The following is a 55,301-nucleotide window of genomic DNA, read 5'->3' on the forward strand; positions in this document are numbered from 1 at the left end:
GGGTGCGCTCGTTCATCCCGACATCGTCCATCATCTCCAGATAGCCCTGCAGCACCGTCAGCGGGGTACGCAGTTCATGGCTGACGTTGGCGAAGAAGTTACGCCGCGCCCCTTCCAGCTGGTGCATCTGGGTGACGTCACGCGCCACCATCAGCCACTGCCCTTCGCTGTAAGGCATGACGCGGAACTCCATGTGATGCTGATTATTCAGCACCAGCGTCAGCGGCTTGTTGAAGTCGCGCTGGCGGATATAGCGGGAGAATTCAGGGTAGCGCAGCAGGTTGAGGATATTCTGTCCATTATCTTCTGGCCAGCGCAGCCCGAGATGCTGCTGAGCGAGACCGTTACACCAGAAAATGGTGCCCTCTTCGGTGGTGAGTACCACCGCGTCCGGCAGCGACTCGGCCCCGCTGCGAAAGCGTTTGATCAGATTGCCCAGCTCGCGCCGGCGGCGGCGATTGCGCAACTGCATTTGATACAGGCCGTAAAACAGCGGTTCCCAGCTGCCGCGCCCGGTGGGCGGCGTCATTGAACGATCAATCCACAGCCAGTGCGACAGCCGCATCAGATTTTTGAAGTGCCAGAACAGCACGCCGCACACGGCCAGTAACAGCCACCACGGCAGATAGCCAACCAGCAGACCCAGCACCAGCGCAGGCAGACACACCAGCGCCAGCTCGGTCAGTAATCTCTTCCAGGAGAGTCGTTCCAGCACGGTAAAAGACTCCGTTTAGTAGCGGGCAGAGAAACGATACCCTGTTCCGCGAACGGTTTGTACCATGCGATCGTGGCCGGAAACTTCCAGTGCTTTACGTAAACGACGGATATGCACATCCACGGTGCGGTCTTCCACATACACGTTAGTGCCCCACACGTGATTCAGCAGCTGTTCGCGGCTGTATACGCGCTCCGGATGCGTCATAAAGAAGTGCAGCAGTTTGTATTCGGTCGGTCCCATTTCCAGCGGCGTGGTTTCGGACATCACGCGATGCGAGGAGGGATCGAGGCTCAGCCCCTGCATCTCAATCACCTCTTCCACCGCCATCGGTGAGATGCGGCGCATCACGGCTTTAATGCGCGCCATCAGCTCTTTGGGCGAGAACGGCTTGGTGATGTAATCATCGGCGCCCACTTCCAGCCCGCGCACGCGATCTTCCTCTTCACCGCGCGCCGTCAGCATCATCACCGGAATATCACGCGTCATGGCTTCACGCTTTAAATGTTTGATGAACTGAATGCCGCTGCCGCCGGGTAACATCCAGTCCAGCAGAATCAGATCGGGCCAGGGTTCGATCAGCTTGCCAATCGCGCTGTCATAGTCCTCAGCCTCAATCGGCTGGTAATCGTTTTGTTCCAGCACGAAACATAACATTTCACGGATGGGAGCTTCGTCTTCCACAACCAAAATGCGCTTAGCCATTATTACTCCTGCGATTGTGACGGCATGTCACGGGGGTTTGCGGCGCCATTATGCGTCAGTTTTGTGACACTTTTATGAAAAACCCACCTCATGATAATCAGATAAAAAGCGCAATTGTGACAACCGGTTTCGCTTTTTTTTCATTGCGTTGTTAAGCGGTTATACTGCCGCTTTGCGATAGCAGGCACGGAGCATTCATGCGCATTATTCACACCGCTGACTGGCATCTCGGTCAGTTCTTTTACAGCAAAAGCCGCGCCGCCGAGCACCAGCAATTCCTCGACTGGCTGCTGGCCGCGATTGTGCAGCATCAGGTGGATGCACTGATCGTCGCTGGCGACCTGTTTGACACCGGTTCGCCGCCCAGCTACGCGCGCGAACTGTTTAACCGTTTCGTGGTGGCGCTGCAGCCCAGCGGCTGCCAGCTGATTGTGCTGGCCGGCAACCATGATTCGGTCGCCACGCTGAATGAATCGCGCGAGCTGCTGGCCTGCCTCAATACCCGCGTCATTACCAGCGCCACGCCCGGCGGCGAGCAGCAGGTGCTGACGCTGCAACAGCGCGACGGCACGCCGGGCGCGCTGCTGTGCGCCATTCCCTATCTGCGTCCGCGCGACATCCTGCGCAGCCAGGCGGGTCAGTCCGGTCGCGATAAGCAGCTGTCGCTGCTGCAGGCGATTGAGCAGCACTATCAGCACTGTTATGCCGCCGCTGTGGCGCAGCGCGAAGCCATGGGCAGTACGCTGCCGATCATCGCCACCGGGCATCTCACCACCGTGGGCGTCAGCAAGAGCGATTCGGTGCGTGATATCTACATCGGCACGCTGGACGCCTTTCCGGCGCAGGCCTTCCCGCCAGCCGACTACATTGCGCTGGGCCACATCCATCGTGCGCAGCGCATCGCCGACAGCGATCACATCCGCTACAGCGGTTCGCCGATTGCGCTCAGTTTTGATGAGCTGGGGCGTGAGAAAAGCGTATTCCTGCTGGAATTTAGCACCCGGCTGGAGTCCGTCACACCGCTGGTTATTCCGTCATTCCAGCCGATGCAGATGTTAAAAGGCGCCATGGCGGAGATCGAACAGCAACTGACCGCGTTTCACACCTATGAAGGCGATCTGCCGGTGTGGCTGGATATCGAAATCACTACTCAGGAGTACCTGAGCGACCTGCAGCGCCGCATCGAACAGCTTACCGACGCGCTGCCGGTTGAGGTGCTGCTGGTGCGCCGCAGCCGCGATCAGCGTCAGCGCAGCCTGGCGCGGCTGGAGAACGAAACCCTGAACGAACTGAAAGTTGAAGAGGTGTTTGCCCGCCGGCTGGCGCTGGAGGAGCAGCTGGAGGATGAACAGCGCGCGCAGTTAACGCAGCTGTTTCGCAGCACGCTGGCGACGCTGGAGGATCCGGGCGCATGAAAATTCTGACGTTACGTTTTAAAAACCTCAACGCGCTGCGCGGCGAGTGGTTTATCGATTTCCGCCGCGAGCCGTTTGCCAGCAACGGGCTGTTCGCCATCACCGGCGCTACCGGCGCGGGTAAAACCACGCTGTTGGATGCCATCTGTCTGGCGCTCTATCACCAGACGCCGCGCCTTGGTGGCCTGTCGCAGAGCGAAAATCAGCTGATGACGCGTGACACCGCTGAATGCCTCGCCGAAGTGGAGTTTGAGATCAAAGGTGAAGCCTGGCGCGCCTTCTGGAGCCAGAACCGCGCGCGCGGCCTGGCGGAAGGTAAACTGCAGGCGCCGCGCGTCGAACTGGCGCGCGTGGCGGACAACCAGATCGTCGCCGATAAAGTCGGTGACAAGCTCAAAGCCATCGAAACCTTGTCCGGTCTCGATTTTGCCCGCTTCACCCGTTCGATGATGCTGTCGCAGGGGCAGTTTGCCGCCTTCCTCAATGCCAAACCCGGCGAGCGCGCCGAGCTGCTGGAGGAGCTGACCGGCACCGAAATCTACGGCCACATCTCGATGCAGATCTACGAGCGCTGGCGCACGGCGCGCGCGGCACTCGACACGCTGCGCGCCCGCGCCGGTGCGGTGCAGTTGCTCGACGACGCCCGCCGCGCCGAACTGGCGCAGCAGCTGGAGCAGCTGACCCGCACCGAACAGGATCTGAGCGAGCAGCTGGCGCAGGCCCAGCAGCAGCAGCAGTGGCTGACGCAGCAGCAGCAGCTCAACGCGGAGCAACAGCAGGCGCAGCAGGCGTTGCAGGCTGCCGCCACGGCCTGGCAGCAGGCGGAAGGCGATCGCCAGCGGCTGGCGCGTGCTGAACCGGCAGAGAAGCTGCGCGACAAACTGCAGCAGCGCGAACAGCTGCAGCGCGACCAGCAGACACTGAACCAGCAGGCGCAGCAGTTACAGCAGCAACAGCAACAGGCGCAAGCGGCGCTGCAGCAGGGGGAAAGCCACTATCAGGCCGCACAGCAGGCACGTGAACGCGCGCTGGCCGAACAGCAACAGCTGGAGACGCTGCTGAGCGAACAGGTGATCCCGCTCGATCAGCAGATCGCCAGCCGTGCACAGCAGCTTGAGCAGCAGCAGGCGCTGCTGAGCGAACAGCAAAAAACGCTGTTACTCAGCCAGCAGGCGCTGGATCAGCATCAGCAGGCAAGTGAACGCTTACAACAGCAGCTGGCGCAGCAGCAGGCGTTTCGCCTGAGTGAAGCCGCTGTCGCCCGCTGGGGCGGCGAACTGGCGCGCTGGCAGGCCGAACTCGCCCGGCTTGAAGAGCGTGAGCAAACGCTGACGCAGCTCAGCGCGCAGCAGCAACAACTGCAAAGCCAGCTGGAACAGCAGCAGCAGGCGCTGCAGGCGCGCGAACAGGCGGCACAGCCGCTGCAACAGGCAGAAGCCGCGGCACAGCAGCAGCGCCAGCAGGCGGAGCAGGTGCTTACTTCGCTGGAAGCGGAGATCGCCAGCCCGGCGCTGCGGACGGCGCTGGCGCAGCATCAGCAGCAGCGCGGCGCACGTCAGCAGCTCAGCCTGCTGGCGGCACAGTGGCAAACGCTCCAGCCGCAGCGCCAGCAGCGTCAGCTTAAACTGCAGCAGTTACAGCAGCATGCTGAGCAGGAAGCGCTGGCGTTGCAGCAGCTGCGCGAGGAGTACAAGCGCGAGCATCAGACGCTGCTGGATGTGCGTCGCCTGTGCGAGCTGGAGCGCACCATTATTCAGCTGGCCGACGAGCGGGCCCGGCTGCAGCCGGAACAGCCCTGCCCGCTGTGCGGCTCCTGCCAGCATCCGGCCATCGACCGCTACCAGCAGTTGCAGCCAGATGAAAATCAGCAGCGGCAGTCGGCGCTGGAAACGCACGTGGCGCAGCTCAGGGAAGCCGGCACCGCGCGGGGCGAGCAGCTTAAACTGTCGCAGCAGCAACAGCAGGCGCTGCAACAGGAAATCGCCGATCTCGACCAGCAGATCGCCGCCACCCGCGAGCGCTGGCAGGCGCTGTGCGGTGAGCTGGCGCTTACCTTCAGCGCTGAACAGCACGCAGAATTCAGCGCCTGGCAGCAGCAGCAGGACGCGCTCGAAGCCCGCCAGCAGCAGCAGTTGCAGGCGCGTGAACAGGCGGCCGTCACGTTGCAGCAGGCCAAAGACGCGCATCTGCAACAGCAGCAGCGCTGGCAGCAACATCAGCAGCAGCAACAGCTGGCACAGCAGCAGCTGGCCAGCGCCCGGCAGCAGCGGGATGGGATCGATCAGCGCGTCAGCGGTGAACGGCAGGCATGGCAGCAGCAACAGCAGCAGCTGGAACAGCAGCTGGCTGCCCATCAACTTAGCCTGCCGGCAGCGCCCGAGCGCGCCGGCTGGCTGCAAACGCTGCAGCAGCGCTGGCAGCAGTGGCAGGAAAGTGAGCGGTTACTTGCTGAGCTACAGCCGCAGCTGGCGAAAAGCGAAACGGAAGGAAGCAGCCTGCAGCACGCTCTGGCGCGTGAACAGCAGCAGGTCGCCAGCCTGCAGCAAGCCCTTAACCACCTGCAACAGCAGCAGCAGGCCCAGCAGCAGCAGCGCCAGCAGCTGTTTGGCGACCGGCGCGTGGCGGACGCGCGTCAGCAGCAGCACGCCACGCTGCAACAGCATGACCAGGCGCTGGCGCAACAGCTGCAGCGCTGGCAGCAGGCGCAAAGCGAACTGCACGGCCTGAAAGGTCAGTATGAACAGATTGTCAGCCAGCAGCAGACGCTGGCGCAGCGCGCAGCGGACGCCGAAAGCGCCTTCCGGCAGGCATTGCTGCTCAGTGATTTCGCTGACGAAAGCGCCCTGCGCGCCGCGCTGCTGGCGGAAGATGAGGTGCAGACGCTGCGCCAGCGGCTGCAAACGCTGGAGCAGCAGCATCAGCAGCACACCGCGCTGCATGCCAGACTGGCGCAGCGGCTGAGCGATCACCAGCAGCAGCGCCCGGCTGCGCTCAGCGATGCCGATGCTGGCTCCATCGCCATCCGGCTGGAGCAGCTGCGCGTGGCGCTGCGTGACAACGCACGCCAGCAGGGGGAAGCGCAGCAGCAGCTGCACAGCGATACCCGGCAGCGTCAGCAGCAGCAAACGCTGCTGGCGCAGATCGCCGCTGACGAAGCGGAACTGGCACAGCTAAGCCGCCTCAACGATCTGATCGGGTCGGCCAAAGGCGACAAGTTCCGCCGCTTTGCTCAGGGCTTAACCCTCGATCATCTGGTGTGGCTGGCAAACCGCCAGCTCGATCGCCTGCACGGCCGCTATTTATTGCAGCGCCGCGTCAGCGATGAGCTGGAGCTGGAAGTGGTGGATACCTGGCAGGCCGATGCCACGCGCGACACGCGTACGCTGTCCGGCGGCGAGAGCTTCCTCGTCAGCCTCGCGCTGGCGCTGGCGCTGTCCGATTTGGTCAGCCATAAAACGCGCATTGAATCACTGTTTCTCGACGAAGGCTTCGGCACGCTGGATGCCGAAACGCTGGACACCGCGCTGGATGCGCTCGATGCGCTCAACGCCAGCGGGAAAACCATCGGCGTGATCAGCCACGTGGAAGCGATGAAAGAGCGCATCCCGGTGCAGATCCGGGTGCGTAAAATGAACGGGCTCGGTTACAGTAAACTGGAGCTGCCGGGCGAGTGATGCGTGAAGTGGCGCGGCGATCAGCTGATCGCCGCGCCAGCGAGATTAACGCGTAACCGGCGCTTTGTAGCGCGGACCGGCCAGCAGACCACCCTGCTCGTTCTGCGCTAACAGACGTGCGCTGGTGACACCAGCAATAGTGTGCGCTTTGTCACCCGCGTTGCTGGCGATCTGTTTGATCGCCGCCGACACCAGCATGCCAATGATGCCGCCGTTGCTATTGTTACTGTTCTCAGAATCATTGGCGGTGGCCATGCCCTGCCACAGCTCTTTACCGCTGCGCAGATCGACCAGACGGGCAGTGGCCGAGACCGTGGTCACCGAATCAACCACCAGATAGCTGCTGCCATAATCGGTAATCGAAATGTACAGTGCGCTGTCTGCGTTGAAGATGTCATGCAAGCGCTTCGTGCTCACCGCCTGAATTTCATGCCCGTTGCTCAGGCCGTTTTGCTGGAAGGTCTCTTCCACCACCGCCACCGGGAACACGTAGTAACCCGCTTCCGCCAGTGGCTGGGTCACCAGCGAGGTGAAGCTATGCGACGCGTTGATATCCGGCGCACGGTTATCGGCAGGCAGCACCAAAATAGACGCCGGCTTACTGGCACGGAAGGCGCTGTAGTCATACGGTTTCTTATTCTGGGCACAGCCGGTCAGCAGCAGCGCCGCGAATACGCCGCACACGGCAATCAGTTTTTTCATTGGTTCACTCCTTTTTTCTTCATCAGAAAGTCCATGTACGGGGCCGATTCCGGAAACAGCTGCTTCTCAAGGGCGAACTGGCTGAAAGCTTTATCCGTATTGCCGTTTTTGGCGTACAGCAGGCCCAGCTGGGCGTGCAGACCCGGTGCTACCGGCTTGTTCACCGCTTTGGCCTTTTCGATATCCAGATTCAGCGCATCAATCTGCTTCTGCGGATCGCTGTCTTTCTGGTAATAGCTGTACACCTGCTGCTGGTAATCACCCCAGTAGTAGATCGGCTCCGGTCCTTTTGGCGCACAGCCGGCCAGCACGCCTGCCGCGATCAGCGCGGCGCTCAGTTGCAGTAATTTCATCGTCAATATCCTTATTTCACCGGGCGCCATGCGCCGTTATTGATGCCATCCACCAGGTGGTCGACCGCTTCACGGATCGCCAGATCCATCACTTTGCCGTTCAGGGTAGAGTCATAGCTGGCGGTGCCGCCAAAGCCGATCACCTCACGCGCTGACAGCTGGTATTCACCCGCGCCCTGCACGCTGTACACCACTTCTGAAGTGGTCACATCCACCACATTCAGGTTCACTTTGGCGTAAGCGATCTGGCTTTTACCGCGTCCGAGGATGCCCCACAGCTGCTGGTCGCCCACTTCTTTGCGCCCGAACTCGGTGATGTCACCGGTGATGATGTAGTTAGCGCCCTTGATGTTCTGCTGGCTGTGTTTGAAGTCGGCTTCCTGCTGCAGCTCTTTCAGGTTGCTGCGATCCAGCACGTTGAAGCGATTGGTCTGCTGCAGATGCGTAATCAGAATGGTTTTGGATTGGTTGCCCAGACGATCAACGCCGTCGGAGAAAATCCCATTCATGTATGACGAACGGTTATCAAACTGTCCCACTGCGATTGGGCTGCGCACGCCCTGATAAGCCGGCTGGCTTGCGGCGCGAACCTGAGGCGCATCGATGGCGCGCGACGACTCGGTGGCACAGCCACTGAGCAGCGCGGCGCTTAACAAGGAGAGTGCCGCAAAGGCATATTTCTTCTGCATTTCTGGTCCATGAATAAAGGAAGGGATAACACCGCCACCAGGCGGCAAATTCTGGTTATGCCGACAGTCAGAGTAATGCCATAGCATTCCCTGCTGCGGTCTGTAGACTGTCGGCAGCAGCGCCAGGAATCTTTAGCGAAAATGCAGGCTTATTAATGAATTTAATTAATCGATTAGCGAGACTATCAGGTGGGTTAGTAATGATGGTGGCGCTCAGCGCCTGCCAGCAGGTGGCCGCGCCGGCCCCCAGCCTGGCCAATCAGTGCCAGCCGCAGGACAATGCTGACAGCGCCGCCTGCCACTGGAGTGAAGCACTGCAGCAGCAGCTCAATAAGCAGTTTCACGATGCGGCGCGCTATGCCGGACAGCAGTGCTGGGTGCGCCTGGAGTGGCAGAACAGTGGGCGCTACGCGGTGACGCAAACCCAGGGCGACGAAGCGCTGTGTTTGCGCGCGTGGCAGCTTATTGGTCAGTCGCGCGGCTTACCGCCTCCGCCGCAGCGCGACCAGCCAGCGTGGTTTGGCTTTGCGCCACACCGGCCTGACTTACCAGCCCATCCTGGCGCCACTGGCGCGGGCTGATGCCGAACCAGCGGCGGAAGGCGCGGGAAAATGCGCTGACCTCGGAATAGCCGAGCAACAGCGCCATCTCCGAGATGGGCAGCTGTCTTTGCTGCAGATAGTGCGTGGCCATTTCGCAGCGCACCTTATCCACCAGCGCGCTAAAGCTGATGCCCTCTTCGCGCAGGCGTCGCTGCAGCGACCAGCTCGACAACCCCATTTTGCCAGCGATCTCCTCAAGTACCGGTTCGCCCTGAATGAGCGTCAGGCTGACCTGTGAACGCGCCTGTTCGAGCACGCTCTGCACGCTGGCGCTGCTGTTTAGGCGGCGAATGGCATCCTGCATCACCATCAGCAGCATCGCATCCTGCTCCGGCATGGCGCGCTGCAGGTCGCGTTTCGCGATCAGCAGTGAGTTAAACGGCTGATCGAACCAGACCGGCGCATCAAACACTTTGCAGTGCTCGTGCCACTGCTCCGGACGCGGATGTTCAAAGTGCACCTCGCGCGGCGCCCAGTTTTTGCCCGCTACGTGGCGAATCAGGTTGAGGAACATGCCGAGCGTCAGCTCCGCATCCTGACGGCGTGCCAGGATCGCCCCGTGGCGCACCTGATAATCGAGCCGCCAGCAGTCGCCCTTGTCCACCAGCCGCGTCAGCGTATCGTGCTGGTGCCAGGGAAACGCGTTCACCACATTGTGCAGCGCCTGCTCCAGCGTCGGCGAGCACAGTCCGATGTAGCCAATTAACCCTAATGACTGCGGTTTGAACTGCCTGCCGTAATGCAAACCGAAGTTATCAAAGCCGGAGTGGCGCGCCGCTTCTTCCATCACGCGGCAATAGTTCACCAGCCCGAGGCTCAGTGTCGGGCTGGCCAGCAGTTCAGAATCGATACCGCTGATGCCAAAGATGCGATCGACATCGCCGCCTTTATCCGTAATGAAGGCGCTCAGACCGGTCGCCGCCGCGGCCAGAACGCCACGGTTGCTGGCGGGTGTGGCAAACGCGCTGAAGGCATCAGCAGCAGAGATGAGTGATTGCATGGGAACCTCTCAGGGATCGCACGGATAACAGAATGAAGGGATCCAGCAATTTTCATACCAGCGTCACCCGGCGGCGCGCGGTGCAAGGCAGTGCACCGCCTGGCCGCCGCTGGCGCGCTCCCGGCGGCGATCAGCGTCCCTGTCAGCGCGCCTGTGACGGCTGGCGCGCTTGATGCGCAGGCACCAGATTACGCCATCAGCGCGCGCCGCTGCCCTCTGCTGGTGCAGGTCACGCGCCTACCGGCAGCTGGCTGCTCTCAAGATAGCGACGGCACAGCCGCACCGAATGGCTGGCCCAGTGCGGCCCGAGGCTGAGCGCCATCTCGGTATCGGCGTGCGTGCCCATCCACGCCGTCATCTGGATACGACGCTGGATCAGCAGCGTCGGCACCAGCGCCATCTCAGCATCACTGATGTGCGCCACGCGTTCATAGCCGAGGATCCAGTTATCCACCCACTCCGCCGCACGCGGATGGTGCTCGACGAAGCTGATCGCGGCCGCCAGATCGTGCAGATACCAGCCCATGCCGCAGTCGTCGAAGTCGATCACCCGGGTTTCGCCTTTGTGCAGCAGCAGATTGGTCAGACGCAGATCGGCGTGGATCAGGCCGTAGCGATCGCGCTCTTTACCAAATTCCGCCAGCGCCTGCCCGGCGCGATCCACCGCCGCTGCGATAATGCCGTGATCGGCCGGATCGAGATGCGGCGCATCCTGCCAGCGCCCCCAGTGGCTGTGCTCGCTGACCATGGTGTGATGATCCCAGATAATACGCTGAAAACCTTCGGGTTTCTGCCAGCTGCGGCTGTGCTGATGCAGGCGCGCGGTGATAGTACCGAGCTGCTGAAAGGCTTTGGGATCGACGTCGGTGGTCGGCATCTCGCCGTCAATCCAGTGGAACAGCACCGCATGACGCGTGCTGCCGTCCGCCAGCGTCAGCGTCAGTACGCTTTCACCGTCGCGCGCCGGAATAGCCTGCGGCACCATGATGCCGGTCTCGCGCAGCGCATCGAGCCACATCAGTTCACTGAGAATATCCGCTTTGCTGTGGTAATCCGGGCGGTGCAGGCGCAGCGCGTAGCGTTTGCCGCCAGCACGCAGCAAAAAGGTGGCGTTCTCCGAACGGCACAACAATTGCAGCTCACCGTGCAGCGCGGCGGGATAGCAGGCCAGCGCACGTTGCGCCAGCAGGGTGATCTCGGCATCGGTCAGGGATTCGGCTTGTTTGGCGCTCATTCATCACTCTCCAGCATCAGTCTCTATAAACCAGTGTTATCAGCATGGGATGAGGTCGTCCTGACTGCCTGACCGCAGAACAGCAAAAGTTGACCGCAGCGTACAGCCAGCGCTTTTTCTGGCAGCGAGTTGACCGCAGAGGACAAAACTCACTGCGCCGGCGTCAAGTTTTCCCGTCCCGGGCAGCGGCATTATCCCTTCACTGTAGCGCAAACCCACAATAGCGCGGTGCCAACGCCGCACAACAAGCATGACGGGGAGATGAAGATGACAGGCAAACTAAAACCCACGCTGGGCACCCTGCATTTATGGGGTATTGCGGTTGGACTGGTGATTTCCGGTGAGTATTTCGGCTGGAGCTATGGCTGGGGCGTGGCCGGGACGCTGGGATTTCTGATCACCACCGCGCTGATCGCCACGCTTTATACCTGCTTTATTTTTAGCTTTACCGAACTGACCACGGCGATTCCGCACGCTGGCGGGCCGTTCGCTTACAGCCGTCGGGCATTTGGCGAAACCGGTGGTCTGATTGCCGGTCTGGCGACGCTGATTGAGTTCGTGTTCGCCCCGCCGGCCATCGCCATGGCGATTGGCGCCTACCTCAACGTACAGTATCCCGATCTCAACCCCAAAACGGCGGCGGTCGGCGCTTATCTGTTGTTTATGGCACTGAATATTCTCGGCGTGAAGCTGGCCGCGATGTTCGAACTGGTGGTGACGGTGCTGGCAGTGCTGGAGCTGCTGGTGTTCATGGGCGTGGTATCGCCGGGTTTCAGCGTCGCTAACTTCGCCGCCAACGGCTGGGCTGGCAGCGATCATTTTGGCATGCCAGCGCTGTCCGGCATCTTTGCCGCCATTCCGTTCGCTATCTGGTTTTTCCTCGCCATTGAAGGCGCGGCGATGGCGGCCGAAGAAGCCAAAGATCCGAAGCGCACCATCCCGAAAGCCTACATCAGCGGCATTCTTACCCTGGTGGTGCTGGCGATTGGCGTGATGCTGCTGGCCGGCGGCGCGGGCGACTGGCGCAAGCTGTCGGACATCAACGATCCGCTGCCGCAGGCGATGAAGATGATCGTTGGGGAGCACTCTAACTGGATGCATATGCTGGTGTGGATCGGCCTGTTTGGCCTGGTCGCCAGCTTCCACGGCATCATCCTTGGCTACTCGCGTCAGTTCTTTGCCCTGGCGCGCGCGGGCTATCTGCCGCCCAGCCTGGCGAAGCTGTCGCGCTTCCAGACGCCGCACCGCGCCATCATCGCCGGCGGTGTCATCGGTATCGCCGCCATTTACAGCGACGGACTGATCAATTTGCAGGGCATGACGCTGACGGCGGCGATGATCACCATGGCGGTGTTCGGCGCAATCGTGATGTATCTGATGAGTATGCTGAGCCTGTTTAAGCTGCGCCGCAGCGCACCGGATCTGGAGCGCAGCTTCCGTGCGCCGGGCTATCCGCTGGTACCGGGCATCGCACTGGTGCTGTCGCTGGTGTGTCTGGTGGCGATGCTGTGGTTTAACCCGGTAATCGGCGGATTGTTTGTGGCGATTATGGTGCTCGGCTACCTTTACTTCCTCGCCACCAAAGCTCAGCGCGAGCGCGCACCGCAGGACTCCATGCTGGTCGGCGAGTAACAAACGCATTGCCCCTGCCCTTCAGGCAACGGAGACGGGTACACAGAGCCCTTTGTGTACCCGTCTCTTTCTGCCCCACGCGATAAATCCATCCCACCACAGCACCGCTCCGATCATGCTGCTGTGATACCTTTTTTGCATGACGAAAATGACAATTCATTACGCGTAATCGGGGTGCAACAATCAAAAAACACGCAAAAGGAGCCACTATGCACACCCGACATTTATCGCAAACCCTGACTGTCAGTTCGATCGGCTATGGTGCCATGGGACTGAGCGAATTTTATGGCCAGACAGACGACACCGCTTCACTGCAGCTGTTACACACGCTTATCGACCTGAATATCACGTTTATCGATACAGCGGATATGTACGGGCGGGGCCATAATGAGCGGCTGATTGGCCACTTTCTTGCCGGTCTGGATAACACCACGCGTGAGCAGTTTAAAATTGCCACCAAGTGCGGTATCGATCGCCCTGCGGACCAGGCTTATGCCCGGACGATTAACAACCAACCTGACTACATCACCCGCTGCTGTAATGAATCGCTTAAAAGGCTTGGCGTTGAGCGCATCGATCTGTTCTATCTTCACCGCGTGAGCCAGGCTACGCCGATTGAAGAGAGCATGGAATGCCTGAGCCGCCTCGTTAAAGCGGGTAAGATCAACCACATTGGCCTGTGTGAAGTTTCTGCTTCAACACTGCGCCGGGCCCATGCCGCCCACCCGATCGCCGCCCTGCAAACCGAATATTCACTGTGGACGCGCGATATCGAAGCTGAGATTCTGCCGGTGGTGAAAGAGCTGGGTATAGGTTTAGTTCCCTACTCTCCGCTGGGCAGAGGGTTTCTGACCGGAAAGTATCGTCATAACAGCGTCTTCGCTGAGGGTGATTTCCGCAAAAATAATGCGCGCTTTAGTCAATCCAGCCTCGACCATAACGCCCAGCTTCTTGACGCGGTGCACCCGCTTGCTGAAAAGTACAGCTGCACGCCGGGGCAGATTGCACTGGCCTGGCTACTGGCGCAGTACGACAAGCTGATCCCCATTCCGGGAACGAAACAGCCCCGCTATCTGGCAGAAAATGCGCAGGCCGCCGATATCGTGCTGGAGCAGGCAGATATCGCCTTACTGAACGCTATCCACCAGCATATTGAGATCAGGGGCGAGCGCTATTCTCAGGAAGGGATGAAAAGCATTAATGCCTGAAGCCATAACCGGGTAACGCCCGGTTATTTTTTCTGACGTCGCGCCGCCAGCCTGCTGCGCGTCCAGACCGATTAACCCCATATCCTGCTGATCTTTAGCGGGGTAGAATAACGTCTTTGATTACCCGGATGGACTCTATGGCGACGGCAGAGCACCTTATCAGCAACCATCTCCCCAGCGTGAAACAGCTTCAATGCTTTCTTGCGGTTGCGCACGAGCTGAACTTTCGCCGGGCCGCCGAACGGCTCAGAATGACTCAGCCTCCGCTAACCCGACAGATTAAGCGCCTTGAAGCCGTGCTGGAGCAGCCGTTGTTTAGCCGCAGCACCCATGACGTCAGTCTGACGGACGCTGGCCGGGCGCTGGTAATCAAAGCGGAGAAGATCCTTCAGGCGCTGAATGAACTCAAGCCAGGCTCGCTTTCTTCAGAAAAGCGCCTGCGTATCGGCCTCACCCGCACGCTGAATTTTGCACTGATTGCGCCCATTCACCAGCAACTGCTGAAACTGGACGCCGCCGACGATGTGGAAACGCCCGATCTGACGTCTGCGCAGTTGCTGCAGTGTCTGGCAAAAAACCGCCTGGACCTGGTACTGACGGGCGAAAGGGCAACCGGCCACGAAGATACCGTTCAGTACCAGTGGATCGGTCGTGAGCCGTTGCTGGTAGCAATGCCGGCCAGACATCCGGCCAGCCTGAAAGAAAAAGTCTCGCTGGAAGCGATCGGTGATTTACCGCTGTTCTGGTTTGCCAGAAGCGCAAATCCGTCGTTCTACGATAAATGTGAACGCTTGTTTTCACAGCTCCACACCCCGCTTAAAAGAGTTAAAGAGCCCGATGATTCACTGGTTATGCTGACACACATTGCCAGAGGAAAAGGCTTTGCCCTGATGCCGCAGTCGAAATGTACCTTTCATCAGGAAGGATTGTGTTATCGCGCACTGGCTGACGATGAAGCGCAAAAACTGCATATCGATATTTATGCCGCCATCCGACTGAATGAAAACCGGCCAGCCGTGCTGCATGCGCACGATATCGTGTGTCACGCCGGTCAGTTAAGCCAACACTGACCCGCTTCGGCCCCCTCTTCCGCTGGAAGAGGGGTTAAGCACGCATAAAGCGTCGTTACGCTACCCTTTCACCGGCCACAGCCAGGCGGCACCGCGTACGCCGCTGGAGTCACCGTGCACCGCTTTCAGCACCGGCGTTTCGCACTCGCGGCCGAACACCCACTGTTTCATCAGCGTCGGCACCGTCTGGTACAGCCGATTATTGTTGCTCATGCCGCCGCCGAGCACGATCACATCCGGATCGAGCAGGTTTACCACCTGCGCCAGCGATTTGGCCAGCCGCGTTTCATAACGGCTCATCGCCAGCTCGGCCACCGGATCCTGCTGTTCGATCAGCCGGATGATCTCCGCGCCCTTCAGCGCCTGTCCGCTGAGACGCTGATAATCAATGGCGAAGCCGGTGCCGGAGACAAACGTCTCAATACAGCCCTGCAGCCCGCAATAGCACGGCACTTCCGCGCGATAGCGCAGTTCGTCTTCATCCATCCACGGCAGCGGATTGTGCCCCCACTCACCTGCGTTACCGTTACCGCCAATGCGTGATTCTCCGTTGATGGCCACGCCTGCGCCGGAACCGGTGCCAATGATCACCGCAAACACCAGCGGCTGGCCTGCGCCTGCGCCATCAACCGCTTCGGAAACCGCCAGGCAATTCGCGTCGTTGGCGATGCGCACGTCACGATTCAGCGCACGCGCCAAATCTTTGTCCAGCGGCTGGCCGTTGAGCCACGTCGAGTTAGCATTTTTTACCCGCTGGGTATAAGGAGAAATCGTGCCGGGAATGCCGATGCCGACGGTTCCCTGCTGCCCGGTCTGCGCTTCCGCCAGCAGGACTAAATCGACAATCGCCTGCACCGTGGCCGCATAGTCGTCACGCGGGGTATTCACGCGGTGGCGGAACAGCTCCTCGCCCTGGTCAGACAGCGCAATCACTTCAATTTTGGTGCCGCCTAAATCAATACCGATACGCACGATTTATTCCTCATTATTCGTTCAGGTGACAGATACAGTAGAAGGCTGAATCGGGAAAGGCAATGAAACCACTCCGATGTTTCGCTATCATGCGCGCTGACTGTTTTAGACTTGTGCGCCCGATCGCACCCACGGTAAGGAATCCTGATGTTGTGGTTTAAAAATATGATGGTTTATCGTCTGAATCGGGACATCCCGCTGTCCGCAGACGATCTGGAAAAACAGCTCGACGCCTTCACCTTCACGCCGTGCGGCAGCCAGGACATGGCCAAAACCGGCTGGGTCTCGCCGATGGGCAACCGCAGCGAAGCGCTGACGCATGTGATTAACGGTCAGATAGTGATCTGTGCCCGCACCGAGCAGAAAATTCTGCCGTCGCCGGTGGTGAAGCAGGCGCTGGAAGCCAAAATTGAGAAGCTGGAAGCGGAACAGAGCCGCAAGCTGAAAAAGACCGAAAAGGATTCGCTGAAAGATGAAGTGCTGCACAGCCTGCTGCCGCGCGCCTTCAGCCGTTTCAGTCAGACCTTTATGTGGATCGACACCGTCAACAATCTGATCATCGTCGACTGCGCCAGCGCGAAGAAAGCGGAAGATACGCTGGCGTTACTGCGTAAGAGCCTCGGCTCGCTGCCGGTGGTGCCGCTGACGCTGGAAAATCCGATCGAGCTGACGCTGACCGAATGGGTGCGCTCCGGTGAATTGCCGGCGGGTTTCACCCTGATGGATGAGGCTGAGCTGAAGGCGATACTGGAAGATGGCGGCGTGATCCGCTGTAAAAAGCAGGATCTGGTTTCCGACGAGATCGCCACCCACATCGAAGCCGGTAAAGTGGTCACCAAACTGGCGCTCGACTGGCAGGAGCGTATTCAGCTGGTGATCGCCGATGATGCCTCGGTGAAGCGTCTGAAGTTCAGCGACACGCTGCGCGAGCAGAATGACGATATCGATCGCGATGATTTCGCCCAGCGTTTTGATGCCGATTTCATTCTGATGACCAGCGAGCTGGCGGCATTGATCAGCAACCTGGTGGAAGCGTTAGGCGGCGAAGCGCAGCGTTAAGCGGGTATCGCAGGCTGGAAGAATAGTACGGGTGTGTTTAACGGTCACCATGAATGGCGCCCCTGCAAATATGCTGATTCATAGCTGTAGGGTCAGCATTTATGCTGACCGCAGGCCACACCTCATGCTGGCGCATAAAAAAACCGGTAACGCCGCACAGGCATTACCGGTTGATAATGGATGCTGCTTTAACGCTTAAAGATAGCGGCACAGGTAAGACGTTGGCTCCGCCACCTGCAGGTGGAATTCGCTGTGGCCCGGCACGTTAAATACCGATCCGGCTTCGTACCATTTCCACTCGGCTTCGCCCGGCAGCAGCACTTTCAGCGCGCCGCTCACTACCGTCATCTCTTCCGGCTGACCGGTACCAAAAGTGTATTCGCCTTCCGCCATCACGCCAACGCTGGCCCGGCCAATGGTCACGCTGTCGAAACCAATGGATTTCACTTTTCCGTCGAAATACTCACTTACGTTGAGCATGTTACTTCCTCACAGCACATTAGGGTTACCGGCAGATTACAAGGGAACTCGCTGATCTGTCACGCGAATTAGCGCCGCCCGTCGCAAGTTGTGATCGGCCTCGATCAGACGATCAGTTCAGCCGCCAGTTTCGCCACCAGCACATTCGACAGCAGCACCGGAATGCCCAGCATGTTCTGCAGGAAATCGCGGTGTTTCTGGTGATAACCGATACAGTCGAGCACCACCACATCAGCGCCCTGCTCCTGCAGGGTCAGTCCGGCTTCCATCAGTTCGCTCTGCTGCGCCAGGTATGGACTGGCGACGGCAAAACAGGGCGAGCTTTGCAGGTTACGCCATTTGCTGGCCTGCTCAGCGATCTGCTCCTCAACCGGCACCACGATGCCGATTTTGTGCGTCTGTACGATGGCGCTGACCAGCGGCGGAATGATGCGATCCGGCTCCAGCAGCAGCGCCGACGTGGTTTTCAGCGTGCCGAACTCACCGGTACACAGCAGCAGAATGGTGTCGTAACCCTGCTGCTCCAGCGCGGTAATTTTACGCTGCAGTCCCTGTTCGACGGTGGCCGCCGCCAGCCGTACCTGTTCGCCGCTGCTCATGCGCGAAACCAGCACTTTATCGCCCGGCGCGGGAGCGTATAACTGCTCCACTTCGGCCAGCGTCAGGCCATCCAGCAGACCGGCATGCGCGACGGCGTCGGCGGGCAAATGCTCCTGCAGCAGCGGCAAAATATCGCTACGCGGTGACTGGCCAATGGTTAAGGTTACAAGCGACGGTTTCATCATCAGGCTTTCCGGCTGCGCAGGTGACTTAGGCTACCATACAAAGATAGCAGCAGCGCGTACTCCTGCGGGTCATAAAACTGGCAGGTCTCACGGCCAAACTCTTTGGCCACTTCCACCGCAAAGCGCACGGTCGCCGCGATGTCCACTTCATGGCTGGCGCCGGTGCCGCAGCCAGGCACCACGGATTGCGCACAAATCGCGACGCCCACCACTGGCACATCAGTGGCGGTGGACGGTTGCAGGATGCTGTTGAGGTGATACACGCCGTTGCCGTAAGGGGTGATGTCCTGTGTAGTGATCGGGAACGTCACCGCAGGCTGACCGCTGGTCATCTCCATGATGCGCAGCAGATCTTCCGACACGCGCAGGATGTAGCCCTCTTTCACCGTGGGTGACAGCGCATAGCCCTTATGGTTGAGGATGCGGTTTCCTTTCGTGGTATCGATAGAGAGAATCGCGTCAACGCCCGCAACCACTTCGTTGTCATTCATGGTGATGTCGTCGCACGGCGAATCCATGAAGTCCACCGGCTCGTGCGGCCGGGTCGGCGCATCCGGACAAATATGGGTGGTCACGATCACGTCGCCGGCCAGCACGTCGCCTTTGGTCTGCATCTGTGCCAGCTTCAGCGCGCTGCTCACTGCAGCGACCGCACCGTCGGCGTCGGACACCATGCCGATGCGCGTCGGGCGCGCACCGATGCCGCCGAGACGGCCAATGATCCCCAGCGTCGGCGCGCTGCCGCCCCGGCTTTTGCCCTGGGCGCCAGGAATGTCGATGCGCACAAAATCGGTGCGCCCTTTTGGCCCACTGACGCGCTTAAAGCTGGCTTGCACGCCAGGATAGGCGGCGAACAGATCGACCACCTGCTGGCCATCCACGTAGGCGCTGTCGAGTAACTCAAAAACCTGTAGTGTCTGCTGTAAACTCATCGCTAAATCCCTGGATTATTTCTTACTGCTACTGGCAAAAAGTGAGTGGAAGAAGCTGTACAGCGCGTCGCCCGCAATGAATCCAGCGGCCATCACCTCCATCGGTGAACGTCCACGCTCGCCCCACACGCGCAGGATCAGGACACGTAACGCAATCCCGACCAGCACCGCCCAGCCTGCGGCGGCGTTGTTGATTAACAGACCGGTGGCTAACAGCACGCCGAGCTGGCGCTTAGGCCCGCCGATCAGCTGAATAATCGCTCCCGGAATCGCCCACATCAGCAGGCTACCGGCAATGCCCGGCTCCGCGCCGGCCTGAATGGTTTTGGCGTAAACGCGCGCCACCGGCGGCAGCAGGTTGTCGACAAAGAACAGGTTATGCGCATACCACACTACCGGAATTGCGATGACGAAAGCGATCATCGCGGCGATCAGCTGGATGCGGCGGCCCCACAGCTCCTGCTGCACATCGGCCCCGTTACCGCGCAGAATAAAGCCGGCCTTCAGGTCATAGCCCATATCAGCGAAGGCCGGACCGGTGGCCGCGGTGAAGCCGCACAGCAGGCACAGCGCCAGCGGCGGGAAGCCGAGCAGGATGCCGAGGATCAGGGTGATCAGCGCCACCGCGAAGGCCGGGAACCAGCCCGAGTGCATGGCGGCGATGCCGACAATCAGCTCATGCACAAAGGCGGCAAAGGCCGCGTAGATAATAAACAGCAGCAGCATCGGCAGGCCCATTTCGCTCCACAGCCCGCCACCCAGCGCCAGCAGCGCCGAGATCACGATATAGCCGACAGTTCCCAGGCCGAGCGCGCGTTTAACTTCGCTGTCGCTGCGGCTGACGTTGAGGTTGTCGTGACGGCGACTGCGAATCACCTGTACCACCTGAATCAGCGCCACCAGACCGGCTCCGACCATTACGCCGTGCGGAATGTACAGCGCGTTAATATCGATACCGGCAACCGGTTGCGCATAGGCACGCAGCAGGAAGCCGATGCCGAGCATGGTCAGCGCCCAGATATTGCCAATGAATGCCGTACCAAAAGCGGACATCGGGATTTTCAGCATTGAGCCCGCGACGCCACCCACGATTCCAGCCACCAGCAGCCACGCCTGGCGACCGCCCTTATCACCGGCTTTGATCGCTTCTGCCGCTGCCACGCCCGGTGGCCATGCATTGCTGGCCGGAAACACGCGCGTGTCGAACAGACGATACAGCAGCCACGCATCCAGCAGCATTGCCGCGCTGACGCCGACAAACAGCGGCAGCACCAGCTGCGGCTCACCCAGCGCCCACGGCACGGCAATCGGCATCAGCAGGCTATTGGCAGCGCCGAAGGTGGCGGAAGAGATAGCGGTCTGTGCAAGGTTTTGCACTTCAACCGAACGGTAGCGGCGAAACCACTGCAGTGGAATGCGCGCCAGCAGCATGGCAAATAGCGCGCCGATAATAGAAGTATTGGGCGTTACCCCAATAGTTGTGATCAGCTGTACCCCAATGATGGCCCCTGCAACTGACAGCAGAACCAGCATCAGGCCCACGCCAATATTTTTTATTGGATTATCCAGACGCATATTATCCCCGTATTTTCACCCTGTAGAAAACGCGCAATGACATTGTGCCCGACACGCGGAACCTCAACGTTTTATTCATCGTTCCCTGATTATTGAAATAAGCAGGTCCGAAGACCTGCTATTTCCCCGGTGTGGCGCGAAGTATTACGCCTTGAAATCAAATTAGGGTTGTCCTGTTTTATTCAGGACGCTGCACCGTATTTTTCGGCCATCAGTGCAGCCGTTGCGCGCAATTCGCTGAGCAGCGCTTCCGGATAACCCGGGGCCGCTTCCTGCGAAAGAAATGAGAGACACAATGCGGCACTTTCACCGCGGTGTTTATTGGTTACCGCTACGGCAAGCGAGCTAATGCCAGGCAGCGTTTCATTGCGTGCCAGTGCCCAGCCCTGCTGACGAATCAGCGCCAGCTCTTTGCACAGCGCATCGATATTCAGCGGTGAATTGATCGACGCGGTTTGCCAGTTATCGCTGAAGCGCGCGCGCACCTCGTCATCACTCAGCTGCGCTAACAGCACGCGGCCGGTCGACGTGCCGGTAACCGACACCCGTGTACCAGGCGGCGTCACCAGCTGGGTAAAGAAGCGACCGTGGTACATGCGCATCACCAGCACATCGTCACCGTCCAGCACCGAGATATAGCCCATGCAGCCGCTGCTGGCCGCCAGGCGCGCCATCGGCGCCGATGCGCTGTCAATCAGCGGTGTCGAAAGATAGTGCCCGGCAACGGACAACAGCACGCGGCCAATCTGAAAACAGCGGCTGTCGGGATCGCGCTCCAGTAAGCCTTCGCTTTCCATGGTCGCCAGCAGGCGCGACACGGTACTTTTCGGCAGCCCCAGCGCCTCCACCACCTCGGTAAAGGTCAGGCCGGGATGGCCCTGCGCCACGCCAAAGCGCTGAAACAGCTTAAGCACGGCGGCGGCATTTTCGAGTGTGGTCATGGCGCTGGTTTCACTATATGGAACTGAGTTCCTGTATCGATAACCCGAAAGTAAAACGCGACGGTTTATCGGTCAAGCGCAAATTTTGCACCGGACAAAACGCAGGCTATTTAAGGCAGCAGAAAATAAGGGCTAAAGGCAAAATAAAAAGACGTTATCAGGCAGGAGAGCGATTAAACAGAAAAGACGGCAGCTTTTATCGCCGTAATTAGCGCATCAGGGAAAATAAAAAATCTATTTAGCGACCGGACGTAATTACGCTAAAGCGGGCATCCCTGCCCGCCGGGATTATTCTTTTTCCACATCTTCATAGCGGTCTTTGGCATCCTGCGCTTCCGCTTCCGATTTATGTTCGCTAATTAAGGTATCCGGACGTGGATGGTCAGCCCGTAATTCATACCAGGTGACGGTATTGCCCGCCTGCCCTTTTTCAACGGCAACAATGCGCGCTTCTCGCGGATAGGGTGGTCTGGTTGGCATCGTTTTCCCTCTTATGTCAGGTTTCCACACAGACAGCGGTGATCCTCTGCCTGCTATTGAGTATAGACAATCGAGGATCGCTGTAAAAAAGAGGGAGAATTCTTAGGCAGTTAGCTGGCGCGGGCCAGAGACAGCGATTGCAGAATATGTTCCACCACCTGCTCCGGTGCCTGCATCGCGTTGACTTCATGGTGCGCGGCCTGACGATAGAGCTGCGCGCGTTCACGCAGGATATCTTCCATCTCTTCCGCGATGGGCCGGCCGGTCAGGGTGGGACGCTGTGCCGCTTCTGGCTGACGCTCCAGCCGATCGGCCAGTACGTCAGAGGGCGCGTTGAGCCAGATGACCTGGCCATGCTCGCGCATGAAGTGGCGATTGACGTCAGCCAGCACCATGCCGCCGCCGGTGGCGATTACGCTGGCAGGCGCGGTAACCGCCCGCAGCGATTCACTTTCACGCGCGCGAAAGCTGTCCCAGCCTTCCGTCGCCACAATCTCAGCCACGCTGCGCTGTGTGGTGAGCTGCAGGTGGTGGTCGGTGTCACGAAAGGCATAGCCCAGCGCTTGCGACAGCGCCTGGCCAATGGTGGTTTTACCGCAACCGCGTGCGCCGATCAGATAGATGGGTAATGACATCCGGGCTCATCCTCCGCCGTAGTCTGCCGCGCGGGCAACGTCATCAGGTCAATAATGCGTCGCATGATACCTGGATTTTATTTTATCAGCCAGCCGCGAAGCACGAATTACGCGTATTTCAGCGATAGCTAATGCCATTGTTTTGATTTTTAACGGGAAAACGATGCGCATTTCGTGCATCAGGCGATTTGTAAGCGCGGGGCAACATTTGCTTACCAGGCCGCTGATTTACTTTCTGTCACGCAGCCCGCATATACGCTTTATAGTTCAGGCAACGGACGTCCTGTTGGTCGCCTGAAGAACAACACGCTATGCCTAACCGGAGGTTCACCATGCAGAGCCAGGAACAACAACTTATTGAAAGCCTGTTCAGCCGTCTGAAACAGGCGGAAAGCCAGAGCGGCCCGCGTGATGCCGGTGCCGAACAGTTAATCAATCAGCATTTACAGAGCCAGCCCGGTGCGCCCTACTACATGGCGCAGGCGATCCTGATTCAGGAAGCGGCGATGAAAAAGCTCAACGCGCAGGTATCGGAGCTGGAGAGCCGTCTGGCGCAGGCGCAGCAGCAGGCCCCGCAGCAAAGCAGCGGCGGTTTCCTGTCGAGCCTGTTTGGCGGCGGTTCACGCCCGGCGCAGCCGCAACAGCCGGCATGGAACAGCGCACCGCAACAGCCACAATATGCCGCACCGCCTCAGCAGCAGTATGCTGCACCGGCGCGCGGTACCGGTTTCCTGGGTGGCGCACTGCAAACGGCTGTCGGCGTGGCCGGCGGTGTGGTGATGGCGGATATGCTCACCAGCCTGTTCCACCATTCGCAGCCGGAAGAGATCGTTAATATCATCAACGAACCGGCGCTGCCGCAGGTGGATGATAATCTGGACACCTTCAACGGCAATGACAGCAACAATGCCTTCCTGAATGACAATTCAGGCTGGGACAACAGCAGCTTTGCCGATAACAATGATTTCAACGATTTCGGCAGCGGCGGTGATTTTGACGACGACGACAGCTTCGTCTGATTAACGCTGACGTAACCATTTATCCAGTTCGTTGGCAAACTGCTGGCGGTCTCGTGGGCTTAGTGCCGACGGGCCGCCGCTCTGAATGCCGCTGGCGCGCATCGTTTCCATAAAATCGCGCATGGTCAGACGCTGGCGAATGGTATCGCTGCTGTAGCGCTCCCCGCGCGGATTCAGCGCTGCCGCCCCTTTCTCCAGCACTTCTGCTGCCAGCGGGATATCGCCGGTAATCACCAGCTCGCCCGGCTGCACGCGTTTCACAATCTCGTTATCGGCCACGTCAAAGCCGGCAGCCACCTGCAGCGTTTTCAGAAACGGCGACGGCGGTACGCGCAGCGGCTGGTTAGCGACGAAAGTCACGGTGACTTTGGTGCGCTCAGCGGCGCGATACAACACCTCTTTGATGACATTGGGACACGCATCGGCATCCACCCAAATCGACATGTTTAATCCTTATTAACGGGCAATGCCTGCGATCTTGCCGCGCTGACCGCGAATGGCAAATGTTATTTGTGCGCGACTTGTTATTCACCGCCGCTGACGTAAGCTAACCCACTGAGAAAACCGAACCACGTAAAGGATAAAGCGATGCTGGAGAAGAAAATCGGGTTTGTCGGCTGCGGCAATATGGCGAAAGCCATCATCAGCGGCCTGGTGAACAGCGGGCAGATCGCCCCGGCCAATATCTGGGTGCACGATCGAAAACCCGACACCAACCAGGCGATGGCGCAGCAGTATGGCGTGACGGCGGCAGAAAGCGTCGAGAGTCTGGCACGTGAAGTGGACATTCTGTTTGGCGCGGTGAAACCCAACGTGATTCTCAAAGTGCTCAAGGATCTGGCCGGCCAGCTGAAGAAAGATGCGCTGGTGGTGTCGATTGCCGCAGGTGTGACGCTGGATTCGCTGGCGGCGGTGCTCGGTCACGATCGTAAAATCATCCGCGTAATGCCGAATACGCCGTCGCTGGTCAACGAAGGCATGACCTCTATTACGCCGAACGTGCTGGTAGAACCGCAGGAAGTGGACGAGGTGGTGACCATTTTTGAGAGCTTCGGCAAAGCGGCGGTGGTGAACGAGTATCTGATTCATGCCGTGGTGGGTGTCAGCGGCTCGGCACCGGCTTACGTGTTTATGTTTATCGAAGCGATGGCAGATGCCGCCGTGCTGGGCGGCATGCCGCGGGCGCAGGCTTATCAGTTTGCGGCGCAGGCGGTAAAAGGTTCCGCCCAGATGGTGCTGGAGACCGGCAAACACCCTGGCGAACTGAAAGATATGGTGTGCTCACCGGGCGGCACCACCATTGAAGCGGTGAAGGTGCTGGAAGAGAAAGGCTTCCGCGCTGCGGTGATGGGCGCGATGCAGCAGTGCATGGCGAAGTCCGAGGCGCTGAGTAAGCAGTGATGGTGCGGATTTCCCCTCACCCTAACCCTCTCCCGCAGGCGGGAGAGGGGACTGTTGGGTGCGGACTTGAACCTTAACCCTGATACGCTTCAAACAGCGCCAGGCCTTGTTCCAGCGTCATTGGCTGCTGCATCTCATGCACCAGCGCGGCGGTGAGCGTATACATGCCGGCTGAACACACTGCCGCAATCATGCCCTGCTGGCAGTAAAAAGCGATGAAGCGTTTGTCCTGCAGCGATCCCAGCAGGCGATAATCGTCCCACTCCTCTGCATGCCCCAGATACTCATAGCGGGTGCCGTAATGCGCAGTCCAGAAGAACGGCACGCGATCGTACATGATGCGTTTGCCCAGCATATTCAGCGCGGCAATGCGCCCCTGCTGATGCGCCACGCGATAGTGCTCAATGCGCTGCACGCCACGCGGCGTGAGATAGCTGGCAATATCTCCCGCGACCCAGATGTTTTCACTGACCCGCAGCTGACTGTCGGCCAGCAGGCTGCCATCCTTCTGTAAGGGCAGGTCGTGAATAAAATGGGTGGCCGGCACAATGCCGATGGCAAACAGCACCTGGCTGGCTGGCACGGTTTTGCCACCTTTGAGCCGCACGCCACTCACTGCGCCTTCGCCGGTCAGCGCTTCCGGTTCACCCTCGACAAATTTCACGCCGTTGCTGCGGTGCAGCTCATAAAAATGACGGCCAATCTCTTCGCCGAACTGGCTGGCAAACGGCAGCGGATGACGCGCCACCACCGTGACATCAATGTCACGGTTTCGCAGCGCACCGGCCACTTCCATACCGATAAAACTGTTGCCGATAATCACCAGCTGCTGCGCCTCATCCACCTGGGAAATCAGCGCATCGGCCTGGCGCAGTGAACGCAGCAGGTGCACGCCTTCCAGATCCTTGCCCGGGATATCAAGCGGCTGCGGCACGCCGCCGGTCGCGATCAGCAACTGGTCAAACTTCACCTGCTGCCCGTCTTTCAGCACCAGCGTCTGCTCCTGCGCCTTCAGCTGCACCACCTCCCCCTGCAGCCACACCACCGGGCCCAGCACATCCTGTTTCAGCAGCTTTGGTACCTCATCGATGGCCATCTTGCCGGAAGGGACAAATTTACTCAGCGTGGTGCGATCGTAAGGTGCGTCGCTTTCACGCTCGATACGCACAATACGGCCGCTAAAGCCTTCATCGCGCAGCGTCCAGATCGCAGCACTGCCCGCCGCGCCAGAGCCGAGAATCACGCACACCGGCGCTTCACCCTGAGCTACCGGCGCACTGGCCGGCGACATCGCCTGCGGATTGATCAGCACCTGCCCCTGTTCAATGCGCACCGGATAGCGTTTGAGATTGGCCAGCGCCAGCGGCTCGCACATTTTGCCATCGCGCAGCTCAAATACCGCCTTATGCCACGGACACACCAGTTTGTCGCCGCACACTGCGCCCTGCTCCAGCGGCGCGCCCGCGTGCGGACATTTTGCCTGCAGCGCCTGCACGCGGTCGCCGTCGCGAATCAGCACCATATCCGTTTCGCCGACGGTCACTTTAGTGGGTTTACGCTGCGCCAGCGCCTTGAGTTCCACGACAGATTGATAGCTCACGGTTCGCCTCCTTCGGGGTTATTCGTCTGATACGACAATTCCTTACAAAGAGTAAGTGTGGCAAAGCGTGAGGATTTAGCAGGAGAAACAAAGCGAAACGGCGGTTAACTGACTGTTAAACCGCCGTTTTAAGCGGCACGAAAGGATCAGAAGAAGACGCTGGGCACGATGATCAGCGCGAAAATCGCCACAATCAGTCCATGTTTGACCCAGTAATACAACCGGCGATTGCGTTTCTTCAGGTTCTGACCGGCATCGCGCAGCGCATAAACGTATTTGAAGATGCGGTTGAGGAAGCCGGTACGATCGTTTTCGTCGTTGGGCGATGCCGCTGCTGACATTAACGTCGAGCCCACCCAGTGATTGACCGCCTGCGCCCAGCGCCATTTCATTGGCCGCTCGATATCGCAAAACAGGATGATACGCGTCTGCTCGCTTTCATTCTGCGCCCAGTGCACGTAAGTTTCGTCGAAGATCACCGCCTGACCGTCGCGCCAGCTGTGGCGCTGACGATCCACTTCAATAAAGCAGCGATCGTCGTTCGGCGTTTGCAGCCCGAGGTGATAGCGCACCGAACCGGCATAAGGATCGCGGTGTTTGCCCAGATGGCTGCCCGGCGGCAGTTCAGCAAACATGGCCGCTTTAACGCCGGGAATGTTGCTCACCAGTTCGGTGGTTACCGGACAGAGTTCGCGCGCTGACGGATGTGCATCGCTATACCATTTTAAATAGAAACGCTTCCAGCCACGCTTGAAGAAGGTATTAAATCCGGCATCGTTATGCGTCTGCGCCGCTTTAATGTGATCCTGCAGGCGAATGGCTTCATCGCGAATCACCTGCCAGTTATCGGTCAGCTGACGCAGCTCAGGAAAATCCTCAACCGGAAAATAGGGCTGTTTAGCCGGCAGTCGCGACAGCCCGGTCATAAACATATTGATCGGCGCCATAAAAGTGGAGTGATCAAATAACTGACGGGAAAACTTTTGCTTTTCCACGCCGCGTGAGTGAGCGTAAAGCACACTAATAATAAATACACCAATAATGATCGCAGCGACCATACAACAGGTTCCTTATGTTGCACGTAAAGCCGCTCTGGCCACGGTTAAGCGTCAGAGAGACTGGATGGGGAGAAATGGAATTTTATGTAAGGATTTTGTAAAGTTTTGGCAACGCGTGCCGTTTATGACAGAAAAAATACCTCGCGCGTTAACCCTGCGAGTGCGGACACAAAAAAGCGGCCCGCAGGCCGCCAGAGGTTTAAGCACTCTTCTTCAGACAGTTGCTCATAAAGGTTTTACGCGCATCGCCGCTGAGTTTTTTCTCTCCTGCTTCGCTATTACAGCTTTTCATTTTCATCTGCTGCGGCGTCATATTGCCCATTTTGCTGTCTTTCTTCAGGCATTCGCTCATAAAGCTTTTACGCGCATCGCCTTTCAGATTTTGCGCGCCTGCATGCTGATTACACAGCGTCATTTTTTCCTGCTGCGCGGTTTTCTCCGCCGCGCCCGCACCGCCAGCCAGCAGCAGGCCTGCTGCCATTATTGCCACAAGACACGATTTCATTGCCGGTTTCTCCGTGTGATTATTGCCTGTTAAGCATGGCACGGAATAAGCAAAGCGGAAAAAAATCTATGCGCGTACGGCGGGATTATTCGCGCGGGTGGTTGAGTAACTTTTCGACGTAATTGCGCAGCATCAGCGCGTCCGGATTTTCCTGCACGGAAGCGGCGGGCGGCATCGCGCGATCAATACCCGCCGCGATGTCGCTAACCTGGGCGGCATCCAGTCTGCGCAGCATGGCGGTGAGCACGATTTCCAGCGCCTCAACCTGGACCACTAATTCTTTAGACTCTTCTTCTTTTTCTGCCAGCTTGAGCAGGAGTTCCGCAATCAGGTTTTTCATGCGATGGACTCAGTCAGAATGGGAAAACAAAAATTAGCATTGGCAGGATTAAAACAACAAGAATTTTTGCCGGCCAGAGGAAAAATAATGGTTAGCCGAAGCGTAAAAAAAGTGGCTGAAATTCAATATATAACGGCGAAACGTTTCACTGACAAAATACGCCGCAGATAAAACGTTTCGCATCGCTGCATTAATTATGCACTGGTGCTAAATTAACGCGGTCCCTGATACCCATGGCCGGGACCGCCACCGCCAGGACCACCCCAACCTCCTCCTCCTCCGCCGCCCGGCGGCGGAAAAAGACAACCGCTTAACGCGGACACCAGCGCCACAACGGCAGCGAGCTTAACGATACGGATCATATTGACCTCAGGTTGCTGAAATTGCGCTGAGTGTATGAAGCGGCGGTTAACACGACAATACAGAATGCTCCGCAACCCGGCGCTATTCATGCCTGCTCACCACGCTTAACGTTTTAGTGGCAAGAAACCGCTAAAAAAGCCTCACAGACCGCTCAATACACCAGCTTAAGTTACAGCGAACGCTGTGCCGCAAACGTCAATACTGCTCGTTGTGCGCGCAGTAACAAAATTGCGCGCTGCGTCTTTACAGCTAACGCTATTTCACGCAATGTGAGCGCAATACAATTAATGAGATCTCACTATGACCTTAGCGGCTGTTTCTCTGAGTGAAGTGCTGGCGCGCCGTGACTGGGAAAACCCGGTTATCACCAGCCTGCATCGCCTGGACGCGCATCCACCGTTTGCCAGCTGGCGCGATGAAGTCAGCGCGCGCGATGGCCATCCCTCACCTGCGCAGCAGCGGCTGAGTGGCCAGTGGGCCTTCAGCTATTTTATCGCGCCGGAAGCAGTGCCGCACAGCTGGCTGCTACAGGACTTACCGGACGCCGCAACACTGCCGGTGCCTGCCAACTGGCAGTTGCACGGCTACGACGCGCCCATTTATACCAACGTGCAGTATCCCATTCCGGTCAATCCCCCTTTAGTGCCACGCGAGAACCCCACCGGATGTTACTCGCTCACATTTAAAGTTGATGACGGCTGGTTAAGCCAGGGACAGACGCGCATCATCTTTGATGGTGTCAGCTCGGCCTTTTATTTGTGGTGCAACGGACAGTGGATGGGCTATTCACAGGATAGCCGCTTACCCGCCGAGTTTGATCTCAGTCACGCGCTGCAGCCGGGAAACAACCGTCTGGCGGTCATGGTGCTGCGCTGGAGCGACGGCAGCTATCTGGAAGATCAGGACATGTGGCGCATGAGCGGCATTTTCCGCGACGTGACGCTGCTGCACAAACCGGACACCCGCCTGAGCGATGTGCAGATCGAAACCGCGCTCAGCCCGGAATATCTGCGCGGCGATTTACGGGTGAGTGTCAAAATCCATGCCGGCGCGCGCCCGCTCAGTCAGTGTCGGGTGCGCGTCACGCTATGGCGCAACGGCGACTGTATTGCGCAGCACGAACAGCCGCCGGGCAGCGCCATCATTGATGAACGTGGCCACTATCCGGAACGCACCCTGCTGGTGTTGCCGGTGCTACAACCGCTGTTGTGGAGCGCCGAAATGCCTCATCTCTACCGCGCGGTAGTCACGCTGCTTGATGATGCCGGCGAGGTGATCGAAGCCGAAGCTTATGATGTGGGTTTTCGTCGCGTTAGCATTGAGCACGGCCAGCTGTGCCTCAACGGCAAGCCGCTGCTGATACGCGGCGTTAATCGTCATGAGCACCATCCCGAGCGCGGTCAGGTGGTGGATGAAGCCAGCATGCGTCAGGACATTGAACTGATGAAGCGCCACAACTTTAACGCGGTGCGCTGCGCTCACTATCCTAATCATCCGCTGTGGTATCGGCTGTGCGATGAGTACGGCCTGTACGTGGTTGACGAAGCCAATATCGAAACGCACGGCATGCAGCCGATGAACCGCCTCTCCGACGACCCGCGCTGGTTTGCCGCCTATAGCGAACGCGTAACGCGCATGGTGCAGCGCGATCGTAATCATGCCTGCATCATCATCTGGTCGCTGGGCAATGAGTCCGGCCACGGCAGCACGCACGATGCGCTGTACCGCTGGGTGAAAAGCAGCGATAGCACGCGCCCGGTACAGTATGAGGGCGGCGGTGCCAACACGGCGGCCACCGATATTCTGTGCCCGATGTATGCGCGCGTCGATCAGGACCAGCCCTTTCCGGCGGTGCCGAAGTGGTCACTGAAAAAATGGATCAGCCTGCCGGATGAAGCGCGTCCGCTGATCCTGTGTGAATACGCTCATGCGATGGGAAACAGCTTTGGTGGCTTTGCCAAATACTGGCAGGCATTTCGCCAGTTTCCGCGGCTGCAGGGTGGCTTCGTCTGGGACTGGGTCGATCAAAGCCTGACGCGCTATGACGAACACGGCCAGCCGTGGCAGGCGTACGGCGGCGATTTCGGTGACACGCCCAACGATCGCCAGTTCTGCATGAACGGGCTGGTGTTTGCCGATCGCACGCCGCATCCGGCGCTGTTTGAAGCACAGCGCGCCCAGCAGTTTTTCCGGTTTACGCGCGATCCCGGCGATGCGTATCGCGTGACCGTCACCAGCGAATATTTATTCCGCCGCAGCGACAACGAACGGCTGCGCTGGTGGATTGAGCAGGACGGTGTAACCCTCGCGCGCGGTGAATGGGTGCTGGATCTCGATGCCGAAGGCAGCCACACCTTTACCGTGCCCGCGCCTGAAGCGCTGCAGGGTGAAGCGTGGCTCAACCTCGCGGTGCATCAGATCGCCGCCACGCCCTGGTCTGAGGCGGATCATCGCGTGGCCTGGGATCAGTGGGCGCTGCCGGCCGCGCTGCCGGTTACGTTGCCGCCGCTCAGCGCCTGCGCGCCCCAGCTGGAAACCAATCACAATCTGGTGGCGGTGGTGCTGCCCACGCAGCGCTGGCACTTCTGTCGCCGCAGCGGCGCGCTGCTGCAGTGGTGGGTGAACGATCGTGAAACCATGCTGACACCGCTGGAGGAGTGCTTTATTCGCGCACCGATCGATAATGATATCGGCACCAGCGAAGCTGCCAATATCGACCCCAACGCCTGGGTCGAGCGCTGGAAACGCGCGGGCTATGATCGGCTGCAAACAGAGCTGCTGGCGATGCAGGTCGACAGCCTGCAGCACGGCGTGCAGATTGAAACCTGGCATCGCGTACTGGGTGAGGGTCAGCACCTGTTTACCAGCCATAAGCGTTATGGCATCAGCGGCGATGGCGAACTGACTATCAGCGTCGATGTACAACAGGCCGCCGGTCTGCCGCCGCCCGCGCGCATCGGCCTGCGCTGCCAGCTGGCTCAGGTCCCGCACCAGGTGAGCTGGCTGGGACTGGGGCCTCATGAAAACTATCCGGATCGCCAGCTGGCGGCGCAGTTTTCACGCTGGCAGCTGCCGCTGGCGGCGCTCAGCACCGGCTACGTCTTTCCGGGTGAGAATGGCTTGCGCTGCGGCACGCGCCAGCTGGATAGCGGCAGCTGGCAGATCAGCGGCGACTTTGCCTTCTCGCTCAGCCGCCACAGCCTTGAGCAGCTGCGCGCCACCTCGCACCGCCATTTGCTGCAGGACGAACCCGGCTGCTGGCTGCATCTCGACGGCTTCCATATGGGCGTCGGCGGCGACGATTCGTGGAGCCCGAGCGTCAGCCCGGAGTTTTTGCTTTCTCAGCGGCGCTGGCACTATGCGCTGACGCTGCGTCAGCCGGCTTAGTGGCGGCCGCCGGGCTAAGGGGTTTCAGCTCGGTTTTTGGCCGGCGATAGAAGCGCCGCAGCAACAGCACGTTGAGCAGGACGACGACCGCGGTAGCGAAGAATACCCAGCGGTAACCGGTGGCGGCTGAGACCGCTGCACCCAGCAGCGGTCCGGCGACGTTACCGAGGTACATGAACGACTGGTTATAACCAAAAATACGGCCGGTGACGTTATCGCGTGAATGACGCACCAGCAGCGTTTGCACCGCCGGCATCATCGCGCCATCGGCAAAGCCGAGCAGAAAGCGCAGGACGCCCAGCTGCGTGGCGCTGGTGACAAACGACATGGCAATCAGCAGCAGCAGCGAGGCGATCATGGTCGCCAGCAAAATACGCTGGGTACCGATGCGATCGCCGAGTTTGCCGAGACGCGGTGCGGCGATCAGTGCCGACACGCCGGGTAGCGCGGCAATCACACCACTGAGAAACGCGATATTCTGCGCATCCGGCGCCAGCTCACGCACGAACAGCGTCAGAATAGGATTCACCGAGCCGTTACACATCTGAATCACCATAGTGGTGACGAACAGGCAGAACATCAGGCGTGGATTATCGAGGCTGCGCATCACCTCACGCCCGCTCAGTTTGTCCTGCTTGCTCACCGGCGTGTAGCCGGTCTCCTTAATCAGAAACAGCGTCACCAGAAAGCTGACCATCAGCAGTATCGCGGTAACGATAAACACCATGCGCAGGCCCAGCCAGTCGGCCAGCAGACCGCCAATCATCGGCCCGAGGATCACGCCGCCAATTTGTCCGGTCGACACGCAGCTCAGCGCCCAGCCGCTGCGCTCACGCGGCACCTGCGCGGCCACCAGCGCCATGGCGTTGGGAATATAACCGGACGTCAGTCCCATCAGCGCGCGCAGCAGCAACAGCTGCCACGCCTGAGTGACAAACGCCTGCAGCAGAATCACCGCCCCCATGCCAAACGAAGCGCGCAGCAGCATCAGCTTGCGTCCTTTGCGATCGGCAAGGCTGCCCCACAGCGGCGCGACGGCGGCAGAAACAATAAAGGTGACACTGAAGGTCAGGCCTGACCAGATACTGAGCGCGTTGCCGCCACGGATACCCAGCTCTTCCACGTAAAGCGGCAGGAAAGGAATGATCTGACTAATGGCCAGGCCGGTAAAAAAGCAGCCAAACCAGACGGATATCAGATTGATCTTCCAGGATTCGATGGAGCGTAGCATGAGCGCAGATGTCAGAAAAAATGAAACGAGGGTTCAGTCTAACAACCTCGTAACATTACCGGACGGCAAAACATGGCATGAGGATGAAAACGCAGTTTTTCGCTGCCGGGCGTGATTATGCTCACAGCAAATAGGGCGATGCCTCACTTTTGTAGTGTCTTTATGTGCGGTTACCTGGCCTAAGGCCCGATAAGCGCATCGCGAAAGACGGCAAACGTGAAAAAATATGACGATTCGTTACTGACAATATTCCACACCGCATCTATGTTTAAAAAATCACCAGTCATCACTGGCGAGGCGCTGCCCGTCCTGGACAGTCCGCATGCTTAATTCAGGTTTTCAGTTGCTGCCCGTCGTGGGTGGCAGGCTTCGTTGTCTCTGCGGAGGTCGGCTATGAGAACGCACCATGACAGCGCCAGTCGGGCGATTACCGACTATTTCAACAGCCCCGCCTGGCACGCGCCGCACGAGAGCGATTTGCTGGCCGCCATCATGCGCGAGCTGATGGATGATGGCCAGCCCGCCACCAATAAAGCGGTGATTGCCCGCGTGATTACCCGGCTGGAAGTGGAAGGCGATGAACAGCGCCTGCAGAGTTACCGCAACCTGCTGGCGCAGCTGTTAGAAGCAGGGCCGCAAAAATAGCAGCCCCGGAGATTATTTCACCACCCGCAGCTGGTCGGCTTCGCTGACCACTGCTTTACCGCTCTGACGCTGATACAGGCACAGTTCCCGCCCCAGCTGATTTTTCATGTGCTTTTGCGGATAGCGGCCTTCGAGCAACAGCGCATCGTAGCCAACGCTGTCGTCGTACATGATCGGCTTGCCCACCACTTTCACCGCTTTCAGACCGCTGGCCTGCACACACGCCTGCTGCAGGTTTTTATCGTGTTGCTGCCATGCCGCCTCGCTTGAGGCCTGCGCCAGCGGGCTGAGCAGCAGCGTCAAACACAGCGTTCGGGTCAGGTATTTCATCGTCACTCCTGTAAGGTCAGTCTGTTATTGCTGCCTGTACGCCTGGCGTCGCAGTGCCGCGATTCATCGCGCGCTATGGCAGGGACAATATGGCGCAGCAGGCAGGTTATAGCGAAAAAAATTCCCGCCGTAGCGGGAAGAAACAAGACGAGCATTGCATATTCGAGAGTGACGAGGAAATCTCCGTAATGCGCAGTTATCCTCGCCCGCCGCCGTGACAGCCCGATGACAATGCCGTGTCCGTTTGGTGTTACCCGCAGTAAACCCGGGAAATTTTCCCGTTCTGATCGCCGAGGAAATTCAGGCGGCGCAGATTGAAGTCCATGGTGGCGGCACCGTTCCACGGAATAGCGCGCACCGGTACGGCAAAGCGCTGGGTATCAAGCGCGCTCAGCGGCTGACCGAGGTAATTCTGATACTGCGAGGCACCGCACTGGTCGGTTTCCGGATCGTGGCTGATGGCGTGACTGCTGTCAGTTTTACTGGCTGACTGACAGGCCGTTAAGGCGAGCATCGCCGTCAGCAGCAGCGCTTTTCCATAATGGTTCACAATTTTCTCCTCCTGGATAATGAACAAGCGGGTTCCTGAGAGTAACAAAGCGTGCCGCCGATGCGAAAATTTTTCCAGCAGACTGGTCGCATTGCGTGACAAAAGGCGCGATTTTCTGCTCACATTTTCGGATTAATCGCACGCTGTGTCTAAAAATCACCCGGCCAGACGCTACAATTATCTAAGACTTTTCTGAGGAGATAATGATGGAACTGGCTATTTTTATCGGCTTCGCCATCGTGATGACCTTCGTGGCCGTCCGGGTGCGTTAAGCCTCGTTAATTTTCTCTCTGCCGTTGTGCACCAAACGGTGCCAGCGGCATCCTCCGCGCCAGATAAGTGATTCGGTTCCCTCTCCGCCTGCTCGCCAGATGAAAGCGCAAGCCATCATGCCGCGCATCGCCTGCGATGAGGCGGTCAGTTAGCGCCGCGATTGTGACGTATCTGAACCGGCGAAAATCTCCGCAAACGCACCTCGACAGCACCGATCGCCGTTGCTACTATGCGTCTTCCTCTGCCCGCTGAGTCGCCTATGGACACCCAATCCGACAAAGTTACGTTGACCCTGTTTTACGTGGGTAGCTTTGTGGTTTATTACCTCGTGACCATGCTGATTACGCTGTTTCCCAATTACGGGACGCTGCGCAATAACGGCTTGCTGGTGCCAGTGCTGTGCCTGTTTGAATTTGCCGTGATCTATCCCCTGTACCGTTTCTACTGCCAGCGCCGCAGCGACATTCCCCTGGGCTTTCTGCGTCCCGGCCAGGCACTGCTGTTTATCGGCGCGCTGTTTGTACTGATGGTGGCGCAGACGCAGTTCCTGCAGCCGGAAGGCTGGCTGATTGAACAGAGCCAGCAGGGACGCAGCTCAATGCTGATTCTGCTGCTCACCGCCGTGCTGCTGGCGCCGGTGTTTGAAGAGGTGCTGTTCCGCGGCTTTCTGCTGCAGGCGTTTTTGCTGTGGGCGCCCAAAAGCCGTTTTGCCTGCATGTTGCTCACTTCGCTGCTGTTCGCCGCGTTACACACGCAGTACGTGCACTGGGAAACCATCGTTGCGCTGACGCTGTTCTCGCTTCTGCTGTGCTACGCGCGTCTGCGCAGCAACAGCCTGGCGCTGCCGATTTTTCTGCATACGCTGAATAACCTGATCGCCATCCTGCCCGCCTGGTTCTACGCCTGATCCCCCTCACTGTTTGCTAACGATGCCATTAATTTCCCTGCATTTTCAGGTACTATCGCTTTTTAGCCTGCAGGAATGATGGTCGAAGCGCTGATGATTACTATGCTGGATGTGGCCCGCAAAGCGGGCGTTTCTAAAGCCACCGTGTCGCGCGTGCTGGCGGGCAACCGCTATGTCAGCAAATCCACGCAGCAAAAAGTGTTTCAGGCGATAGAGGAAACCGGCTACCGCCCGAATCTGCTGGCGCGCAGTCTGGCGACGCAAAAATCGCAGAATATCGGCCTGATCGTCACCCATTCGCTGTTTAACGGCCCCTATTTCAGCGAGCTGCTGTACCAGACGGCCACGCTGACCAATAACTATGGCCGCCAGCTGATCCTCGCCGATGGCAAAACCAGCGCTGACGATGAGCGCGCGGCAATCGAGTTTCTGCTCGATCTGCGCTGCGACGCCATCATTATCTACCCGCGTTTTCTCGACACCGCCGCGCTGGAAGCGATCATCGACCAGCACGATATCCCGATCATGGTGGTTAATCGCCGTCTGACGCAGCACGCGGCGAACTGCGTCTGGGCTTCGCACCAGCAAAATACCCGTGATGCGGTGAATTACCTGATTGCGCGCGGTCACCATGACATCGCGTTTATCACCGGACTGGCGGGATCGCCCACCGCCGACGCGCGTCTGGCTGGCTATCAGCAGGCGCTGGCCGATCATCAGCTGCCGTATGAAGCGGCGCGCGTACTGCCGGGCGCGTGGACGCCGGAGAGTGGTCAGGCAGCGGCACGCCAGCTGCTGAGTGCCGGCGTACCGTTCAGCGCGCTGATGGCAAGCAATGACGATATGGCGATTGGTGCCGCGCTGGCGCTGAATGCGGCGGGCAAACGGCTGCCGCAGGATGTATCGCTGATGGGCTTTGATGATATTCGCATGGCCGAATTTTTCCTGCCGCCGCTCACGACGGTTCACGTGCCGGTGGCGGAGATGATTCAGCACACGCTGGCGCAGCTGGTGGCGATGCTGGAGGGCGAAGCGATTGCGCCCCTGCCGCCCTTCAGCGGACGGCTGATTGAGCGCGCCTCCGTGGCAGATGGACCATTTCGCCGCTCATAACCCCTGATCGCCGTCATCCTGCGTGACCAGCCACTGCTCCAGCTGCTGTAGCGTAGCAGCCTTAACGCTCTCCTGTGGGCGCACCAGGTAATAGGTGTGCCGGCCACAGTCCAGCTGGTAATCCTCCATGGCGATCAGCGTGCCCGCCTTCAGCTCCGCTTCCACCAGCACGCGCTGCGCCAGCGCAATCCCCTGCCCTTCAATGGCGGCCTGATAGGCCAGCGCCGAACTTTCCATCTGCCGCCGGTGCGGCAGCGCATCCATTTCCACGCCAAATGCTTCGCACCAGCGCTGCCAGTCATCAGGACGTCCGCGCACCAGCAGCAGGGTATGCTGCGCCAGCCCGGCCAGATGCATGCTGGCGCGCCGGTCAGCCGTCGGACGGCACACCGGCACCAGCACGTTTTTCACCAGCGGCGTGGCGTGCTGCTGCGGCCACGTACCGTCACCAAGCCGAATCGCCGCGTCGCAATCCACCGTATCGTCCCATTCCGACGCGGTCGTCAGGCGCACGTCAATCGCCGGATGCGCCAGCTGAAACTGTGCCAGCCGCGGAATCAGCCAGCGGGTGGCGAAGGTGGTGAAGGAGTGCAGCCGGATGACCGTACGGCCGGCATTGCGCTGCAGCGTGGCGCTCGCCTGGCGAATACCGTCGAGGTGCTGGCTGATTTGCAGAAAATAGGCATTGCCGGGCAGCGTCAGTACCAGCCCACGCCCCTGACGCTGAAACAGCGCCGTGCCAAAATACTCTTCCAGCAGACGAATCTGACGACTCACCGCGCCTGGCGTCACCGACAGGCCATCAGCCGCTGCCCGCACGCTGCCGCTACGGGCGACATATTCAAACGCCAGCAAGGCATTCAGGGGTGGCAAATCACGCATCAGTTAACCGTTCAGTTTTTCTCAATGATGGAGCAATTTTAATCGATTGTGGCGAAAAGGCCAGACGCGCATCATTTCTGCACAGCGGCAGCCAGCCCGATAGCGCTGACTGCCACGTTGTCACATTGATTCTGACACTGGAGCACACTGGAATGATTAAAGTCACCAATCCTGCCGACGGCAGCCTCGTCGGCGAAGCACCGTTCATGCGCCACGACGAGGTCGCGGCCGCTATTGATCGCACCTGTGCCGCGTTTCCGGCATGGGCGGCAAAAAGCGCGAAACAGCGCAGCGACCTGCTGCGTGGCTGGTACGATCTGGTACGCGCCGATAAGCACCTGTTTGCTGAACTGATGGTCAGGGAGAACGGCAAATGCCTGAGCGAAGCGCTGGGCGAAATCGAGTACGGTCTCGGCTTTATTGAGTGGTATGCGGAAGAGGCCAAACGCGTCAACGGTGATACCCTGCCGTCGCACGATGCTAACGCCTCCGTGCTGGTGGTAAAAGAGCCGATCGGCCCGACCGCGGCCATCACGCCGTGGAACTTCCCGTTTATGATGATCACCCGCAAAATTGCTACCGCGCTGGCCGCGGGCTGCACCATGATCATCAAACCGGCAGAAGAGACGCCGCTTACTGCGTATAAACTGCTGGAGTATGCACGTCAGGCCGGTATTCCCGCGGGCGTGTTTGAGATGGTGACCGGCGATCCGCAAGCCATCGGCGAAGCTTTTACCAGCGATACGCGCATCCACAAAATCTCCTTCACCGGATCAACCCGCGTCGGCAAACTGCTGGCGCAGCAGTGCGGGGCCACGCTGAAAAAGATGACCATGGAGCTGGGCGGCAACGCGCCGTTTATCGTGTTCGCCGACAGCCCGCTGGAAGAGAGCGTGGCCGGGCTGGTCAGCGCCAAACTGCGTAACTCCGGCCAGGTGTGTATTTCGCCTAACCGCATCTTTGTGCATGACGCGGTTTACGATGCCTTTGTGCAGCAACTGGTGAAAACAGTCAGTGAGATCCGTGTCGATCAGGGTATGCAGCAGGAATTTGTGGTTGGCCCGCTGATTAACCGCATGGCGCTCGATAAAGTCACCGCGCTGGTGGATGATGCGGTAGCGCAGGGGGCGACGCTGCGCCTCGGCGGCAAGCCACACGCGAAAGGCGGGCTGTTCTATGAACCCACCATCCTGTGCGATCTGGACGCCTCGTTTGCCGTGCACAACACCGAGATTTTCGGACCGGTATTTGCCCTGTACCGTTTCAGTGATGAAGAGCAGGTGATTCGCTGCGCTAACGACACCGAATACGGTCTGGTGGCCTATGCGTGGACGCGGGATGTTGGCCGCGCTTTCCGCCTGTCGAAAAAACTGGAAGCCGGCATGGTGATCCTCAATTCCGGCTCGGTCGGTACGGCGTCAGTGCCGTTTGGCGGTATCAAGCACTCCGGCTACGGCCGCGAGGGCGGCCATTACGGTATTGAAGAGTATGTGCAGGTAAAATATGTGCTGATGGCGGGACAACACCGCTAATCACGCGGCTGGCGCGGCGGCGACCCAGCAGGAATGCCGCCGCGCCGCGCGTTAGTATTCCACCTCCGCATCAGGCTGTGCGCCGTTATTGCGGATCAACTGCTGATACCAGAAAAAGCTCTTCTTGCGATAGCGCGCCAGATCGCGCAGATCGTGTTCATCGCGGTTAACGTAGATAAAGCCGTAGCGTTTGCTGATGCCCTGATGGGTGCTGACCAGATCGATGGCCGACCACGGACAGTAGCCAAACAGCTCGACGCCATCGGCAATTGCCAGCCGCAGCTGAGCGATATGCTCACGCAGATAGGCGATGCGATAGTCGTCATACACTTTGTTGCCCGCCTCCAGCGTGTCGAACGCACCGAGACCGTTTTCTGTCACAATCAGCGGCAGGCGATAGCGCGCGTAGATCTCGCGCGCGGCAATGCGGAAACCGACCGGATCGATATACCAGCCAAACTGATTCTGCTGCAGATGCGGATTGTTGCAGCCGACGTACACTGATTTGTCGATGCCGGCCATCTGCTGGTCGGCCTGCTGCTTACTGTTCAGCTCACCGCGCGCGACCTCAGGCATGTCAGCACTGACGGTGGCCGATGCATAATAGTTGAAGGCGATAAAGTCCGGCTGGCCGGCGGCGATGGTCGCCATATCCTCTGTCTCAATGTGCGGCAGCCAGCCGCGCTGCTGCAGAAACGCCCACACCACGTTGTTGTAATGGCCGTGCACCGCCAGGTCGAGGTAGAGCCAGTTGCGGATCGCTGAAAAGTTATCGGCGGCCAGCACATCTTCCGGTCTGGCGCTAGCGGCATAGATACAGGAGATGTTCGGTGCCGGGCCAATTTTGGCCTGCGGCAAGCGCTGGTGACAGGCAATCATCGCTTTGGCCTGCGCCAGCATCATATGGTGGTTCTGCTGATACAGCGTCTTCTGCGCATCCACCGTGCCGGCTGGCAGCGTGCCAATCACCTCGCCTTTGAGGATCATCATGTTTTGTTCATTGATGGTCAGCCAGTATTTCACCCGGTCGCCATAGTGCTCGAAACAGGTGATGGCGAAGCGCTCAAAGGCGGCCACGGTGCGCCGGTTTGACCAGCCGCCATCCAGCTGCAGCGCCCACGGCAGGTCGAAGTGATAGAGCGTGACCAGCGGCTCAATGCCGTGGCGGCAAATTTCATCAATCAGCTGCTGATAAAACGCAATGCCCGCCGGATTCAGCTCGCCGTCTCCCTGCGGATAGATGCGGCTCCAGGCGATGGAGAATCGATAGGTTTTCAGGCCCAGCTCCGCCAGCAGCGCGATATCTTCCCGGAAGCGATGATAGTGATCGCTGGTGACGGTGAAATCCGTCATCCCCTCAGGAAAATGGCCTTTATCGATCACCGACGGCCCTTTGCCGTCTTCGTTCCAGGCGCCCTCGACCTGATACGCCGAGGTTGAAGCGCCCCACAGAAAGCCGTGCGGAAACGCACCGGGGTTAGGATGTTGCATACTGCCTCCTTGTTAGTCCGCAGCCAGCTCGCGCCGCAGCTGGATGATCTCTTCCGCCAGTTCACGGCACAGCATGGCGTTCATCAGATGATCCTGCGCATGCACCATGATCAGATTGACCGGAATTTTGCCGCAGCCTTCGTCGGCACCGATCAATTCGGTCTGGATACGGTGCGCGGCTCTGGCCGCCTCGCTGGCTTCGCTCAGCAACGCATCGGCGCGTGGCCACTCTTTGCGCCGCGCCGCGCGCAGCGCTTCCATTGAGCAGGAGCGCGCTTCTCCCGCCTGAATAATCAGTTCCATGACCGTGCTCTCATCAATTTCCATCATGCCTCCTTAACCGGTTGCGCTGCGACGGCCTGCTCAAGCTCCTGCTGCAGCAGTTGCCGCTCATAAATTTTGAAAAACGGGTAGTAAATCAGCGTAGCGATGGTTACCAGCACGGCAATCAGCACGATGACGCGCCAGTCCCAGCCGGTCGACCAGGCCGCCCCGATCGGTGCCGGCGTGGTCCAGGGGGCCAGCGACACCACGTGGTTAATCAGGTGGGTTTTGGTGGCTGTCCAGGCGAGCGTGGCGTTGACTAACGGCGCGCAGATAAACGGAATGAACAGAATCGGATTCATCACCACCGGCGAACCGAAGATGACCGGCTCGTTGATGTTGAACATGCTGGGCACAATGCTCAGCTTGCCAATCGAGCGCAGATGCGCCGAGCGGCTGCGCAGGTAGAGCAGCACCAGCCCCATGGTGGAACCGGAGCCGCCAATAACGATGAAAAACTGCCAGAACGGCTCGATAAACACGTGCGTGATCGGCTCACCGGCGTTGAGCGCCTGCTGGTTGAGACCGAGGTTAGTCAGCCAGAATGCCTGCAGAATGCCGCCGACAATCACCGCACCGTGAATGCCGGCGAACCACAGCATGTGGCACAGCAGCACCGCCACCAGCACCGCCGGTAACGAATCCGAGGCGGAGATAATCGGTGCGAACAGCGCCATAATCGCCTGCGGTAGCAGCAGGCCAAACTGCGCCTGCACCCACAGGCTGAGCGGAAACAGCGTGATGAAGATGGCGATGATCGGGATCAGCAGATCGAACGACTGACGAATTTTGGGCGGCACCTGCTCCGGCAGCTTAAAGCCGATGTTGTGCTTTTGCAGGAAGTGCATCAGTTCAGTGGCGAACAGCGCCACCAGAATCGCGGTGAAAATGCCCTCGCCGCCAAGTGAGCCAACCGGCAGCGTGCCGTTGCTCTGTGGCGCGGCCACCACCAGAAACGCCATCAGCGCCAGGCTGGCCGCCATAAAGCCGTTCATCTTGTAGCTGTTCGCCAGGTTATAGGCGATGGCGCTGGCGATATACAGCGCCATGATGCCCATGGTCATGTTATACGGCATCATGATTTGCGCTTCATGCGCGCGCACCATACCGAGCCACCACTGGGCAAACGCCCATGAACTGTCAGCTGAGAACGGCGGATGGGCAAACAGCAGCATAAACGAGCCCACAATCAGAAACGGCATCGAGGCGATAAATCCATCGCGGATGGCAATCACATGGCGCTGGCTGGAGAGGCGTCCGGCCAGCGGGCTGATGCGGTTTTCAATCACACCAAATAACGATTCGCTTATGCTGCTCATCGGCGAGCTCCTTGCATCAGGCAACAACAGAATAAGCCTGTGCATTGGCGCACAGGCGTAAACAATTATTTTATTTTCGGAACAATCGTCAGGCGTGAATCAGCTTTAGCGAATCATCTAATATTTTCTCGCCATTCATCATGCCGTAATCCATGCTATTAATCACAGTGATAGGCTTATTTAGCTGCTGCGCCAGCGGCTGGAAGTCCGCCAGTTTGTATTTAATCTGCGGCCCGAGCAGGCAACAGTCAAAGTTCGCGATCTGATCGTTAAACTCTTCAATGCCAACGGCTTTTATCTCAACCTCGACGCCCTTCTCTTTGGCGGCCTTCTCCATTTTCTGCACCACCATGCTGGTGGACATCCCGGCGGCGCAGCAGAGTAGAATCTTTGGCATCATTCAATCCTCAGTGTGGGGTTTAATTAACGAATACCCGCGCTAAAGATTTTCTGCAACCGGTTTCAGATTTGCGTTACGGATCTGTGAGAAATATCAAAAAGCGCGCTGCAAATTTAATCGGGATGCAATAATAAACGGAAGAGATTATGTGAAAGTCGGGGAACAGTGGCGCGGCCAGACACAGCGCGCCACCGGGGCAGAACGTCAGGAGATGGCGGAATCTTTTTGCTTGTCGGCTTCGAAGTGTGCCTTGAACTGTTCGTAGATGGAGATCATATTGGAGGCATCGCCGTGCAGCGGGCTCAGTTTACCGGCGCGCACCAGTTCGATGACCAGTTGCAGGGCGGCCTGTTTTGGGCTGCTGGCCGGATGGGCAATTTCATGAGACATCAGATATCACTCCTTATTGTTGTCAGTGCCGCACAGTTTAGCCCAGATTGTGCTGCTAATGGGCGCGGCGCTGGTTATCATCATTCTGTTCGGACAAAAAAGCCGCTCAGGCTGTTCATTGACGCCTGAGGCGTTTAGCTATACTGGATCAAAAAAAGGAACACACAGCCACGCATTCCGTACCACGGGAATGGTGCAGAAGGAGTCGGTTATGTTGATTGGTTTTGTCTTGTTAGTGAGCGCCTGCGGCCACGATGCCTGTGATGCCCTGCCGGTGTCGGAGCGGATTTACCCCACGAAAGTGGCCTGCGAACAGATGGCCGATCGCATCCATAAAGTCCGGCCGAATGTGGTGCTGCTTTGTGGGGAAGTGCACCGTTAATTCGGTGCCAGTGCGTCATCAATTGCATAAAAAACAGCCAGACGGCATTGCAACCTGGGCCCGCAGCGTTCAAAATATAAGCTGCTTTACACTATTACAGTTGTGAATCCCATGAAAAAAACTCGCCCCCGTCGTCCCAACGGACGCTGGGTTTATTACATTTTGTATGACGGCATTCTCTGGCCCTGTCCGGTGCGCTGGGAGTGGGAGAGCGGCTTCGGCGGCTGGCTGCCGTTTTACTATTCGCCCACCTTTGAATTTGTCGCGGGCGATCCGCGCAAGGCCTACCGCATTGCGCGCAGCAGCGTGCGCAATCTGCGCCAGCATGAGCATGACGGCGAATATGCCTGAGGCGTCAGAATTGCCACGGCAGCCACGAGGCCGTCAGCAGGTAGTGCACCAGTTCCAGCACCAGAATAATCATCACCAGCACCCCGAGCTTGTGGCGGCATACCCAATCCTTTAGCCCCATATCATCGCCGCCCAGCGAATCAGCATCAGCGCGCCGCAGATGCACAGCAACACCACAATCATCTTCCAGTGTTTTGTCGCAGCCAGTTTTTTTGCCACGTTTCCTCCAGACAGCAGAAAGCAACGATGCGCCCGCAGGCGCATCGCATAGTCTACCGCTGGTCACCCGTGAGGGCGATTAATTATTTAGCGTATAATCGAGGGTGATTTCGGCATTCAGCACCTGAGACACCGGGCAGCCGGCTTTGGCTTTCTGAATGATTTCATCGAATTTGGCATCATCAATGCCCGGCAGCGCAATGGTGCTGTTGAGGGCAATTTTGGTGATGGCGAAGCCGTCGCCCTTTTTGTCCAGTGAAACATCGGCGGTGGTGTCGATGCTTTTCGGTGGATGACCGGCCTGGCCCAGCATCAGCGACAGCGCCATGGAGAAGCAGGCGGCGTGTGCCGCGCCAATCAGCTCTTCCGGATTGGTGCCCTTCTCGCCTTCAAAACGGGTGTTAAAACCGTATGGCTGGTTGCTGAGCACGCCGCTTTCAGTGCTAACCGTGCCTTTGCCTTTGATGTCGCCTTCCCAATGGGCCGATCCTTTCTTATGAATGGTCATGTCATTCCTCCTGTTAGTCAGACAGCTATTCAGTATAGACAAGAGCCGGCGCTTTGCCTGGCTTAGCGCACCGCGTGCGGGCGCGCCGGGCTGAGTCCGGCTTCGCTCAGCAGCGCATTCGCCTGCACCAGCGAATCCTGGGTGATGTCCGCAATGGTTTTCGCGCCGGTCAGCGTCATCGCCACCCTCATCTCTTTCTCAACCAGACTCAGCAGATTCTCCACGCCGCGCTGGCCGTGCGTCGCCAGCGCATAGATAAACGCGCGTCCCAGCAGCACGCTGTCAGCCCCCAGCGCGATCATGCGCACCACATCCAGCCCGTTGCGAATGCCGCTGTCGGCCAGAATGGTGATGTCGCCCTTTACCGCGTCGGCGATGGCCGGCAGCGCGCGCGCCGACGACAGCACGCCATCCAGCTGACGTCCGCCGTGGTTGGAGACCACGATGCCATCGGCGCCAAAACGCACCGCATCGCGCGCATCTTCCGGGTCGAGAATGCCTTTGATCACCATCGGCCCTTCCCAGAATTCGCGAATCCACTCCAGATCCTGCCACGAGATCGACGGGTCGAAATTTTTCGCCAGCCAGCCGATATAATCTTCCAGCCCGGTAGGGTTACCGAGGTACGTGGAGATATTGCCGAGATCGTGCGGACGCCCGTGCAGCCCGACATCCCACGCCCACTGCGGATGGGTGACCGCCTGCCAGTAACGGCGCAGCGCGGCATGCGGGCCGCTCATGCCGGAGTGCGCATCGCGGTAGCGCGCGCCCGGCGTCGGCATATCGACGGTAAACACCAGCGTCGAACAGCCTGCCGCTTTGGCCCGCTCCAGCGCGTTGCGCATAAAGCCGCGATCGCGCAGCACATACAACTGAAACCACATCGGACGGTTAATCGCCGGTGCCACCTCTTCTATCGGGCACAGCGACACGGTCGACAGGGTAAATGGAATGCCGCGATTGGCTGCCGCACGCGCCGCCTGCACTTCACCGCGTCGCGCGTACATGCCGCACAGGCCGACCGGCGCCAGCGCCACCGGCATCGACAGCATTTCATTGAACAGCCGCGTTTCCAGACTCAGCTCAGCCATGTTTTTCAGCACGCGCTGACGCAGCGCCACATCAGAGAGATCGGCCACGTTGCGCTTCAGGGTATGTTCTGCGTAGGCCCCGCCGTCCAGATAGTGAAACAGGAATGGCGGCAGGATACGTTGCGCCGCGGCGCGATAGTCACTGGCAGCAGAAATAATCATCAGTTGTCTTCCTTACGGGTAACCTGCGTGGCGCCCGGTAGCCGCGTGATGCGGGCCTGGCGCGCTTCGTCTTCATGCAGCGTTTTCATGGTGGTGTGAACAAAGCCGAGGTGATCCATCGCCGCCTGGCGCGCCGCGTCGGCGTCGCCCGCCATCACCGCGTCGAACATCGCCTGATGCTGGGCGTTGAGCTGGTTGAAAATCACCGGCTGGGTGTACATACGCTGGCGGCTGTGCAGCACGGAGGATTGCAGCAGATCGAAAAATCCGCGCATGGTCTGCAGCAGCACCAGATTATGCGAGGCTTCGGCAATGGCGAGGTGGAAGCGCAGATCCGCCTGCGCGGCCAGTTCGGGGTCGTCGCAGTCGTTCATTTGTATCAGCGCGTCAAAGGCATAGCGCAGCCGCTCTTTATCCGCCTCGGTGGCGCGCTGCGCGGCGTGCCAGGCGGTGCTGGCCTCAATCGCGTGGCGCGCCTCAAGAATATCCCAGCGGTAGTCAGGATCGGCGGCCAGCAGCTGGCGAATCGGCTCGACGATGCGCTGTTCTGACCACGGCTCCTGCGGCTCGCACAGCCAGGTGCCGCCGCCGCGTTTACTGGTCAGCACGCCACTGCTGATCAGCTGCTGGATGGCCTCACGCACCGACGAGCGCGACACGCCGAAGCGGGCGGCCAGCGCACGCTCCGAAGGTAAACGCATGCCGGGTTTCAGCTGATGCTCTTCAATCCAGGCGCTAAGACGCGCGCGCAGCGTATCCGCCAGCCGCGGTGTGGGTTCAGTCATGGAATCATCCAGGTAAAGACATACGCCTGCAGCGTGGTGATCACGCCGACCATACAGGTAAAAATCAGGCTGTGTTTAACGGTAAACCGGAACAGATCGGACTCGCGCCCCACCAGCCCCACGGCGGCGCAGGCGATGGCGATCGACTGCGGCGAAATCATTTTACCGGTGACGCCACCGGTGGTATTGGCAGCCACCAGCAGCACATCCGACACCCCAATCTGCTGTGCGGTGGTCGCCTGCAGCGCGGCGAACAGCGCGTTGGAAGAGGTATCGGAGCCGGTCAGAAAGACGCCCAGCCAGCCGAGGAACGGCGAGAAGAAGGTGAAGGCCTGTCCGGTGTGCGCCAGCGCCAGGGCCAGCGTGGCCGACAGCCCTGAGTAGTTAGAGATGAACGCAAACGCCAGCACCATGCCGATGGAGTAGATCGGCAGCGCCAGCTCCTTCAGGGTTTCGCCAAAGGTGCGCAGCGCCGCCGCCGGCTTCATGCGCAGGAAAATCACCGAAATCACCGCTGCCAGCAGAATCGCAGTGCCGGTGGCGGAGACCACGTCAAATTTGAACAGCGCCGCATACGGCGTTGCTGCGCTCACTACCGGCGGCATGCGTGCCACCAGCTCGTGCAGCAGCGGCACCGGCACGCTAAACACCCAGTCATACAGCGCACCGCCTTTAGCGAACAGCGCTTTAAACGGCGGAATACTCCACAGCGTAACGGTCGCGGTAAGGAACAGGAACGGCATCCAGGCACGCACAATCTGCGCCAGCGTGTAGCGTTGCGTCCCTGAGGGCGCAGCCTCTGGCGCGGGTTCTTTAAAGCGGAAGATGCGCACCGGCTGCCAGCGGCGCAGAAACAGCGTCAGGCAGATCAGTGAAGCCAGCGACGAAATGATGTCCGGCAGCTCCGGGCCAAGGAAGTTAGAGCTGAGGTACTGGGCGATGGCAAACGAACCGCCGGCCACCATCACCGCCGGCCAGGTCTCTTTGATGCCGCGCCAGCCATCCATGATCGCCATGATCCAGAACAGCACGATGAGGGTGAGAAACGGCAGCTGGCGTCCCGCCATCTGGCCAATCTGGAAGCTGTCCAGCCCGGTGACCTGACCGGCGACGATGATCGGAATCCCCATCGCGCCGAACGCCACCGGCGCGGTGTTGACGATCAGGCACAGGCCGGCGGCATAGAGCGGATTAAAGCCCAGCCCGACCAGCAGTGCGGCGGTGATCGCCACCGGTGCCCCAAAGCCTGCCGCGCCCTCTAAAAACGCGCCAAACGAAAAGCCGACGATCAGCATCTGCAAACGCTGGTCTGGCGTGATGGAGAGAATCGAGGCGCGAATGATATCGAACTGGCCGGTTTTCACCGAGATCTTGTAGACAAATACCGCCGCCACGATGATCCAGGCAATCGGCCACAGGCCGTATAAAAAACCATACGCCACCGACGCCAGCGCCTGGGGCACCGGCATGCCGTACAGCAACAGCGCCACCAGCAGCGCCAGCACCACGGTGATCGTACCGGCCTGATAGCCCTTCAGCTTGAGCTTAATCAGCGCGAAGAAGAAAAAAACAATCGGGATCACCGCCACCAGGCTGGATAGCCACAAATTGTTGAGCGGATCGTAGTTTTGTTGCCACACCTGCATGCCGTTTCTCCAGAGGTCACCAGAGGGATGCGGCGCATCGGCAAAAGCAGGCGTGCGCCGCAGATTGTTGCCCGGTTCCGCACCACAATTGGTAGGACCACATTGCGGCTGACGGGCTTTCTGGCTCCAGATAGTTAATGCATTGTTAACCCAAAGCAACGCGACAGGCGTGATTTTTCGTGTTATGTGACCATGTGGCTACATTTTTATAACATTGGTAGGACCAATCAGCGCGCAGCCGCACCAAAGGCGCGCGCATAGCTGCGCGGATGAAAACGCAGATTGAGTCCGATCAGCCCCAGCGTCACGACGCCCTGCATCAGCCATACGCTGGCAAAACTGTGGGTGAGCACCTGCAACTGACCGGCAATAAACGGCATGCAGCCGGCGATGATGAATCCTGCGCCCTGCATGAAGGCCACCAGCCGCGCGCCTGCCTGCGGCTGCGGCAGATGATCGAGCGCCAGCACCATCGCCAGCGGGAACGCGGCACCGAGACCGAAGCCGGCGATGGCGGCCCACAGCCACGGCGCCAGCAGCGGCGCAAAAAGAAACCCGCTCATCCCGGCCAGCTGACACAGCAGACTGACAATCAGTTGCGGACGGCGATCGGCACCGCGCGCCAGCAGCGGCATCAGCAGCGCGCCGGCAACCTGGCTCAGAATCATCACGCCCAGCAGCGAGCCGCCGGCCTGCGCCGACCAGCCCAGCCGGTGATACGCATCCGGCAGCCAGGCAACGCAGGTGGCATAGCCGCCATTGACCAAGCCAAAGCTCAGCGCCAGCGACCAGGCGCGCGGCTTACGCCACAGCGGCGGCAGCGTTACCTGTGCGGCATCCGGCACGGCAGGCACGCGCACCAGTAGCCACAGCAGGATAGCCAGCAGCACCGGTAGCGCCCAGCCGCTGAGCGCCAGCGGTACGCCAAGCTGCGCGCTGAGCCACGGCGACAGCGCCGCGCCCAGTCCGCCGCCGCCCATCAGCGCGCCCGCCCACAGCCCGGTGACCGCCGCGCTGCGCCGGCTAAAACGCTGTCGAATCAGTCCCGGCATCGCCATCTGCACCACGCCGACGCCGATGCCGGCAAACAGCGCGCTGAGCACCAGCCCGCTGCCGCTGTCGATTACGCCGCGCGCCGCCAGCGCCAGCAGCAGCAGCGTCAGCCCGGCCAGCAGTAAGGGCTTTAAGGCCACGCGCTGCATCAGCGTGGCGCTGAACAGCGCCACCGCGCCCATCATTACCATCGGCACCGCCGGCAGCAGCGAGGCGGCCAGCCCTGACAGATGCAGGCTGTGGCGCAGCTGGCCCAGCAGTGGACTGACCGAGGTCAGCAGCGGGCGCATGTTCAGCCCGGCCAGCACCAGCGCAGCCAGCGTTAACGTATTGGCATGTCGGTTCATAACCCATCCTGCAGTGAAAAGGTTGTCAGCATCGCAGCAGACAGTACTATTTGGAAATGAAATAACACCATGATGGGCAGTGGATAAATGAATCGTCAGCCAATGTTTACGCCGCAGCAGCTATTAAGCTTTGTGGCGGTGTGCGAGACCGCCAGCTTTACCCGCGCCGCCGAGCGTGTGCACCTGTCGCAGTCGACGGTCAGTCAGCAGGTGCGGCGGCTGGAAGAGATGGTGGGTAAAGCGCTGTTACAGCGCACCTCACATCAGGTGGCGCTGACCGAAGAGGGAGAAAAATTGCTCGGCTACGCGCGTCGCATCATCGCCCTTAACGGCGAAGCGCACGATGTGCTGAGCGATAAGTGGCGCGACGGCATTGTGCGCATTGGCGTGCCGGAGGATTTTGCCGCCCCGACCGCCAGCCTGCTGGCCGGATTCAGCCGACAGCATCCGCAATTGCGTCTTGACGTGATGAGCGGCATGTACGTCGATCTGCATCGCGCATGGCAGCGCGAAGAGCTGGATCTGATGCTGATCAAGCAGCCGGGCGGCGATCGCCCGCTGGCCGCCCGGCCCGAGCCGCTGCTGTGGCTGGACAGTGCCGAACATCCCTGCTTTGACCAGACGCCGCTGCCGCTGGTGGTGTTTCCGCAGCAGGGGCTGTATCGCGAAGAGATGTGTCAGACGCTGGATGCGCTCGGCCGCAGCTGGCGCATCAGCTACAGCAGCGCCAGCCTGGTGGCCCTCGCCAGCGCCAGCGCCGCCGGTCTCGGCCTGACGCTGCTGCCCGCCAGCTGCCGCCTGCCCGGTCACCGCGTGCTGGGCAGCGCAGAGGGTTTACCGGTGATCAGCCATTTCGAGCTGGCGCTGTTCTGCCGTAAGCCGCAGGATGCGCTGCAACAGGCACTGGCCGCTGCGCTGGTGCAATTCTGCCAGCTACAGTGGCAGTGATTTTTCCACTGCCAGGCAGTGGGAAATATCGCAGCGCGGCGGCGTCGGTTTTGCCAGATTAGGTTTTTTCCTTTTGCCTGGAGTTTCCGATGCCTCTGACCGCTTCCAGCCGACGTGATTTCCTCAGCCACGGCGTGCGCCTTACTGCCGCAGGCAGCCTGATGATGGCTGGCATGAGCAGCGCCGCCCGCCCCGACACACCACCGGTCTCGTCCACCCCGCCGCCTGCCGTGGCGCACTATCAGCTGCTGAATGTGCGCCTCGAAGAGGGATTTGAGCGCGACGGCGCGGAGATAGTCGCCACCCGCACCGCGCTGTACGACATCACCATTAAAGAAGGCAAGTTCAGCGCCATTAGCGCCGCCGGCCAGGCGCGCCAGCCTGGCCTGCCGCAGTGGGATGCCGGCGGTGCGCTGCTGTTACCGCGCACGCGGGACATGCACATCCATCTGGATAAAACCTTTTACGGCGGACCGTGGCAGGCACCGCGCCCGCGGCAGGGCAAGACCATCATGGATATGATTGCGCGCGAGCAGGTGCTGATTCCCCAGCTGTTGCCAACCTCGCAGGCGCGCGCCGAAGCGCTGATTGGCCTGCTGCAAAGCAAAGGCAGCACCGAAGCGCGCAGCCACTGCAACATCGATCCAGTCAGTGGCCTGAAAAGTCTCGAACATCTGCAGCTGGCGCTGGCCAACCATCCGGCGTTTCGCTGTGAGATCGTCGCCTTTCCGCAGCATGGTTTGCTGCATTCGCAGGTCGATGGTCTGATGCGTGAGGCGATGCAGCTCGGCGTGCAGTATGTCGGTGGGCTGGATCCCACCAACGTGGATGGTGCCATGCAGGCTTCGCTTGATGCGATGTTCCGCATCGCGCTCGACTACGATCGCGGCGTGGACATTCATCTGCATGAGACCAGCGCCGCCGGCGTGGCAGCCATTCAGTACATGATCGCCACCATCGCCCGTAATCCGCAGCTGAAAGGCAAAGTGACACTGAGCCACGGTTTCGCGCTCGCCACGCTGGAAGGTAAGGCGCTGGATGAGATTATCGCCGGCATGGCCGAACAGCAGATGAGCGTGGCGTCAACGATTCCGATTGGCAAGCTGACGATGCCATTGCCGCAGCTGCAGGCAGCCGGCGTGACGGTGATGACCGGCACCGACAGCGTGATCGATCACTGGTCGCCGTTCGGCACCGGCAGCATGCTGGAGAAAGCCAATCTGTATGCCCAGCTGTATCGCGGATCGGATGAGTTTGGCCTGAGCCGCGCGCTGCATATCGCCACCGGCGGCATTCTGCCGCTCGCCAATAGCGGTGAGCGCCAGTGGCCGCAGCTGCAGGATGAAGCCAGTATGATGCTGGTCGACGCCAGCTGCTCGGCGGAAGCCGTGGCGCGCATCGCACCGGTGCGCGCTACGTTCCAGCGCGGCACGCCGGTATTCAGCGCCTGAAGGCGCATCGCAGCCAGCACCACCACGCCAGTTCCGGCCACAAAAAAGCCTCCCGCAGGAGGCTTTGGAAGGTGACACCGGCGCGGCAAGCCCGATGATAATGCTGGATTTAAGACAACATCTGAATCGCCAGCGCATACAGGCGCTGGTGCTCATCGTCATTAACAGGCTCTTCTTCCGCATAACAGGCAATCATGGAGCTGACTTTATCGGAGGATAACGTCTCTCCATGCAGATGCAGCGTTAACACGGCGCGGCCGACGATTTTCAGAACGTCTTCGTTTTGTCCCTGGACATAGTGACTCAATGAGGTGACCTCTGAAGTAATTATTAATTGCCAAATGGCGCGCTAAATATAAAGCAAAGCGGTTAGGATTTTTACTCAGATTTTCCGCATAACAGGTAACATATAAGCGAAATCTTACTGAAAATAGCCGTAACATGCCGCGATATTGCCGCTTACCTGCCGCTAATATCATTTTTTCCCTCGAAAAAGCGTTTTTACCGTTCGTGCTGCCTGGTGTGAAATTCGGAACATTCATTAAAACTTTGCGATAGTTGCACCTCATCATTGACCTGACAAAGCGCAACGACTGACTAATTTCACAACGTGATTATTATCGCAATTGCCGTTGCCGATAGGCCGCCTTTCTGCCAGACTGGCCGCCGCTATTCCTGCTACTACCTGAGATGCTCCTGTGACTGCTTTTTCTACCCTGACGCAACTGCCTGCCAGCCAGCTCGACAACCTGCGCGAGATGGGCTTCGACGCCATGACGCCGATTCAGGCCGCTTCCCTGCCGGCCATCCTTAGCGGACGCGATGTGCGGGCGCAGGCGCAAACCGGCAGCGGCAAAACCGCCGCCTTCGGTATTGGCGTGCTGAACCGCATCGACAGCGGGCGTTTTCATACCCAGGCGCTGGTGCTGTGCCCGACGCGTGAACTGGCCGACCAGGTCAGCAACGTGCTGCGTCAGCTGGCGCGCTTCACCCGCAACATCAAGATCCTGACGCTGTGCGGCGGCCAGCCAATGAGTGCGCAGCGCGATTCGCTGGTGCATGCGCCGCATATTGTGGTCGGCACGCCGGGGCGCATCCTCGATCATCTCAAGCGTGACAATCTCGATTTAAGTCAGTTGCAGAGCCTGGTGCTGGACGAAGCCGATCGCATGCTGGAGATGGGTTTCCGCGACGATATGGAAGCCATCATTGGCTTTACGCCGGATTCGCGTCAGACGCTGCTGTTCTCCGCCACCTGGCCCGATACCATTGCCAGCCTGAGTCAGCGCTTTCAGCGCGATGCGCTGGCAGTAGCGACCGAAGCGAAGTCGGAACTGCCAGCGATTGAGCAGCAGTTTATTGAAACCAGCGCCAGCGAGCGTATCAACCTGCTCAGCGCTCTGCTCAGCCAGCAGCAACCGGCTTCCTGCGTGGTGTTCTGTAACACCAAACGGGAATGCGATGAGATTGCGGCCGCGCTCAACGATCGCCAGATCAGCGCGCTGGCGCTGCACGGCGATCTGGAACAGCGCGATCGCGAACGCGTGCTGATTCGCTTTGCCAACGGCAGCATCCGCGTGCTGATCGCCACCGACGTCGCCGCGCGCGGCCTCGACATTAAATCTCTGGCGCTGGTGGTTAACTTCCAGCTGGCTTGGGATCCGGAAGTGCACATTCACCGCATTGGCCGTACCGGCCGCGCCGGCGAACAGGGGCTTGCGGTCAGCTTTGTGGCGGCCGACGAAATGGTGCGCGCCCATGCGCTGGAAGATTACCTGCAGCAGAAGCTCAACTGGCAGCCGGCCAGCACGCTGAAAGGCAAAGGCGCACAGCCGCTGCCGGCGGCGATGATGACGCTGTGCATTGACGGTGGGCGCAAAGCCAAGATGCGTCCCGGCGATATTCTGGGTGCCCTGACCGGTGAAGCCGGTTTCAGCGGCGATCAGATCGGTAAAATCGATCTCACCCCGACCCATGCGTATGTCGCCATCGACGCCGCGCAGGCGAAAAAAGCGCTGATCAAGCTGAAAGAGGGCAAGATCAAAGGCAAAAGCGTGCGCGCGATTCTGCTGAAGTAACTGTCGTGAGCGTGAGGGCGATCGCCCTTACGCTAAATTTTCATCGCCCTTCCCTTCATTTTTTTCCTCCGCTGCCGATAAGTTAATCATGGCGCTATTGCCCTGCCCTTTACTCCGCCCAGATTCTGCCCCGAGGCCACAATGGATAATTTTCAGAAAGAGATCGATGAACGCGCCAACCTTGCGCTTTCTAACAAATTCGAACTGCTGCTGTTCCGGCTGGGTTCCGATCGGCTGAAAGGCAAGTCTGAGCTGTACGGCATCAACGTATTTAAACTGCGTGAAATTGTGCCAATGCCGACGATTACCCGCGCCGCCGGCATGAATTCACCGCTGCTCGGCATGGCCAGCATTCGCGGCCA

General features: G+C 59.3%; 58 protein-coding genes (2 of these 58 only partly in view). 22 read left to right on the forward strand and 36 right to left on the reverse strand.

The features are described 5' to 3' along the window. Nucleotides 1-715: the 5' portion of a phosphate regulon sensor histidine kinase PhoR gene (phoR, locus tag H7K56_RS06070; protein WP_059010574.1), read on the reverse strand. The gene continues 599 nt to the left of window position 1, outside the view; only the first 715 of its 1,314 coding nucleotides appear in the window; it begins with the start codon at nt 713-715; its stop codon lies beyond the left edge, outside the window. A 15-nt stretch (nt 716-730) separates the two neighbouring features. After that, nucleotides 731-1,420: a phosphate response regulator transcription factor PhoB gene (gene phoB, locus H7K56_RS06075; RefSeq protein WP_021507143.1), complete on the reverse strand. Its 690-nt coding sequence runs from the start codon at nt 1,418-1,420 to the stop codon at nt 731-733. 197 nt (nt 1,421-1,617) lie between these two features. Here phoB and sbcD point away from each other — a divergent pair, with 197 nt between their 5' ends. Beyond that, nucleotides 1,618-2,835 (forward strand): exonuclease subunit SbcD, encoded by a 1,218-nt coding sequence (gene sbcD / locus H7K56_RS06080; RefSeq protein WP_150361486.1) that lies wholly within the window; start codon nt 1,618-1,620, stop codon nt 2,833-2,835. Further along, entirely contained in the window at nt 2,832-6,509 is a 3,678-nt protein-coding gene (locus H7K56_RS06085; RefSeq protein ID WP_182688964.1) for an AAA family ATPase, read from the forward strand. Before sbcD ends, H7K56_RS06085 begins: the two co-directional genes overlap by 4 nt. Nucleotides 6,510-6,554: 45 nt before the next feature. Here the strand turns inward: H7K56_RS06085 and H7K56_RS06090 are convergent, their stop codons facing one another. The 3 genes from H7K56_RS06090 to H7K56_RS06100 are packed head-to-tail and all read right to left on the reverse strand — an operon-like array spanning nt 6,555 to nt 8,253. Beyond that, on the reverse strand, nt 6,555-7,211 hold the full coding sequence (locus tag H7K56_RS06090; RefSeq protein WP_021507140.1) for a DUF799 domain-containing protein: 657 nt from the start codon (nt 7,209-7,211) through the stop codon (nt 6,555-6,557). Further along, nucleotides 7,208-7,564, reverse strand: coding sequence for a DUF4810 domain-containing protein (locus H7K56_RS06095; protein ID WP_021507139.1), 357 nt, complete (start codon nt 7,562-7,564; stop codon nt 7,208-7,210). The genes H7K56_RS06090 and H7K56_RS06095 overlap by 4 nt, the downstream gene beginning before the upstream one ends. A gap of 11 nt (nt 7,565-7,575) precedes the next feature. Continuing rightward, nucleotides 7,576-8,253, reverse strand: a complete 678-nt coding sequence (locus H7K56_RS06100) for a CsgG/HfaB family protein (protein WP_021507138.1) — start codon at nt 8,251-8,253, stop codon at nt 7,576-7,578. A 200-nt stretch (nt 8,254-8,453) separates the two neighbouring features. On the opposite strand from H7K56_RS06100, the gene H7K56_RS06105 reads away from it, so the two are divergent. Next, the gene (locus tag H7K56_RS06105) at nt 8,454-8,834 is read left to right on the forward strand and encodes a cell envelope integrity TolA C-terminal domain-containing protein (protein WP_249042767.1); all 381 of its coding nucleotides are present in this window, start codon (nt 8,454-8,456) and stop codon (nt 8,832-8,834) included. Here H7K56_RS06105 and qhpR read toward each other — a convergent pair. Further along, nucleotides 8,716-9,855, reverse strand: coding sequence for an AraC-like transcriptional regulator QhpR (qhpR, locus tag H7K56_RS06110; protein ID WP_150361721.1), 1,140 nt, complete (start codon nt 9,853-9,855; stop codon nt 8,716-8,718). The genes H7K56_RS06105 and qhpR overlap by 119 nt on opposite strands. A gap of 229 nt (nt 9,856-10,084) precedes the next feature. Next, entirely contained in the window at nt 10,085-11,089 is a 1,005-nt protein-coding gene (locus H7K56_RS06115) for a phosphotransferase enzyme family protein (RefSeq protein WP_150361722.1), read from the reverse strand. A 267-nt stretch (nt 11,090-11,356) separates the two neighbouring features. On the opposite strand from H7K56_RS06115, the gene eat reads away from it, so the two are divergent. From eat to H7K56_RS06130, 3 genes are all read left to right on the forward strand, one after another. After that, nucleotides 11,357-12,721 carry an ethanolamine permease gene (gene eat, locus H7K56_RS06120; RefSeq protein WP_058758051.1) on the forward strand — a complete coding sequence of 455 codons (1,365 nt, stop codon included), beginning with the start codon at nt 11,357-11,359 and terminating at the stop codon, nt 12,719-12,721. Nucleotides 12,722-12,930: 209 nt separating this feature from the next. Then, the gene (locus H7K56_RS06125) at nt 12,931-13,929 is read left to right on the forward strand and encodes an aldo/keto reductase (protein WP_150361723.1); all 999 of its coding nucleotides are present in this window, start codon (nt 12,931-12,933) and stop codon (nt 13,927-13,929) included. Nucleotides 13,930-14,066: 137 nt separating this feature from the next. Then, nucleotides 14,067-14,999: a LysR family transcriptional regulator gene (locus H7K56_RS06130; RefSeq protein ID WP_150361724.1), complete on the forward strand. Its 933-nt coding sequence runs from the start codon at nt 14,067-14,069 to the stop codon at nt 14,997-14,999. A 60-nt stretch (nt 15,000-15,059) separates the two neighbouring features. On the opposite strand, the gene mak is transcribed toward H7K56_RS06130, so the two are convergent. Further along, a complete protein-coding gene (gene mak / locus H7K56_RS06135) occupies nt 15,060-15,971 on the reverse strand; it encodes a fructokinase (RefSeq protein WP_150361725.1) in 912 nt (303 codons plus the stop codon). A gap of 147 nt (nt 15,972-16,118) precedes the next feature. On the opposite strand from mak, the gene rdgC reads away from it, so the two are divergent. Next, nucleotides 16,119-17,030 (forward strand): recombination-associated protein RdgC, encoded by a 912-nt coding sequence (gene rdgC, locus H7K56_RS06140; protein ID WP_021507129.1) that lies wholly within the window; start codon nt 16,119-16,121, stop codon nt 17,028-17,030. A 195-nt stretch (nt 17,031-17,225) separates the two neighbouring features. On the opposite strand, the gene ppnP is transcribed toward rdgC, so the two are convergent. The 5 genes from ppnP to H7K56_RS06165 all read right to left on the reverse strand — a co-directional run bounded on the left by ppnP (nt 17,226) and on the right by H7K56_RS06165 (nt 21,743). Then, nucleotides 17,226-17,510: a pyrimidine/purine nucleoside phosphorylase gene (gene ppnP / locus H7K56_RS06145; protein ID WP_010616577.1), complete on the reverse strand. Its 285-nt coding sequence runs from the start codon at nt 17,508-17,510 to the stop codon at nt 17,226-17,228. Nucleotides 17,511-17,614: 104 nt separating this feature from the next. Continuing rightward, nucleotides 17,615-18,292 (reverse strand): AroM family protein, encoded by a 678-nt coding sequence (locus H7K56_RS06150; RefSeq protein ID WP_104093002.1) that lies wholly within the window; start codon nt 18,290-18,292, stop codon nt 17,615-17,617. 2 nt (nt 18,293-18,294) lie between these two features. Further along, nucleotides 18,295-19,227 carry a DUF1177 domain-containing protein gene (locus H7K56_RS06155; protein WP_021507226.1) on the reverse strand — a complete coding sequence of 311 codons (933 nt, stop codon included), beginning with the start codon at nt 19,225-19,227 and terminating at the stop codon, nt 18,295-18,297. A gap of 15 nt (nt 19,228-19,242) precedes the next feature. Continuing rightward, nucleotides 19,243-20,802 carry an OPT/YSL family transporter gene (locus H7K56_RS06160; protein WP_104092635.1) on the reverse strand — a complete coding sequence of 520 codons (1,560 nt, stop codon included), beginning with the start codon at nt 20,800-20,802 and terminating at the stop codon, nt 19,243-19,245. Between the two features lie 182 nt (nt 20,803-20,984). Next, nucleotides 20,985-21,743 carry an IclR family transcriptional regulator gene (locus H7K56_RS06165; protein WP_058757986.1) on the reverse strand — a complete coding sequence of 253 codons (759 nt, stop codon included), beginning with the start codon at nt 21,741-21,743 and terminating at the stop codon, nt 20,985-20,987. Nucleotides 21,744-21,760: 17 nt separating this feature from the next. Here H7K56_RS06165 and H7K56_RS06170 point away from each other — a divergent pair, with 17 nt between their 5' ends. Next, nucleotides 21,761-21,955 (forward strand): hypothetical protein, encoded by a 195-nt coding sequence (locus H7K56_RS06170; RefSeq protein WP_132466392.1) that lies wholly within the window; start codon nt 21,761-21,763, stop codon nt 21,953-21,955. A gap of 76 nt (nt 21,956-22,031) precedes the next feature. On the opposite strand, the gene H7K56_RS06175 is transcribed toward H7K56_RS06170, so the two are convergent. Continuing rightward, nucleotides 22,032-22,223: a YaiA family protein gene (locus tag H7K56_RS06175; protein ID WP_021507229.1), complete on the reverse strand. Its 192-nt coding sequence runs from the start codon at nt 22,221-22,223 to the stop codon at nt 22,032-22,034. Between the two features lie 110 nt (nt 22,224-22,333). Further along, nucleotides 22,334-22,858, reverse strand: a complete 525-nt coding sequence (gene aroL / locus H7K56_RS06180; protein ID WP_058781195.1) for a shikimate kinase AroL — start codon at nt 22,856-22,858, stop codon at nt 22,334-22,336. 332 nt (nt 22,859-23,190) lie between these two features. On the opposite strand from aroL, the gene H7K56_RS06185 reads away from it, so the two are divergent. Further along, nucleotides 23,191-23,877, forward strand: a complete 687-nt coding sequence (locus H7K56_RS06185; protein WP_150361726.1) for a DUF2076 domain-containing protein — start codon at nt 23,191-23,193, stop codon at nt 23,875-23,877. Here the strand turns inward: H7K56_RS06185 and H7K56_RS06190 are convergent, their stop codons facing one another. Then, on the reverse strand, nt 23,878-24,321 hold the full coding sequence (locus H7K56_RS06190; RefSeq protein ID WP_010616571.1) for a YaiI/YqxD family protein: 444 nt from the start codon (nt 24,319-24,321) through the stop codon (nt 23,878-23,880). It abuts the gene before it with no gap. A gap of 144 nt (nt 24,322-24,465) precedes the next feature. Between H7K56_RS06190 and proC the strand changes: the two genes are divergently transcribed. Next, nucleotides 24,466-25,278 carry a pyrroline-5-carboxylate reductase gene (gene proC, locus H7K56_RS06195; protein ID WP_021507232.1) on the forward strand — a complete coding sequence of 271 codons (813 nt, stop codon included), beginning with the start codon at nt 24,466-24,468 and terminating at the stop codon, nt 25,276-25,278. Nucleotides 25,279-25,351: 73 nt separating this feature from the next. Here proC and H7K56_RS06200 read toward each other — a convergent pair whose 3' ends face one another. The 4 genes from H7K56_RS06200 to iraP all read right to left on the reverse strand — a co-directional run bounded on the left by H7K56_RS06200 (nt 25,352) and on the right by iraP (nt 28,781). Next, entirely contained in the window at nt 25,352-26,878 is a 1,527-nt protein-coding gene (locus H7K56_RS06200) for an FAD-dependent oxidoreductase (protein WP_150361727.1), read from the reverse strand. 146 nt (nt 26,879-27,024) lie between these two features. Continuing rightward, complete coding sequence (gene lpxO, locus H7K56_RS06205) at nt 27,025-27,936, reverse strand: lipid A hydroxylase LpxO (RefSeq protein ID WP_021507234.1); 912 nt, start codon at nt 27,934-27,936, stop codon at nt 27,025-27,027. Between the two features lie 199 nt (nt 27,937-28,135). Beyond that, a complete protein-coding gene (locus H7K56_RS06210) occupies nt 28,136-28,441 on the reverse strand; it encodes a PsiF family protein (protein ID WP_031279663.1) in 306 nt (101 codons plus the stop codon). Between the two features lie 85 nt (nt 28,442-28,526). After that, complete coding sequence (iraP, locus tag H7K56_RS06215; protein ID WP_021507236.1) at nt 28,527-28,781, reverse strand: anti-adapter protein IraP; 255 nt, start codon at nt 28,779-28,781, stop codon at nt 28,527-28,529. A gap of 18 nt (nt 28,782-28,799) precedes the next feature. Between iraP and H7K56_RS06220 the strand changes: the two genes are divergently transcribed. Together H7K56_RS06220 and H7K56_RS06225 are read left to right on the forward strand one after the other, a co-directional pair. Further along, a complete protein-coding gene (locus tag H7K56_RS06220; protein WP_155519908.1) occupies nt 28,800-28,952 on the forward strand; it encodes a hypothetical protein in 153 nt (50 codons plus the stop codon). Nucleotides 28,953-29,444: 492 nt separating this feature from the next. Further along, nucleotides 29,445-32,531, forward strand: coding sequence for a beta-galactosidase (locus H7K56_RS06225; protein WP_150361729.1), 3,087 nt, complete (start codon nt 29,445-29,447; stop codon nt 32,529-32,531). Here H7K56_RS06225 and H7K56_RS06230 read toward each other — a convergent pair. Next, nucleotides 32,464-33,762: a multidrug efflux MFS transporter gene (locus H7K56_RS06230; RefSeq protein WP_127833734.1), complete on the reverse strand. Its 1,299-nt coding sequence runs from the start codon at nt 33,760-33,762 to the stop codon at nt 32,464-32,466. The genes H7K56_RS06225 and H7K56_RS06230 overlap by 68 nt on opposite strands. A 393-nt stretch (nt 33,763-34,155) precedes the next feature. Here H7K56_RS06230 and H7K56_RS06235 point away from each other — a divergent pair, with 393 nt between their 5' ends. Beyond that, complete coding sequence (locus tag H7K56_RS06235; RefSeq protein ID WP_021313231.1) at nt 34,156-34,407, forward strand: biofilm development regulator YmgB/AriR family protein; 252 nt, start codon at nt 34,156-34,158, stop codon at nt 34,405-34,407. A 12-nt stretch (nt 34,408-34,419) separates the two neighbouring features. On the opposite strand, the gene H7K56_RS06240 is transcribed toward H7K56_RS06235, so the two are convergent. Together H7K56_RS06240 and H7K56_RS06245 are read right to left on the reverse strand one after the other, a co-directional pair. Beyond that, nucleotides 34,420-34,737 carry a hypothetical protein gene (locus H7K56_RS06240; RefSeq protein ID WP_021507239.1) on the reverse strand — a complete coding sequence of 106 codons (318 nt, stop codon included), beginning with the start codon at nt 34,735-34,737 and terminating at the stop codon, nt 34,420-34,422. A gap of 250 nt (nt 34,738-34,987) precedes the next feature. Beyond that, nucleotides 34,988-35,287, reverse strand: coding sequence for an I78 family peptidase inhibitor (locus tag H7K56_RS06245; protein WP_150361730.1), 300 nt, complete (start codon nt 35,285-35,287; stop codon nt 34,988-34,990). Nucleotides 35,288-35,819: 532 nt separating this feature from the next. On the opposite strand from H7K56_RS06245, the gene H7K56_RS06250 reads away from it, so the two are divergent. Together H7K56_RS06250 and H7K56_RS06255 are read left to right on the forward strand one after the other, a co-directional pair. Then, on the forward strand, nt 35,820-36,467 hold the full coding sequence (locus tag H7K56_RS06250) for a CPBP family intramembrane glutamic endopeptidase (protein ID WP_021507241.1): 648 nt from the start codon (nt 35,820-35,822) through the stop codon (nt 36,465-36,467). Nucleotides 36,468-36,560: 93 nt separating this feature from the next. Further along, nucleotides 36,561-37,580 carry a LacI family DNA-binding transcriptional regulator gene (locus H7K56_RS06255; RefSeq protein ID WP_146068673.1) on the forward strand — a complete coding sequence of 340 codons (1,020 nt, stop codon included), beginning with the start codon at nt 36,561-36,563 and terminating at the stop codon, nt 37,578-37,580. On the opposite strand, the gene H7K56_RS06260 is transcribed toward H7K56_RS06255, so the two are convergent. Further along, nucleotides 37,575-38,462, reverse strand: a complete 888-nt coding sequence (locus H7K56_RS06260; RefSeq protein WP_150361731.1) for a LysR substrate-binding domain-containing protein — start codon at nt 38,460-38,462, stop codon at nt 37,575-37,577. The genes H7K56_RS06255 and H7K56_RS06260 overlap by 6 nt on opposite strands. A 152-nt stretch (nt 38,463-38,614) precedes the next feature. Between H7K56_RS06260 and H7K56_RS06265 the strand changes: the two genes are divergently transcribed. Beyond that, nucleotides 38,615-39,994 carry an NAD-dependent succinate-semialdehyde dehydrogenase gene (locus H7K56_RS06265; protein WP_150361732.1) on the forward strand — a complete coding sequence of 460 codons (1,380 nt, stop codon included), beginning with the start codon at nt 38,615-38,617 and terminating at the stop codon, nt 39,992-39,994. A gap of 51 nt (nt 39,995-40,045) precedes the next feature. Here H7K56_RS06265 and H7K56_RS06270 read toward each other — a convergent pair whose 3' ends face one another. The 5 genes from H7K56_RS06270 to H7K56_RS06290 form a co-directional block, all read right to left on the reverse strand. Then, nucleotides 40,046-41,485, reverse strand: a complete 1,440-nt coding sequence (locus H7K56_RS06270; protein WP_150361733.1) for a glycoside hydrolase family 1 protein — start codon at nt 41,483-41,485, stop codon at nt 40,046-40,048. Between the two features lie 12 nt (nt 41,486-41,497). Further along, nucleotides 41,498-41,812: a PTS lactose/cellobiose transporter subunit IIA gene (locus H7K56_RS06275; RefSeq protein ID WP_010618140.1), complete on the reverse strand. Its 315-nt coding sequence runs from the start codon at nt 41,810-41,812 to the stop codon at nt 41,498-41,500. After that, nucleotides 41,812-43,128 (reverse strand): PTS sugar transporter subunit IIC, encoded by a 1,317-nt coding sequence (locus H7K56_RS06280; protein WP_150361734.1) that lies wholly within the window; start codon nt 43,126-43,128, stop codon nt 41,812-41,814. The genes H7K56_RS06275 and H7K56_RS06280 overlap by 1 nt, the downstream gene beginning before the upstream one ends. Nucleotides 43,129-43,216: 88 nt before the next feature. Beyond that, nucleotides 43,217-43,525, reverse strand: a complete 309-nt coding sequence (locus H7K56_RS06285; RefSeq protein WP_141496724.1) for a PTS sugar transporter subunit IIB — start codon at nt 43,523-43,525, stop codon at nt 43,217-43,219. 207 nt (nt 43,526-43,732) lie between these two features. After that, a complete protein-coding gene (locus H7K56_RS06290) occupies nt 43,733-43,918 on the reverse strand; it encodes a hypothetical protein (protein WP_021507248.1) in 186 nt (61 codons plus the stop codon). 58 nt (nt 43,919-43,976) lie between these two features. Between H7K56_RS06290 and H7K56_RS06295 the strand changes: the two genes are divergently transcribed. Further along, complete coding sequence (locus H7K56_RS06295; RefSeq protein ID WP_125310664.1) at nt 43,977-44,300, forward strand: hypothetical protein; 324 nt, start codon at nt 43,977-43,979, stop codon at nt 44,298-44,300. A 111-nt stretch (nt 44,301-44,411) separates the two neighbouring features. Continuing rightward, nucleotides 44,412-44,651 carry a hypothetical protein gene (locus tag H7K56_RS06300; RefSeq protein ID WP_021507249.1) on the forward strand — a complete coding sequence of 80 codons (240 nt, stop codon included), beginning with the start codon at nt 44,412-44,414 and terminating at the stop codon, nt 44,649-44,651. 111 nt (nt 44,652-44,762) lie between these two features. Here the strand turns inward: H7K56_RS06300 and yniD are convergent, their stop codons facing one another. The 6 genes from yniD to H7K56_RS06325 all read right to left on the reverse strand — a co-directional run bounded on the left by yniD (nt 44,763) and on the right by H7K56_RS06325 (nt 50,462). Next, complete coding sequence (gene yniD / locus H7K56_RS23295; RefSeq protein WP_021507251.1) at nt 44,763-44,870, reverse strand: small membrane protein YniD; 108 nt, start codon at nt 44,868-44,870, stop codon at nt 44,763-44,765. 79 nt (nt 44,871-44,949) lie between these two features. Next, a complete protein-coding gene (locus H7K56_RS06305) occupies nt 44,950-45,378 on the reverse strand; it encodes an OsmC family protein (RefSeq protein ID WP_021313986.1) in 429 nt (142 codons plus the stop codon). A gap of 62 nt (nt 45,379-45,440) precedes the next feature. Next, a complete protein-coding gene (gene lldD, locus H7K56_RS06310) occupies nt 45,441-46,631 on the reverse strand; it encodes an FMN-dependent L-lactate dehydrogenase LldD (protein ID WP_150361735.1) in 1,191 nt (396 codons plus the stop codon). Next, nucleotides 46,631-47,416: a transcriptional regulator LldR gene (gene lldR, locus H7K56_RS06315; RefSeq protein ID WP_150361736.1), complete on the reverse strand. Its 786-nt coding sequence runs from the start codon at nt 47,414-47,416 to the stop codon at nt 46,631-46,633. Before lldR ends, lldD begins: the two co-directional genes overlap by 1 nt. Then, nucleotides 47,413-49,062 carry an L-lactate permease gene (gene lldP, locus H7K56_RS06320; RefSeq protein WP_088516210.1) on the reverse strand — a complete coding sequence of 550 codons (1,650 nt, stop codon included), beginning with the start codon at nt 49,060-49,062 and terminating at the stop codon, nt 47,413-47,415. The genes lldR and lldP overlap by 4 nt, the downstream gene beginning before the upstream one ends. A gap of 227 nt (nt 49,063-49,289) precedes the next feature. Then, complete coding sequence (locus H7K56_RS06325; protein ID WP_182688966.1) at nt 49,290-50,462, reverse strand: cyanate transporter; 1,173 nt, start codon at nt 50,460-50,462, stop codon at nt 49,290-49,292. 87 nt (nt 50,463-50,549) lie between these two features. On the opposite strand from H7K56_RS06325, the gene H7K56_RS06330 reads away from it, so the two are divergent. Continuing rightward, entirely contained in the window at nt 50,550-51,410 is an 861-nt protein-coding gene (locus tag H7K56_RS06330; RefSeq protein WP_031279666.1) for a LysR family transcriptional regulator, read from the forward strand. Between the two features lie 89 nt (nt 51,411-51,499). Then, on the forward strand, nt 51,500-52,861 hold the full coding sequence (locus H7K56_RS06335; protein ID WP_021507257.1) for an amidohydrolase family protein: 1,362 nt from the start codon (nt 51,500-51,502) through the stop codon (nt 52,859-52,861). A 109-nt stretch (nt 52,862-52,970) separates the two neighbouring features. On the opposite strand, the gene H7K56_RS06340 is transcribed toward H7K56_RS06335, so the two are convergent. After that, complete coding sequence (locus H7K56_RS06340; RefSeq protein ID WP_010618157.1) at nt 52,971-53,168, reverse strand: hypothetical protein; 198 nt, start codon at nt 53,166-53,168, stop codon at nt 52,971-52,973. Nucleotides 53,169-53,559: 391 nt separating this feature from the next. On the opposite strand from H7K56_RS06340, the gene dbpA reads away from it, so the two are divergent. Then, nucleotides 53,560-54,939, forward strand: a complete 1,380-nt coding sequence (gene dbpA, locus H7K56_RS06345; protein ID WP_088516207.1) for an ATP-dependent RNA helicase DbpA — start codon at nt 53,560-53,562, stop codon at nt 54,937-54,939. Between the two features lie 141 nt (nt 54,940-55,080). Continuing rightward, on the forward strand, nt 55,081-55,301 hold the 5' portion of the coding sequence (locus H7K56_RS06350) for a chemotaxis protein (RefSeq protein ID WP_021507259.1). 742 nt of this gene lie beyond the right edge of the window; 221 of the gene's 963 nt are visible here — the first part of the coding sequence; it begins with the start codon at nt 55,081-55,083; its stop codon lies off the right edge, out of view.

The organism is Pantoea dispersa (assembly GCF_014155765.1).
Classification (GTDB): domain Bacteria; phylum Pseudomonadota; class Gammaproteobacteria; order Enterobacterales; family Enterobacteriaceae; genus Pantoea; species Pantoea dispersa.

Excerpts from the sequence above, each read along its gene's own strand:
- phoB (WP_021507143.1), bottom strand. The coding sequence starts at position 1,420 with ATGGCTAAGCGCATTTTGGTTGTGGAAGACGAAGCTCCCATCCGTGAA.
- sbcD (WP_150361486.1), top strand. The coding sequence starts at position 1,618 with ATGCGCATTATTCACACCGCTGACTGGCATCTCGGTCAGTTCTTTTAC.
- H7K56_RS06085 (WP_182688964.1), top strand. The coding sequence starts at position 2,832 with ATGAAAATTCTGACGTTACGTTTTAAAAACCTCAACGCGCTGCGCGGC.
- H7K56_RS06090 (WP_021507140.1), bottom strand. The coding sequence starts at position 7,211 with ATGAAAAAACTGATTGCCGTGTGCGGCGTATTCGCGGCGCTGCTGCTG.
- H7K56_RS06095 (WP_021507139.1), bottom strand. The coding sequence starts at position 7,564 with ATGAAATTACTGCAACTGAGCGCCGCGCTGATCGCGGCAGGCGTGCTG.
- H7K56_RS06100 (WP_021507138.1), bottom strand. The coding sequence starts at position 8,253 with ATGCAGAAGAAATATGCCTTTGCGGCACTCTCCTTGTTAAGCGCCGCG.
- H7K56_RS06105 (WP_249042767.1), top strand. The coding sequence starts at position 8,454 with ATGATGGTGGCGCTCAGCGCCTGCCAGCAGGTGGCCGCGCCGGCCCCC.
- qhpR (WP_150361721.1), bottom strand. The coding sequence starts at position 9,855 with ATGCAATCACTCATCTCTGCTGCTGATGCCTTCAGCGCGTTTGCCACA.
- H7K56_RS06115 (WP_150361722.1), bottom strand. The coding sequence starts at position 11,089 with ATGAGCGCCAAACAAGCCGAATCCCTGACCGATGCCGAGATCACCCTG.
- eat (WP_058758051.1), top strand. The coding sequence starts at position 11,357 with ATGACAGGCAAACTAAAACCCACGCTGGGCACCCTGCATTTATGGGGT.
- H7K56_RS06125 (WP_150361723.1), top strand. The coding sequence starts at position 12,931 with ATGCACACCCGACATTTATCGCAAACCCTGACTGTCAGTTCGATCGGC.
- H7K56_RS06130 (WP_150361724.1), top strand. The coding sequence starts at position 14,067 with ATGGCGACGGCAGAGCACCTTATCAGCAACCATCTCCCCAGCGTGAAA.
- rdgC (WP_021507129.1), top strand. The coding sequence starts at position 16,119 with ATGTTGTGGTTTAAAAATATGATGGTTTATCGTCTGAATCGGGACATC.
- ppnP (WP_010616577.1), bottom strand. The coding sequence starts at position 17,510 with ATGCTCAACGTAAGTGAGTATTTCGACGGAAAAGTGAAATCCATTGGT.
- H7K56_RS06150 (WP_104093002.1), bottom strand. The coding sequence starts at position 18,292 with ATGAAACCGTCGCTTGTAACCTTAACCATTGGCCAGTCACCGCGTAGC.
- H7K56_RS06155 (WP_021507226.1), bottom strand. The coding sequence starts at position 19,227 with ATGAGTTTACAGCAGACACTACAGGTTTTTGAGTTACTCGACAGCGCC.
- H7K56_RS06160 (WP_104092635.1), bottom strand. The coding sequence starts at position 20,802 with ATGCGTCTGGATAATCCAATAAAAAATATTGGCGTGGGCCTGATGCTG.
- H7K56_RS06165 (WP_058757986.1), bottom strand. The coding sequence starts at position 21,743 with ATGACCACACTCGAAAATGCCGCCGCCGTGCTTAAGCTGTTTCAGCGC.
- H7K56_RS06170 (WP_132466392.1), top strand. The coding sequence starts at position 21,761 with ATGGAACTGAGTTCCTGTATCGATAACCCGAAAGTAAAACGCGACGGT.
- H7K56_RS06175 (WP_021507229.1), bottom strand. The coding sequence starts at position 22,223 with ATGCCAACCAGACCACCCTATCCGCGAGAAGCGCGCATTGTTGCCGTT.
- aroL (WP_058781195.1), bottom strand. The coding sequence starts at position 22,858 with ATGTCATTACCCATCTATCTGATCGGCGCACGCGGTTGCGGTAAAACC.
- H7K56_RS06185 (WP_150361726.1), top strand. The coding sequence starts at position 23,191 with ATGCAGAGCCAGGAACAACAACTTATTGAAAGCCTGTTCAGCCGTCTG.
- H7K56_RS06190 (WP_010616571.1), bottom strand. The coding sequence starts at position 24,321 with ATGTCGATTTGGGTGGATGCCGATGCGTGTCCCAATGTCATCAAAGAG.
- proC (WP_021507232.1), top strand. The coding sequence starts at position 24,466 with ATGCTGGAGAAGAAAATCGGGTTTGTCGGCTGCGGCAATATGGCGAAA.
- lpxO (WP_021507234.1), bottom strand. The coding sequence starts at position 27,936 with ATGGTCGCTGCGATCATTATTGGTGTATTTATTATTAGTGTGCTTTAC.
- H7K56_RS06210 (WP_031279663.1), bottom strand. The coding sequence starts at position 28,441 with ATGAAATCGTGTCTTGTGGCAATAATGGCAGCAGGCCTGCTGCTGGCT.
- iraP (WP_021507236.1), bottom strand. The coding sequence starts at position 28,781 with ATGAAAAACCTGATTGCGGAACTCCTGCTCAAGCTGGCAGAAAAAGAA.
- H7K56_RS06220 (WP_155519908.1), top strand. The coding sequence starts at position 28,800 with ATGGGAAAACAAAAATTAGCATTGGCAGGATTAAAACAACAAGAATTT.
- H7K56_RS06225 (WP_150361729.1), top strand. The coding sequence starts at position 29,445 with ATGACCTTAGCGGCTGTTTCTCTGAGTGAAGTGCTGGCGCGCCGTGAC.
- H7K56_RS06230 (WP_127833734.1), bottom strand. The coding sequence starts at position 33,762 with ATGCTACGCTCCATCGAATCCTGGAAGATCAATCTGATATCCGTCTGG.
- H7K56_RS06235 (WP_021313231.1), top strand. The coding sequence starts at position 34,156 with ATGAGAACGCACCATGACAGCGCCAGTCGGGCGATTACCGACTATTTC.
- H7K56_RS06240 (WP_021507239.1), bottom strand. The coding sequence starts at position 34,737 with ATGAAATACCTGACCCGAACGCTGTGTTTGACGCTGCTGCTCAGCCCG.
- H7K56_RS06250 (WP_021507241.1), top strand. The coding sequence starts at position 35,820 with ATGGACACCCAATCCGACAAAGTTACGTTGACCCTGTTTTACGTGGGT.
- H7K56_RS06255 (WP_146068673.1), top strand. The coding sequence starts at position 36,561 with ATGATTACTATGCTGGATGTGGCCCGCAAAGCGGGCGTTTCTAAAGCC.
- H7K56_RS06260 (WP_150361731.1), bottom strand. The coding sequence starts at position 38,462 with ATGCGTGATTTGCCACCCCTGAATGCCTTGCTGGCGTTTGAATATGTC.
- H7K56_RS06265 (WP_150361732.1), top strand. The coding sequence starts at position 38,615 with ATGATTAAAGTCACCAATCCTGCCGACGGCAGCCTCGTCGGCGAAGCA.
- H7K56_RS06270 (WP_150361733.1), bottom strand. The coding sequence starts at position 41,485 with ATGCAACATCCTAACCCCGGTGCGTTTCCGCACGGCTTTCTGTGGGGC.
- H7K56_RS06275 (WP_010618140.1), bottom strand. The coding sequence starts at position 41,812 with ATGGAAATTGATGAGAGCACGGTCATGGAACTGATTATTCAGGCGGGA.
- H7K56_RS06280 (WP_150361734.1), bottom strand. The coding sequence starts at position 43,128 with ATGAGCAGCATAAGCGAATCGTTATTTGGTGTGATTGAAAACCGCATC.
- H7K56_RS06285 (WP_141496724.1), bottom strand. The coding sequence starts at position 43,525 with ATGCCAAAGATTCTACTCTGCTGCGCCGCCGGGATGTCCACCAGCATG.
- H7K56_RS06290 (WP_021507248.1), bottom strand. The coding sequence starts at position 43,918 with ATGTCTCATGAAATTGCCCATCCGGCCAGCAGCCCAAAACAGGCCGCC.
- H7K56_RS06295 (WP_125310664.1), top strand. The coding sequence starts at position 43,977 with ATGGGCGCGGCGCTGGTTATCATCATTCTGTTCGGACAAAAAAGCCGC.
- H7K56_RS06300 (WP_021507249.1), top strand. The coding sequence starts at position 44,412 with ATGAAAAAAACTCGCCCCCGTCGTCCCAACGGACGCTGGGTTTATTAC.
- H7K56_RS06305 (WP_021313986.1), bottom strand. The coding sequence starts at position 45,378 with ATGACCATTCATAAGAAAGGATCGGCCCATTGGGAAGGCGACATCAAA.
- lldD (WP_150361735.1), bottom strand. The coding sequence starts at position 46,631 with ATGATTATTTCTGCTGCCAGTGACTATCGCGCCGCGGCGCAACGTATC.
- lldR (WP_150361736.1), bottom strand. The coding sequence starts at position 47,416 with ATGACTGAACCCACACCGCGGCTGGCGGATACGCTGCGCGCGCGTCTT.
- lldP (WP_088516210.1), bottom strand. The coding sequence starts at position 49,062 with ATGCAGGTGTGGCAACAAAACTACGATCCGCTCAACAATTTGTGGCTA.
- H7K56_RS06325 (WP_182688966.1), bottom strand. The coding sequence starts at position 50,462 with ATGAACCGACATGCCAATACGTTAACGCTGGCTGCGCTGGTGCTGGCC.
- H7K56_RS06330 (WP_031279666.1), top strand. The coding sequence starts at position 50,550 with ATGAATCGTCAGCCAATGTTTACGCCGCAGCAGCTATTAAGCTTTGTG.
- H7K56_RS06335 (WP_021507257.1), top strand. The coding sequence starts at position 51,500 with ATGCCTCTGACCGCTTCCAGCCGACGTGATTTCCTCAGCCACGGCGTG.